Source organism: Photobacterium sp. Hal280, from assembly GCF_037162255.1.
Lineage (GTDB): Bacteria > Pseudomonadota > Gammaproteobacteria > Enterobacterales > Vibrionaceae > Photobacterium.
Genome location: NZ_JARLUO010000005.1, coordinates 691,164 through 748,834, shown reverse-complemented (window position 1 = coordinate 748,834; position 57,671 = coordinate 691,164). Strand labels below are relative to the sequence as shown.

At 51.8% G+C, this 57,671-nt stretch carries 49 protein-coding genes, 3 tRNA genes, 3 rRNA genes and 2 pseudogenes (2 of these 57 cut by a window edge); 17 read left to right on the top strand and 40 right to left on the bottom strand.

Going from position 1 to position 57,671, the window contains the following annotated elements; translation table 11 throughout:
* Positions 1-646 carry the 5' portion of a DNA polymerase III subunit epsilon gene (dnaQ, locus tag P4S53_RS12745; RefSeq protein ID WP_337112954.1) on the bottom strand. 86 nt of this gene lie to the left of the window's left edge, so 646 of the gene's 732 nt are visible here — the first part of the coding sequence; the start codon lies at positions 644-646; the stop codon falls past the left edge of the window.
* A 51-nt stretch (positions 647-697) separates the two neighbouring features.
* On the opposite strand from dnaQ, the gene rnhA reads away from it, so the two are divergent.
* Positions 698-1,162 (top strand): ribonuclease HI, encoded by a 465-nt coding sequence (gene rnhA, locus P4S53_RS12740; protein ID WP_337112953.1) that lies wholly within the window; start codon positions 698-700, stop codon positions 1,160-1,162.
* A 16-nt stretch (positions 1,163-1,178) separates the two neighbouring features.
* On the opposite strand, the gene P4S53_RS12735 is transcribed toward rnhA, so the two are convergent.
* Positions 1,179-1,922, bottom strand: coding sequence for a methyltransferase domain-containing protein (locus P4S53_RS12735; protein WP_337112952.1), 744 nt, complete (start codon positions 1,920-1,922; stop codon positions 1,179-1,181).
* 38 nt (positions 1,923-1,960) lie between these two features.
* Between P4S53_RS12735 and gloB the strand changes: the two genes are divergently transcribed.
* The 3 genes from gloB to P4S53_RS12720 all read left to right on the top strand — a co-directional run bounded on the left by gloB (position 1,961) and on the right by P4S53_RS12720 (position 5,065).
* Positions 1,961-2,719, top strand: coding sequence for a hydroxyacylglutathione hydrolase (gene gloB, locus P4S53_RS12730; RefSeq protein WP_337114479.1), 759 nt, complete (start codon positions 1,961-1,963; stop codon positions 2,717-2,719).
* 244 nt (positions 2,720-2,963) lie between these two features.
* Positions 2,964-4,379 carry a LysM peptidoglycan-binding domain-containing protein gene (locus tag P4S53_RS12725; RefSeq protein WP_337112951.1) on the top strand — a complete coding sequence of 472 codons (1,416 nt, stop codon included), beginning with the start codon at positions 2,964-2,966 and terminating at the stop codon, positions 4,377-4,379.
* On the top strand, positions 4,376-5,065 hold the full coding sequence (locus P4S53_RS12720; RefSeq protein ID WP_337112950.1) for a YIP1 family protein: 690 nt from the start codon (positions 4,376-4,378) through the stop codon (positions 5,063-5,065). Before P4S53_RS12725 ends, P4S53_RS12720 begins: the two co-directional genes overlap by 4 nt.
* Here the strand turns inward: P4S53_RS12720 and P4S53_RS12715 are convergent.
* From P4S53_RS12715 to gmhB, 13 genes and pseudogenes are all read right to left on the bottom strand, one after another.
* Positions 5,031-5,888: an endonuclease/exonuclease/phosphatase family protein gene (locus P4S53_RS12715; RefSeq protein ID WP_337112949.1), complete on the bottom strand. Its 858-nt coding sequence runs from the start codon at positions 5,886-5,888 to the stop codon at positions 5,031-5,033. The two genes, P4S53_RS12720 and P4S53_RS12715, sit on opposite strands and share 35 nt — an antisense overlap.
* 342 nt (positions 5,889-6,230) lie before the next feature.
* Positions 6,231-6,307: transfer RNA gene (locus P4S53_RS12710), tRNA-Trp, on the bottom strand.
* A 25-nt stretch (positions 6,308-6,332) separates the two neighbouring features.
* A tRNA-Asp gene (locus tag P4S53_RS12705) sits at positions 6,333-6,409 on the bottom strand.
* A gap of 41 nt (positions 6,410-6,450) precedes the next feature.
* Positions 6,451-6,566: ribosomal RNA gene (rrf, locus tag P4S53_RS12700) — 5S ribosomal RNA — on the bottom strand.
* A 240-nt stretch (positions 6,567-6,806) separates the two neighbouring features.
* Positions 6,807-9,695: ribosomal RNA gene (locus tag P4S53_RS12695) — 23S ribosomal RNA — on the bottom strand.
* A 291-nt stretch (positions 9,696-9,986) separates the two neighbouring features.
* A tRNA-Glu gene (locus P4S53_RS12690) sits at positions 9,987-10,062 on the bottom strand.
* 68 nt (positions 10,063-10,130) lie between these two features.
* Positions 10,131-11,694 (bottom strand): 16S ribosomal RNA (locus P4S53_RS12685).
* Together the 16S, 23S and 5S rRNA genes with 3 tRNA genes alongside form the textbook arrangement of a ribosomal RNA operon.
* A gap of 368 nt (positions 11,695-12,062) precedes the next feature.
* The gene (locus P4S53_RS12680; protein ID WP_337112948.1) at positions 12,063-12,881 is read right to left on the bottom strand and encodes an ABC transporter ATP-binding protein; all 819 of its coding nucleotides are present in this window, start codon (positions 12,879-12,881) and stop codon (positions 12,063-12,065) included.
* Between the two features lie 32 nt (positions 12,882-12,913).
* Positions 12,914-13,783: an ABC transporter ATP-binding protein gene (locus tag P4S53_RS12675; protein WP_337112947.1), complete on the bottom strand. Its 870-nt coding sequence runs from the start codon at positions 13,781-13,783 to the stop codon at positions 12,914-12,916.
* Between the two features lie 15 nt (positions 13,784-13,798).
* Positions 13,799-15,631 carry an extracellular solute-binding protein gene (locus P4S53_RS12670; RefSeq protein ID WP_337112946.1) on the bottom strand — a complete coding sequence of 611 codons (1,833 nt, stop codon included), beginning with the start codon at positions 15,629-15,631 and terminating at the stop codon, positions 13,799-13,801.
* 34 nt (positions 15,632-15,665) lie between these two features.
* Positions 15,666-16,708 (bottom strand): annotated as a pseudogene (locus P4S53_RS12665) (ABC transporter permease).
* Position 16,709: 1 nt separating this feature from the next.
* The gene (locus P4S53_RS12660) at positions 16,710-17,735 is read right to left on the bottom strand and encodes an ABC transporter permease subunit (protein WP_337112945.1); all 1,026 of its coding nucleotides are present in this window, start codon (positions 17,733-17,735) and stop codon (positions 16,710-16,712) included.
* A 269-nt stretch (positions 17,736-18,004) separates the two neighbouring features.
* Complete coding sequence (gene gmhB, locus P4S53_RS12655; protein ID WP_337112944.1) at positions 18,005-18,562, bottom strand: D-glycero-beta-D-manno-heptose 1,7-bisphosphate 7-phosphatase; 558 nt, start codon at positions 18,560-18,562, stop codon at positions 18,005-18,007.
* A gap of 343 nt (positions 18,563-18,905) precedes the next feature.
* Between gmhB and metN the strand changes: the two genes are divergently transcribed.
* The 3 genes from metN (at position 18,906) to P4S53_RS12640 (ending at position 21,564) form a co-directional block, all read left to right on the top strand.
* A complete protein-coding gene (gene metN, locus P4S53_RS12650; protein WP_337112943.1) occupies positions 18,906-19,940 on the top strand; it encodes a methionine ABC transporter ATP-binding protein MetN in 1,035 nt (344 codons plus the stop codon).
* Complete coding sequence (locus tag P4S53_RS12645) at positions 19,930-20,616, top strand: methionine ABC transporter permease (RefSeq protein WP_337112942.1); 687 nt, start codon at positions 19,930-19,932, stop codon at positions 20,614-20,616. Before metN ends, P4S53_RS12645 begins: the two co-directional genes overlap by 11 nt.
* A 123-nt stretch (positions 20,617-20,739) precedes the next feature.
* Positions 20,740-21,564 (top strand): MetQ/NlpA family lipoprotein, encoded by an 825-nt coding sequence (locus tag P4S53_RS12640; protein WP_337112941.1) that lies wholly within the window; start codon positions 20,740-20,742, stop codon positions 21,562-21,564.
* A 105-nt stretch (positions 21,565-21,669) separates the two neighbouring features.
* On the opposite strand, the gene ykgO is transcribed toward P4S53_RS12640, so the two are convergent.
* Positions 21,670-21,813, bottom strand: a complete 144-nt coding sequence (gene ykgO, locus P4S53_RS12635) for a type B 50S ribosomal protein L36 (RefSeq protein ID WP_337112940.1) — start codon at positions 21,811-21,813, stop codon at positions 21,670-21,672.
* A gap of 9 nt (positions 21,814-21,822) precedes the next feature.
* Positions 21,823-22,074 carry a type B 50S ribosomal protein L31 gene (locus P4S53_RS12630; RefSeq protein WP_337112939.1) on the bottom strand — a complete coding sequence of 84 codons (252 nt, stop codon included), beginning with the start codon at positions 22,072-22,074 and terminating at the stop codon, positions 21,823-21,825.
* Positions 22,075-22,218: 144 nt separating this feature from the next.
* On the opposite strand from P4S53_RS12630, the pseudogene tsaA reads away from it, so the two are divergent.
* From tsaA to P4S53_RS12600, 6 genes and pseudogenes are all read left to right on the top strand, one after another.
* Positions 22,219-22,925: pseudogene (tsaA, locus tag P4S53_RS12625) on the top strand (tRNA (N6-threonylcarbamoyladenosine(37)-N6)-methyltransferase TrmO).
* Between the two features lie 141 nt (positions 22,926-23,066).
* Complete coding sequence (locus tag P4S53_RS12620; RefSeq protein WP_337112938.1) at positions 23,067-24,782, top strand: proline--tRNA ligase; 1,716 nt, start codon at positions 23,067-23,069, stop codon at positions 24,780-24,782.
* Between the two features lie 169 nt (positions 24,783-24,951).
* Positions 24,952-26,076, top strand: a complete 1,125-nt coding sequence (locus tag P4S53_RS12615) for a patatin-like phospholipase family protein (RefSeq protein ID WP_337112936.1) — start codon at positions 24,952-24,954, stop codon at positions 26,074-26,076.
* A 93-nt stretch (positions 26,077-26,169) separates the two neighbouring features.
* Entirely contained in the window at positions 26,170-27,024 is an 855-nt protein-coding gene (locus tag P4S53_RS12610; RefSeq protein WP_337112935.1) for a GGDEF domain-containing protein, read from the top strand.
* A gap of 75 nt (positions 27,025-27,099) precedes the next feature.
* The gene (locus tag P4S53_RS12605) at positions 27,100-27,309 is read left to right on the top strand and encodes a YaeP family protein (protein WP_337112934.1); all 210 of its coding nucleotides are present in this window, start codon (positions 27,100-27,102) and stop codon (positions 27,307-27,309) included.
* A complete protein-coding gene (locus tag P4S53_RS12600) occupies positions 27,306-27,494 on the top strand; it encodes a DUF4250 domain-containing protein (RefSeq protein WP_337112933.1) in 189 nt (62 codons plus the stop codon). Before P4S53_RS12605 ends, P4S53_RS12600 begins: the two co-directional genes overlap by 4 nt.
* A gap of 71 nt (positions 27,495-27,565) precedes the next feature.
* Here P4S53_RS12600 and P4S53_RS12595 read toward each other — a convergent pair whose 3' ends face one another.
* The 20 genes from P4S53_RS12595 to rpsB form a co-directional block, all read right to left on the bottom strand.
* Positions 27,566-28,915: a sodium-dependent transporter gene (locus P4S53_RS12595; protein WP_337112932.1), complete on the bottom strand. Its 1,350-nt coding sequence runs from the start codon at positions 28,913-28,915 to the stop codon at positions 27,566-27,568.
* A 171-nt stretch (positions 28,916-29,086) separates the two neighbouring features.
* Complete coding sequence (locus P4S53_RS12590) at positions 29,087-29,398, bottom strand: c-type cytochrome (RefSeq protein WP_337112931.1); 312 nt, start codon at positions 29,396-29,398, stop codon at positions 29,087-29,089.
* A gap of 70 nt (positions 29,399-29,468) precedes the next feature.
* Entirely contained in the window at positions 29,469-30,779 is a 1,311-nt protein-coding gene (gene tilS, locus P4S53_RS12585; RefSeq protein ID WP_337112930.1) for a tRNA lysidine(34) synthetase TilS, read from the bottom strand.
* 165 nt (positions 30,780-30,944) lie between these two features.
* Positions 30,945-31,904, bottom strand: coding sequence for an acetyl-CoA carboxylase carboxyl transferase subunit alpha (gene accA, locus P4S53_RS12580; protein WP_192017586.1), 960 nt, complete (start codon positions 31,902-31,904; stop codon positions 30,945-30,947).
* 56 nt (positions 31,905-31,960) lie between these two features.
* On the bottom strand, positions 31,961-35,440 hold the full coding sequence (dnaE, locus tag P4S53_RS12575) for a DNA polymerase III subunit alpha (protein ID WP_337112929.1): 3,480 nt from the start codon (positions 35,438-35,440) through the stop codon (positions 31,961-31,963).
* 85 nt (positions 35,441-35,525) lie between these two features.
* A complete protein-coding gene (rnhB, locus tag P4S53_RS12570) occupies positions 35,526-36,143 on the bottom strand; it encodes a ribonuclease HII (protein ID WP_337114478.1) in 618 nt (205 codons plus the stop codon).
* Positions 36,144-36,156: 13 nt separating this feature from the next.
* Complete coding sequence (lpxB, locus tag P4S53_RS12565; RefSeq protein WP_337112928.1) at positions 36,157-37,317, bottom strand: lipid-A-disaccharide synthase; 1,161 nt, start codon at positions 37,315-37,317, stop codon at positions 36,157-36,159.
* A 1-nt stretch (position 37,318) separates the two neighbouring features.
* Positions 37,319-38,107, bottom strand: a complete 789-nt coding sequence (gene lpxA, locus P4S53_RS12560; protein WP_337112927.1) for an acyl-ACP--UDP-N-acetylglucosamine O-acyltransferase — start codon at positions 38,105-38,107, stop codon at positions 37,319-37,321.
* A complete protein-coding gene (fabZ, locus tag P4S53_RS12555; RefSeq protein ID WP_161444710.1) occupies positions 38,104-38,559 on the bottom strand; it encodes a 3-hydroxyacyl-ACP dehydratase FabZ in 456 nt (151 codons plus the stop codon). The genes lpxA and fabZ overlap by 4 nt, the downstream gene beginning before the upstream one ends.
* A 102-nt stretch (positions 38,560-38,661) precedes the next feature.
* Positions 38,662-39,690 (bottom strand): UDP-3-O-(3-hydroxymyristoyl)glucosamine N-acyltransferase, encoded by a 1,029-nt coding sequence (gene lpxD, locus P4S53_RS12550; RefSeq protein ID WP_337112926.1) that lies wholly within the window; start codon positions 39,688-39,690, stop codon positions 38,662-38,664.
* A 209-nt stretch (positions 39,691-39,899) separates the two neighbouring features.
* Positions 39,900-40,409 (bottom strand): OmpH family outer membrane protein, encoded by a 510-nt coding sequence (locus P4S53_RS12545; RefSeq protein WP_337112925.1) that lies wholly within the window; start codon positions 40,407-40,409, stop codon positions 39,900-39,902.
* Positions 40,410-40,428: 19 nt separating this feature from the next.
* Positions 40,429-42,846, bottom strand: a complete 2,418-nt coding sequence (gene bamA / locus P4S53_RS12540) for an outer membrane protein assembly factor BamA (RefSeq protein ID WP_337112924.1) — start codon at positions 42,844-42,846, stop codon at positions 40,429-40,431.
* 36 nt (positions 42,847-42,882) lie between these two features.
* Positions 42,883-44,238, bottom strand: a complete 1,356-nt coding sequence (gene rseP, locus P4S53_RS12535; RefSeq protein WP_337112923.1) for a sigma E protease regulator RseP — start codon at positions 44,236-44,238, stop codon at positions 42,883-42,885.
* A complete protein-coding gene (ispC, locus tag P4S53_RS12530) occupies positions 44,235-45,431 on the bottom strand; it encodes a 1-deoxy-D-xylulose-5-phosphate reductoisomerase (protein WP_337112922.1) in 1,197 nt (398 codons plus the stop codon). The genes rseP and ispC overlap by 4 nt, the downstream gene beginning before the upstream one ends.
* Positions 45,432-45,579: 148 nt before the next feature.
* Complete coding sequence (locus tag P4S53_RS12525; RefSeq protein WP_337112921.1) at positions 45,580-46,428, bottom strand: phosphatidate cytidylyltransferase; 849 nt, start codon at positions 46,426-46,428, stop codon at positions 45,580-45,582.
* Positions 46,429-46,558: 130 nt separating this feature from the next.
* A complete protein-coding gene (locus P4S53_RS12520) occupies positions 46,559-47,326 on the bottom strand; it encodes an isoprenyl transferase (RefSeq protein WP_036759066.1) in 768 nt (255 codons plus the stop codon).
* An 87-nt stretch (positions 47,327-47,413) separates the two neighbouring features.
* Positions 47,414-47,971, bottom strand: coding sequence for a ribosome recycling factor (frr, locus tag P4S53_RS12515; protein WP_120513930.1), 558 nt, complete (start codon positions 47,969-47,971; stop codon positions 47,414-47,416).
* A gap of 67 nt (positions 47,972-48,038) precedes the next feature.
* Positions 48,039-48,770, bottom strand: a complete 732-nt coding sequence (gene pyrH, locus P4S53_RS12510; RefSeq protein ID WP_027251665.1) for a UMP kinase — start codon at positions 48,768-48,770, stop codon at positions 48,039-48,041.
* A 91-nt stretch (positions 48,771-48,861) separates the two neighbouring features.
* Positions 48,862-49,707, bottom strand: coding sequence for a translation elongation factor Ts (gene tsf, locus P4S53_RS12505; RefSeq protein WP_337112920.1), 846 nt, complete (start codon positions 49,705-49,707; stop codon positions 48,862-48,864).
* A 114-nt stretch (positions 49,708-49,821) separates the two neighbouring features.
* The gene (gene rpsB / locus P4S53_RS12500) at positions 49,822-50,550 is read right to left on the bottom strand and encodes a 30S ribosomal protein S2 (RefSeq protein ID WP_337112919.1); all 729 of its coding nucleotides are present in this window, start codon (positions 50,548-50,550) and stop codon (positions 49,822-49,824) included.
* Between the two features lie 327 nt (positions 50,551-50,877).
* Here rpsB and map point away from each other — a divergent pair, with 327 nt between their 5' ends.
* From map to P4S53_RS12485, 3 genes are all read left to right on the top strand, one after another.
* Positions 50,878-51,675, top strand: coding sequence for a type I methionyl aminopeptidase (gene map, locus P4S53_RS12495; protein ID WP_337112918.1), 798 nt, complete (start codon positions 50,878-50,880; stop codon positions 51,673-51,675).
* A 179-nt stretch (positions 51,676-51,854) separates the two neighbouring features.
* Entirely contained in the window at positions 51,855-54,485 is a 2,631-nt protein-coding gene (gene glnD / locus P4S53_RS12490; RefSeq protein WP_337112917.1) for a bifunctional uridylyltransferase/uridylyl-removing protein GlnD, read from the top strand.
* A gap of 204 nt (positions 54,486-54,689) precedes the next feature.
* Positions 54,690-55,070, top strand: a complete 381-nt coding sequence (locus P4S53_RS12485; protein WP_027251660.1) for a DUF3461 family protein — start codon at positions 54,690-54,692, stop codon at positions 55,068-55,070.
* Positions 55,071-55,156: 86 nt separating this feature from the next.
* Here the strand turns inward: P4S53_RS12485 and P4S53_RS12480 are convergent, their stop codons facing one another.
* The 3 genes from P4S53_RS12480 to P4S53_RS12470 form a co-directional block, all read right to left on the bottom strand.
* Positions 55,157-55,612, bottom strand: a complete 456-nt coding sequence (locus P4S53_RS12480) for a flavodoxin (RefSeq protein ID WP_337114477.1) — start codon at positions 55,610-55,612, stop codon at positions 55,157-55,159.
* Positions 55,613-55,732: 120 nt separating this feature from the next.
* Entirely contained in the window at positions 55,733-56,485 is a 753-nt protein-coding gene (gene truC, locus P4S53_RS12475; RefSeq protein ID WP_337112916.1) for a tRNA pseudouridine(65) synthase TruC, read from the bottom strand.
* Positions 56,482-56,808, bottom strand: coding sequence for a YqcC family protein (locus P4S53_RS12470; RefSeq protein ID WP_303458672.1), 327 nt, complete (start codon positions 56,806-56,808; stop codon positions 56,482-56,484). The genes truC and P4S53_RS12470 overlap by 4 nt, the downstream gene beginning before the upstream one ends.
* A gap of 142 nt (positions 56,809-56,950) precedes the next feature.
* Here P4S53_RS12470 and P4S53_RS12465 point away from each other — a divergent pair, with 142 nt between their 5' ends.
* Positions 56,951-57,671: the 5' portion of a DUF3549 family protein gene (locus tag P4S53_RS12465; protein ID WP_337112915.1), read on the top strand. The gene runs 326 nt beyond the window's last position; the window shows 721 of its 1,047 coding nt (coding positions 1-721); it begins with the start codon at positions 56,951-56,953; its stop codon lies beyond the right edge, outside the window.

The following is a 57,671-nucleotide window of genomic DNA, read 5'->3' as shown; positions in this document are numbered from 1 at the left end:
GAATAATCTTTAATGTTTTCCTTCCCGAGGCAAGACGCCGTATCCCGCTTTCTGCACCACTGTCACTTTCTTCACCGGCGGCATTGAGGGCCAGCGAAGTCTGCCCGCCCGTCATCATCAGATAAACGTCGGCCAGGATCTCAGCATCGAGCAAAGCGCCGTGCAGTGTACGGTGCGAGTTATCAATACCGTAACGCGAACACAGTATGTCCAGATTATTACGTTTGCCCGGGAAGATCTTCTTCGCCATGTCCAGGGTATCGGTCACCGAACAGAAATCGGTGGTTTTTCCGATTGATGGATTCAGCTTCCTGAACTCATAATCCATGAAACCGATATCAAAGGGCGCGTTATGAGCGACCAGCTCAGCACCGCGGATAAAATCCATAAACTCGTGATGAATGTCTGCATAGGTCGGCTTATCACGCAGAAAATCATCCGTAATACCATGAACAGCGACGGCTTCAGGATCAATCGGACGATCCGGTTTGATGTAGACGTGGAAGGTCCGCCCGGTGAATTTTCGGTTGATGATTTCCACTGCACCGATTTCAACGATGCGATGCCCTTCATAGTGAGGGCCGGTCATATTCATACCTGTGGTTTCGGTATCAAATACAATTATGCGTTCATTGGTGGCTTTCATAGTATCGGTTATGTCAGACTAGAGTTTTAATAAAGATGAATACTACCAAAGATGACCAAGCAGGTAGAGATTTTCACCGACGGTTCTTGCCTCGGCAATCCTGGCCCAGGCGGCTATGGCACAATTTTACGTTATAAAGGCCATGTCAAAGAGCTCAATGATGGCTTCTTCATGACCACCAATAATCGCATGGAACTGTTAGCAGCCATAGTCGGACTGGCCAGCCTCAAAGAATCTTGCGACGTTGATTTGACCACGGATAGCCAATATGTGCGTCAGGGTATCACACAGTGGATCCACAACTGGAAAAAGCGCGGCTGGAAAACGGCTGATAAAAAGCCGGTCAAAAATGCGGATCTGTGGCAACAGCTAGAGCAGGAAACGCAACGCCATCAAGTGCGCTGGCACTGGGTAAAAGGCCATGCCGGCCATCCCGAAAATGAACGTTGCGATGAGCTGGCCCGCCAGGCGGCCGAATCACCCACGAAAGACGATACCGGTTACCAGGAAAGCTGACAGCTCTCAGCCGGTTTTATCCCGACTGCTTCTTGTTCACCTGAGTGCGGCAATTCACACTGATTGGCGTGAGTTGTCGCCGCAGCTTCCAGCTTGGCTTGATCGGCTTGAGTGGAAAGGTTCGCTTTCTGGCCACAATCAGATAAATCCCACCAATGCCAGAGAAAGAACCCGACAGCATGCTCTCTGCCCAGGCAGAAAACGCCGGATATCGGGTGGGCGGTAAAATCGCCAGATTTTCATGAAACACCACTTCGTAATTCAATACCCCCAGCCAGTCTTTGACCCGGATAGGCATGAACATACGTCCCGACCAAGGCGCACGTTTCCGGTTCCAGGGCAGCAGCCCCCGCATACCGTGCAAGCTCAGTGGATTATAACCGGTGATCAGCAGATAGCCGTCATCGACCAGCACCCGGTCAACTTCCCGAAGCAAAGAATGGGGATCACCACAGAAATCCAGCTGATGTGCTAACACACAGGCATCAAAGGATTTTTCCAGAAAAGGTAATGCCATCGGATCGGCTTCAAGATTCCGAAGCGGATTATCGCGATCAATACAAACCTGATGGCGGATGTTACAATGGCCACTGACGAATTCGCAGCTCAGGCCGCCCAACTTCAGCATGTGGTAGCCAAAGAGTCTCGGCCACCATTCATCCAGCTGAGCCTGAAGCATTTGTGCCGCCCATTCTCCCTGAACCAGCTGAGACCAGGAATAGGGTGTGTCGATTTCTTTTATCGTGCGGGCTGGCTTCATAAATGATGACTCACACATCAAGGACTGGAGACAATTTCATGCTAACTATTAAGAGCATACCTGCATTTAACGACAATTACATCTGGCTAATTCAAGGACCGGATAATCGCTGTGTTGTTGTTGACCCGGGCGACGCCACTCCTGTTCTGGATTGCTTAACCACCAACCATCTGACCCTTGAAGCTATCCTGATTACCCATCACCATCATGATCATGTTGGCGGCATCAGTGAACTGAAGCGAGCTTTCCCTTCTTGCAAGATAGTCGGCCCTGGCGCTGAAGCCATTCCCGGATTGACGCAATCTGTCGAAGATGGCGATCAGGTCGATATTTTCGGCGAACGTTTCATGGTGCTGGGCTTGCCCGGCCATACCTCGGGACATATTGCCTACGTTGGCGATGGCAAGCTTTTCTGCGGCGACACATTGTTCTCGGCAGGCTGTGGCCGTCTTTTTGAAGGCACGGCAGCGCAGATGTACAATTCGTTACAAAAATTAACCGCATTGCCCGACGAAACAGAAGTTTTCTGTGCACATGAATATACCAGTAGTAACCTGGCCTTTGCGTTAGTTGCAGAGCAGGATAATCCTCACCTGCAGCGTTACCGTGAAGAGGTCAGTCAGCGACGCGCCAGAGGAATAAGCACGATTCCAACGACGTTAGGGCTGGAAAAACGCGTGAATCCGTTTTTGCGTTGTGATCAGCCAAGTATCAAAAAAGCTGTTTCAGATAAAGCGGTTAACGACAGTGACCTGGAAACCTTCGCCGCCCTCAGACGCTGGAAGGACAATTTTTGAAGGACGGTCACTTGTAACCAGCACCTTTCGCCAAGTATTATCACCTGCGATTTTGGCTAAAGGCAGGTTACATGAAATCCCGATTTTTTTAGCGAGTGCGCTGCTTCTGGCTGGTTGCCAAATAACAGGAAATTCTCAACAAGAGCCTGTGGCAACTAATCAGGAAAGTTCAGCTGCAGCGCAAAATAATAACAATACAGATACAGGCACAACAGACAAGTCAGCGACCGCATTGGATACATCAATGGCTGCTGTTGAGCCGCCGGTACCTGTGGTTACACCACAGGAACAGGATGATGCATGGCAACGCATTGCCATGCAACTCAAGCTCGATGTCCCGGATAACAAACGTGTCAATTACTACCGCAACTGGTATCTTCGCCACCCCGGGCATCTCACTATTGTCGCTTCACGTGCAGAACCCTTCCTCTACCACATTACTGACGCCGTCGAAAAACGGGGCATGCCACTCGAATTGGTACTGCTGCCTATCGTAGAAAGTTCATTTGACCAGTTTGCCTATTCCCATGGCCGCGCGGCCGGTTTGTGGCAAATCATCCCGGGCACAGGCCGCCAGTTTGGCCTGAAGCAAAACTGGTGGTATGACGGTCGCCGTGATGTCGTTCAGTCAACCGAAGCAGCTCTTGACCTGCTTGAGTACCTCAACCGCCGTTTCGATGGTAACTGGCTTCATGCACTTGCCGCTTATAACTCAGGAGAAGGTCGAGTATTCCGGGCAATTCGTGAAAATAAGAAAGCCGGTAAACCGACAGACTTCTGGTCACTGGATCTGCCGGAAGAAACCAGCGGATACGTTCCCAAGCTGCTGGCAGTCGCTGACATCGTCCGTCATCAAAGCAAATATGGCGTCGATATTCCTTTCATTGCCAATGAACCTGCGGTAGAAACCGTCGATCCAAACACTCAGATGGATTTGGCGATGGCCGCCAAATATGCAGGACTTTCTCTTTCAGAGCTGAAATCGCTCAATCCTGCTTATAATCAGTGGGCAACAGCCCCCGAAGGTCAAACGCACCTCCTGCTACCGGTCGCGAATGTCGCGACTTTCAATCAATCCTTTGAAGCCAATGGCCGGCAGGGCATGAAAGTCGTCCGCTATCAGGTCAAAGCCGGAGACAGCCTGAGCGTGCTGGCCAAAAAGCACCATACCTCGGTTGATCTCATTCAACGGGCGAACAAAATGGCAGGTTCAGGCATCAGAGCGGGTAAGTATATTTTGATCCCTGTTGCTATGAATGGTGAAAATGCGTTCCCAAGCTTGACCGAAGTTCGCTCCCAGGTCAGCCACGGCAGCGGATACCGCACGATTTACAAGGTGGAGTCCGGTGACAGTTTGTGGACTATCGCGAAAAAGCAGAAAGTCAGTATTAAAGAGCTGATGAAGTGGAACGGCTTAAGCAAGCAATCAACGCTTCGCGTCGGACAGAAGCTGAACATCTGGAAAACCAGTCAAAACGGCGGTGTGATCAGAACGGTGTACTATGAAGTCCGTACCGGCGACAACCTCAGTGCTATCGCTGATCGTTTCAATGTGAAATTGGCAGATGTGATTAAATGGAATCAGTTGGGTAGTCAGAAGTACCTCAAGCCGGGCCAGAAACTGAAGCTGTTTGTCGATGTCACTAAGGTGAGCGTATGATGCCGTCCAGCAATCCATTTATCGCTTTACTGGACTTGTTTCGCTCCCCGGTAGATTGCTTCACCGCACTGCATCAGCGCCCCAAATGGGCGCTGTTACCTTATCTGCTATTGATACTCACCCCCTTTGGTTTATGGGGCAGTTACTTTAATCAGGTCGATCTGGCTTGGCTGCAGGACACACTTCGCAACCAGTTACCCCTGTTGACCGAAGAAAATCAGCTTAACTGGCTGTCACGGGAAGTACTGCTGGCCGGAGAAGTGTTCAGTGATATTTTCGGTCGCACTGCCAGCCTCTTGCTACTGGTGCTGTGGTTGAACCTGGCGACCAAGAACAGCAAAGCGCCACAAAGTTTCGGCAAGTGGTTGGCTGCGAGCTGCTTTATTATGCTGCCAACTCTGATCGGTGATCTGGCCAGCTATCTGAATGTGTTATTCAACCCATCGCAAGTACTGCCAAACGCCGCTGATTTGAACAGCCTGAACGCTTTCATCAAACTGCCAATGAATCATCCCTGGGCCGCTTTTGCCTCCAGCATTCCATTGCTTGCGCCTTGGTATATTGCGCTTAGCTATATAGCTGTCAGCCTGTGGTGCGGTATTGAACGAGCCAAAGCCATTGTGATTGCAGCATTACCTTGGCTGCTGGTCGCTACTGTTTGGCCCCTTTTGATTCTAACAGCCTGAAGCGGGCAATGATTGGGTGGTGGTCTGAGGCATCGGTTCCCGGTGCCTCTGCCTGTTCCAGCCTCAGGCCACGGTAGAATAAATGATCAAGCGGCCAACCGAAGATTCTGGTGCGCAGATCTTTGTCCATTGTCACCTCGTTAAGTGATAACTGTTCAGCGAACTCTTCAACCACGGTCATCCGCTCCTCGCGCCAGGTATTGAAATCACCGGCCACGATCACAGGGCCTTCAGCCTTACCAACCTGACTCGCTAATGCTGCAAACTGCGCCCGATACTCATCCACCCCCCAAGCAAAATTAATTCCATGCAAATTCACCACAGTGAGGGTTGAACCATCTGATAAAGGGTATCTCGACAACAATGCGGATTTAGGTAAACGCAGCCAGGGCTCCACCGCCAGATAAGCACAGGTCTTTTCTGCCTTTTCCCGTGACAAGTTCATTACCCCCGCAGGTGTATCCAAAAAGGTAAAAGCATTTGCCATTGTCACCTGCCAGCGACTTTCTTGCAGGTACAGGCCTAGCTCCTGAGTTAATTTCGCCTCTTGTAACAGGACTAAGTCACTGTCTGCACTAAACCCGACAAGAGCCTGATGCCAGCTATCTCGCTGCTGCTTGTAAATATTCCAGACCGTAATATTTATCGCACCATTTTTATCTATCGGCGCTGCTGGCGTATTTTCCACACAACGAATACTGTACTGGCGAACTTGTGAGCCAGAGGCGACTTCAGGCTGCTCTGGTACATTGAAAGCCAGATATGTGCCACTCACGACCACCGCCATCACAAACAAAGCCAAGTAACTCAATTTTTTCAGCATCAGTACACCTTTTGGCTCGATTGATCACATTGCTCAGCAATGTCGTTATATTATCAGTCGGCTAGCTTCAGACATACCCTAAGTGAAGCCGTTGCAAAGCCGATAACGAGGCCATTGAAAAATGGCATAGGATGACGGACGATCGGACTGGCGCCTCAGCCGCCGACCTCAGCGCAACGCGCTGACCTTCTGAAACAACAAAGCCCCGTCCGGAGACGAGACTTTTGAAAAATGGCATAGGATGACGGACGATCGGACTGGCGCCCCAGCCGCCGACATCAGCGCAACGAGCTGACCTTCAGAAACAACAAAGCCCCGTCCGGAGACGAGGCTTTTGAAAAGTGGCAGGGGATGACGGATTCGAACCGCCGACATTCGGTTTTGGAGACCGACGTTCTACCGGGCTGAACTAATCCCCTGCAGAGCTATTTCTAGCTGAAGAAGTGGCGGAGCGGACGGGACTCGAACCCGCGACCCCCGGCGTGACAGGCCGGTATTCTAACCAACTGAACTACCGCTCCACACGGCCGAAACCAGATTGACTCTGATTTCTAAATAGGGAGCCTGGCGATGTCCTACTCTCACATGGGGAGACCCCACACTACCATCGGCGCTGCTGCGTTTCACGTCTGAGTTCGGCATGGGATCAGGTGGGTCCGCAACGCTATGGTCGCCAAGCAAATTCTGTTTGAAAATATCCCGCTGGTTATAAAGCCCGCTATCAGCGTTAAGTTGCTCTCTCGTTCGGTTATTTAGCGAACTAAACTCCCTCTCTCGACTCACAACTTGCCTTGCTATCGAACTTTATCCCGGCGCTACCTGAGCAGATGGGATATTTTCACAATTCCGGAAAGTAACTAGTGTTCTCAGCACATCATTCAAGTGCTTATGGAGTCCGTAAAACCCCTTGGGTGTTGTATGGTTAAGCCTCACGGGCAATTAGTACAGGTTAGCTGAGCGCCTCACAACGCTTACACACCCTGCCTATCAACGTTCTAGTCTCGAACAGCCCTTCAGGAGGCTTGAAGCCTCAGGGATGACTCATCTCAGGGCTCGCTTCCCGCTTAGATGCTTTCAGCGGTTATCGATGCCGAACTTAGCTACCGGGCAATGCGTCTGGCGACACAACCCGAACACCAGCGGTTCGTTCACTCCGGTCCTCTCGTACTAGGAGCAACTCCCTTCAATCATCCAGCGCCCACGGCAGATAGGGACCGAACTGTCTCACGACGTTCTAAACCCAGCTCGCGTACCACTTTAAATGGCGAACAGCCATACCCTTGGGACCGACTTCAGCCCCAGGATGTGATGAGCCGACATCGAGGTGCCAAACACCGCCGTCGATATGAACTCTTGGGCGGTATCAGCCTGTTATCCCCGGAGTACCTTTTATCCGTTGAGCGATGGCCCTTCCATTCAGAACCACCGGATCACTATGACCTGCTTTCGCACCTGCTCGAACCGTCATTCTCGCAGTTAAGCGGGCTTATGCCATTGCACTAACCTCACGATGTCCGACCGTGATTAGCCCACCTTCGTGCTCCTCCGTTACGCTTTGGGAGGAGACCGCCCCAGTCAAACTACCCACCAGGCACTGTCCGCACCCCGGATAACGGGGCGACGTTAGAACATCAACACGACAAGGGTGGTATTTCAAGGACGGCTCCACAGATACTGGCGTACCTGCTTCGAAGCCTCCCACCTATCCTACACATGTAGGGTCAATGTTCAGTGCCAAGCTGTAGTAAAGGTTCACGGGGTCTTTCCGTCTAGCCGCGGGTACGCAGCATCTTCACTGCGATTTCAATTTCACTGAGTCTCGGGTGGAGACAGCGTGGCCATCATTACGCCATTCGTGCAGGTCGGAACTTACCCGACAAGGAATTTCGCTACCTTAGGACCGTTATAGTTACGGCCGCCGTTTACCGGGGCTTCGATCAAGAGCTTCTCCGAAGATAACCCCATCAATTAACCTTCCGGCACCGGGCAGGCGTCACACCGTATACGTCATCTTTCGATTTTGCACAGTGCTGTGTTTTTAATAAACAGTTGCAGCCACCTGGTATCTGCGACTCTCAGCAGCTCCATCCGCGAGGGACTTCACCGCCAAGAGCGTACCTTCTCCCGAAGTTACGGTACCATTTTGCCTAGTTCCTTCACCCGAGTTCTCTCAAGCGCCTTGGTATTCTCTACCCGACCACCTGTGTCGGTTTGGGGTACGATTGCTTATTATCTGAAGCTTAGAGGCTTTTCCCGGAAGCATGGCATCAATGACTTCATCACCGTGGTGACTCGACATCGGGTCTCAGCCTTAGTGCAGAACCGGATTTGCCTAATTCTGCAGCCTACACCCTTGAACCAGGACAACCGTCGCCTGGCCCACCTAGCCTTCTCCGTCCCCCCATCGCAATAATAAGCAGTACGGGAATATTAACCCGTTTCCCATCGACTACGCCTTTCGGCCTCGCCTTAGGGGTCGACTTACCCTGCCCCGATTAACGTTGGACAGGAACCCTTGGTCTTCCGGCGAGGGGGTTTTCACCCCCTTTGTCGTTACTCATGTCAGCATTCGCACTTCTGATACGTCCAGCATGCCTTACAGCACACCTTCAACCGCTTACAGAACGCTCCCCTACCCAATACGATAAATCGCATTGCCGCAGCTTCGGTGTATCACTTAGCCCCGTTAAATCTTCCGCGCAGGCCGACTCGACCAGTGAGCTATTACGCTTTCTTTAAATGATGGCTGCTTCTAAGCCAACATCCTGGCTGTCTGAGCCTTCCCACATCGTTTCCCACTTAGTGATACTTTGGGACCTTAGCTGGCGGTCTGGGTTGTTTCCCTCTCCACGACGGACGTTAGCACCCGCCGTGTGTCTCCCGGATAGTACTTACTGGTATTCGGAGTTTGCAAAGGGTTGGTAAGTCGGGATGACCCCCTAGCCTTAACAGTGCTCTACCCCCAGTAGTATTCGTCCGAGGCGCTACCTAAATAGCTTTCGGGGAGAACCAGCTATCTCCAGGTTTGATTGGCCTTTCACCCCTAGCCACAAGTCATCCGCTAATTTTTCAACATTAGTCGGTTCGGTCCTCCAGTAAGTGTTACCTCACCTTCAACCTGCCCATGGCTAGATCACCTGGTTTCGGGTCTAATCCCAGCAACTGTACGCCCAGTTAAGACTCGGTTTCCCTACGGCTCCCCTATACGGTTAACCTTGCTACTGAAATTAAGTCGCTGACCCATTATACAAAAGGTACGCAGTCACACCACGAAGGTGCTCCTACTGCTTGTACGTACACGGTTTCAGGTTCTTTTTCACTCCCCTCACAGGGGTTCTTTTCGCCTTTCCCTCACGGTACTGGTTCACTATCGGTCAGTCAGGAGTATTTAGCCTTGGAGGATGGTCCCCCCATGTTCAGACAGGATAACACGTGTCCCGTCCTACTCGTTTTCACGCTTAAAGCATCGTCGGTTACGGGGCTGTCACCCTGTATCGCGGCCCTTTCCAGGGACCTTCACCTGACACTAAAAACGCTTAAGGGCTAATCCGGTTTCGCTCGCCGCTACTGCCGGAATCTCGGTTGATTTCTCTTCCTCGGGGTACTTAGATGTTTCAGTTCCCCCGGTTCGCCTCACCAGGCTATGTATTCACCTGATGATAACTGCTTATGCAGCTGGGTTTCCCCATTCGGAAATCGGTGACTCAAGTGGCTCTTACTGCCTCATCACCGCTTATCGCAAGTTAGTACGTCCTTCATCGCCTCTGACTGCCCAGGCATCCACCGTGTACGCTTAGTCACTTAACCATACAACCCCAAGAGGTTTCGTATGTTCAAACAACCAAGGTTGTGTCTCTGACAAAGAGACAATTGGTTTATTCGCCGGACTCATGTTGTCTTCACCGCAGTGAACACAACGAACACAAGACACTTGAATGTGTATTGCTTGAGAACTCTGTTTCTCTCGAAACAGTTTGTATCCAATCTCTAGGATTGAATTTACTAGTCAGCTTTCCAGATTGTTAAAGAGCATGTGTTTCTTTTCTCCTCAGAGAAAAAAGCCACTTTCTAATCACACTCGCAAGTGCAGTTAGAAAGTGGCGTCCCATAGGGGAGTCGAACCCCTGTTACCGCCGTGAAAGGGCGGTGTCCTAGGCCTCTAGACGAATGGGACACTGTTGCGTCTTTACATTTCGACCAAGCAATCTGTGTGGACGCTGCGTCAACGACACAGTCTTTAGGTAAGGAGGTGATCCAGCCCCAGGTTCCCCTAGGGCTACCTTGTTACGACTTCACCCCAGTCATGAACCACACCGTGGTAAACGCCCTCCCGAAGGTTAAGCTATCTACTTCTGGTGCAGCCCACTCCCATGGTGTGACGGGCGGTGTGTACAAGGCCCGGGAACGTATTCACCGTGGCATTCTGATCCACGATTACTAGCGATTCCGACTTCATGGAGTCGAGTTGCAGACTCCAATCCGGACTACGACGTACTTTGTGGGATTCGCTCACTATCGCTAGCTCGCCGCCCTCTGTATACGCCATTGTAGCACGTGTGTAGCCCTACTCGTAAGGGCCATGATGACTTGACGTCGTCCCCACCTTCCTCCGGTTTATCACCGGCAGTCTCCCTGGAGTTCCCACCCGAAGTGCTGGCAAACAAGGATAAGGGTTGCGCTCGTTGCGGGACTTAACCCAACATTTCACAACACGAGCTGACGACAGCCATGCAGCACCTGTCTCAGAGTTCCCGAAGGCACCAATCCATCTCTGGAAAGTTCTCTGGATGTCAAGAGTAGGTAAGGTTCTTCGCGTTGCATCGAATTAAACCACATGCTCCACCGCTTGTGCGGGCCCCCGTCAATTCATTTGAGTTTTAATCTTGCGACCGTACTCCCCAGGCGGTCTACTTAACGCGTTAGCTCCGAAAGCCAGTGTTCAAGACACCAACCTCCAAGTAGACATCGTTTACGGCGTGGACTACCAGGGTATCTAATCCTGTTTGCTCCCCACGCTTTCGCATCTGAGCGTCAGTCTTTGTCCAGGGGGCCGCCTTCGCCACCGGTATTCCTTCAGATCTCTACGCATTTCACCGCTACACCTGAAATTCTACCCCCTCTACAAGACTCTAGCCTGCCAGTTCCAAATGCGATTCCGAGGTTGAGCCCCGGGCTTTCACATCTGGCTTAACACGCCGCCTGCATGCGCTTTACGCCCAGTAATTCCGATTAACGCTCGCACCCTCCGTATTACCGCGGCTGCTGGCACGGAGTTAGCCGGTGCTTCTTCTGCAGCTAACGTCAAAGATGGCATCTATTAAACACCAACTCTTCCTCACTGCTGAAAGTGCTTTACAACCCGAAGGCCTTCTTCACACACGCGGCATGGCTGCATCAGGGTTTCCCCATTGTGCAATATTCCCCACTGCTGCCTCCCGTAGGAGTCTGGACCGTGTCTCAGTTCCAGTGTGGCTGATCATCCTCTCAGACCAGCTAGGGATCGTCGCCTAGGTGAGCCGTTACCCCACCTACTAGCTAATCCCACCTGGGCCAATCTTAGCGCGCGAGGCCCGAAGGTCCCCCGCTTTGCTCCCATCTCGTAAAAGACAGGAGATTATGCGGTATTAGCCATCGTTTCCAATGGTTATCCCCCACACTAAGGCATGTTCCCAGGCATTACTCACCCGTCCGCCGCTCGCCGCCCATCAACGCACCCGAAGGATTGTTGATGTCGCTGCCGCTCGACTTGCATGTGTTAGGCCTGCCGCCAGCGTTCAATCTGAGCCATGATCAAACTCTTCAATTAAAGTTTTGTTGCCTTCCCGAAGGAAAGCGGCTCAGTGATTACTGATGTTTCAACCGAAGTTGAAACGAATTGACTGTGCCGGTAACTCTTTTATAAAAAGCGCTACCAATTGGTCACTCAGTTCACTGATAAATCTTTGATGACTGTATCATTGTCGAGTGCCCACACAGATTGCATGGTCAAATTGTTAAAGAACATTTCGCTATCCCGGTAAGCCGTGCGGTTTATCGTGACAACGAGGCGGAATTATAGAGAGATGTTCTTACAGCGCAATAGTTTTTTTGTTTTTTATTTCGTTGGTCTATTTTTTAGACAACACTAAAACTAACCGCCTAAAAACAGCACATCTCACCCATTTAAAACGGAAATTATTGAGGTGTTGCCGGTCTTTTTCGTTGCGATGGATGGCTGATAGGGATCGCCGCTAATAAGGTTTTCGTATAATCAGCTTTCGGCGCATGATAAATCTCTTCAGCCGTTCCTATCTCTACAAGTTTGCCGTAATACATCACAGCGACTCGGTCTGACACATGCTTTACAACTGACAAATCGTGAGAAATAAAAATGACGGTGAGTTTCATCTCCTGCTGCAGCGCCAGTAACAGGTTCAGTATCTGCGCCTGGACAGATACATCCAAGGCAGAAACGGATTCGTCACAGATTAATAATTTAGGTTTTAGTGCAATCGCGCGTGCAATACCGATTCGCTGACGCTGCCCGCCAGAAAATTCATGAGGATACCGGTTGGTGGCAGTGGCAGGTAAATCGACTTTATTGAGCAATTCCAGCACCCATTGCTTACGCTCGGCAGGTGTTCCTACATTATGGATAATAAATGGCTCTTCCAGAATCATGCCAACTGTATGGCGCTGATTTAGCGATTCCAACGGATCCTGAAACACAATCTGCATATCTTTTCTGAACGGGCGCATCTGGCGAGGAGATAAATGCGTAATATCCTTGCCGTCAAAAAAGATGTTGCCTGCTGTCGGCTCATACAGCTTCAGAATGGTTCGGCCCAGTGTGCTTTTGCCACAACCGGATTCACCGACCAGTCCTAAGGTTTCTCCTCTTTTAATTGAAAAAGAAACACCATCCACGGCTTTCACCGTGTAGCCCTTTTTGAATATCCCTTTACCTGACACAAAGTGCTGCTTCAGGTTTTCGATGCGTAAAATGTCATCCATGAATAACCCCGTTGCTGTACGCCGTGCTGCTCTTATTCCCCGAATTCCGGAAACTTTGATGGATCGATGGGTTCAAGGGGAATCATTTGTTTGCTTGGACGTTCAGCGCTGGGCATCAATCCTAACAGCCGTTGGGTGTAAGGATGCTTGGGATGGTCGAACAACTCAAACACATCGGCCGTTTCCAGTACTTTGCCGCCATACATCACAGCCACGTCATCACAAATTTCCGCCACGACGCCCAAATCATGAGTAATAAAGATCATCGCCATCTGAGTTTCTTCCTGCAGTGCCTGCATCAATTTCAGGATTTCGGCCTGGATCGTGACATCCAGTGCCGTTGTCGGCTCATCACAAATCAGGATGTCAGGCTTGCAAGCCAACGCCATGGCAATCATCACCCGTTGCCGCATGCCACCGGACAAGCTGTGAGGATATTCGTGCAGGCGTTTTTCTGCCATGGGTATCTGTACTTTATTCAGCATGTCCAGTGAATATCGGTGACGTTCTTTTTTGTTCAGCTCCGGCCGATGAAGCGCCAGCACTTCATTAAGCTGTTTACCTATGGTGTAGACAGGATTGAGTGCTGTCATTGGGTCCTGAAAGATCATGGATATCCGATCGCCACGCATGGCGCACATGTCCTTGGCGGAAAGATCGAGTAAGTTCGTCTCCCGGTACAAAACCTTGCCATTGGTTACCCGGCCATAAGGCTTTGGCAGCAGGCCCATGACAGACATGGCCGTCACGCTTTTTCCCGATCCGGACTCACCGACCAGCCCAAGTGTTCGGCCTTTTTTGACATCAAACGACACGCCGTGCAGTACCTTCTCCACACCGTCATCGGTGCGAAACTCAGTTTCCAGATCCTCTACCCGCAGGATAACCTGATGATCGTTCATTCCGCCCTCCCCCGCTTACAGCTTGTAAGCCTCTTCCATGATGGTGACAGGCTCGAAGGTTTTGCCTGACTTCATCGCCGCTTTGGTTTCACGCTTCAGCGACTCATCAATCCAATAGGTGCCCAGATCCCGGAACGTACCCGAGGGAAACAGAAATTCGGTGGATTTTGTCATCGCCGGTTGCGGTATCTGCAGCCAGCGCCAGTACGCTTCGCGGGCATAGGGGCGCATGTAACCGGGAATAATGACGCTGGCCTGGGCCACAATGGCCTGTATTTGCTTGGCGAGTGCTTTCTTCTTATCCAAATCAAATTCGGAACGATAGGCCAGGATCAGCCGATCTAATTCAGGGGTGCTGTAATTGGTGAAGTTATTATTCTGCGGCTTATTGGCGTTTTCAGAATAGAAATACTCCCAGTATTGGGGGATTTCACTGGTACCCATCGAGTGGAAAGAAAGCTCGTGCTTTTTCTCCAGCACATATTTGAATGCCGATGAACCGTCGATCAAGTTCAGGGTATATTCAAGTCCGGCCAATTTGGCCTGCTCTTTCAGGTAAGCCACTTGTGGTGTCAGGTAGCCATAGCTGTAGGTAATCGCAAACGAAAGCCGCTGCCCTTTGTCGTTGATCCGAATGCCATCCGGGCCAATGTTACCGAACCCCGCCTTCTGAAAATACTCAATCGCGGTATCCGGATCAAACGGCGGCGCTTTCAGCTCGCTGTTAGTGTAATCACCATGCCCGACCCCCATTGGGTTGGGTTTTCTGATGACATCGCCACGTAAGACTTTCTCAATCAGGCCATCAAAATCAGTGGCGTATGCCAGGCCTTTGCGGATATCCAGATTCCCCAGCAGAGGTTTGGCGGTGTTGAGCCATAATCCACCCGCGCCCATAGGAACTTGGTTATATCCCCAAAACTTATGAATATAGCCGTGCTCAAAATTGGGCGTATCCGACTTCTCACGCCACAGCTCAGGCGTGTCCAGCCAGAAGGAGTCCAGATTTCCTTTTTCAAAGTGCTGACGGGCAATGTCTTTATCGCGTATCACTTTGACACGGATCTTCTCGACATTATAACGATGCAGATAATAGGGGTTTGAGTATCCCCACCAGTCTTTACCGACATGTTTGAAGGTGATCGACTTACCTTTTTTGATCTCGTCAATGTAATACGGTCCGGCGGACGGTTCGGCTTTAAAGTTGTAAGAGCGAACAAAGTTATCTTCTACCCCATCATTGTTTTTATCGACTTTCGGTTGATAAAAATGAGCCGGACGGGGCTGCAGATTTGTGTACAGCATTAACTCTTCTTTATTACGTTTTTCTGCCGAGACCACAGCAAAGGTGTGATCATCGTATTTGATGACATCGGCAATCTGCTGGGTATAAAAGGTGTTATACCAGGGCGCGACTATGTCTTTAGAGCGCATAAACGTCAGCACATAGGTAAAATCATCGGCAGTAATCGGCTTGCCATCAGACCACCTGGCATTGGGATTAATCCGAAAATAAACGGTTTTATCGTCATTACCATAGGCCCATTCACTGGCGATATCCGGGATCCAGGCCTTGGTATCCGGGTGACGGGTGACGGCCGCGGGGCGGTTGTCGAGCAGCCAGGTACGGAAACGGCCGTTGGAATCCGGCCCGACGATGCGAAAGGTCTGCGGAAAACTCTCTATATAGGTATGGAAAGTGCCGCCGAATTGGGCTTGCGGAGAGGCAAAACGCGGCTCATGCAAATTGGACTCCCACTTCAAGCCATTTGGCAGATCGGCAGACCATGCTGGTGAACAGCCAAGTACGATGACCCCAAAAGCGAATCTGTTCAGTATTTTTCTCATGGTACATCCTTGTTATCTGGCGACACGTCTTTTATTAACTATAACGGGTAAATTTTTTCGGATCGAAAGCCGCGCGCACACTCTCGCCGATAAAGGTCACCATCACCAGGACCAGCACGATGGCCGTCACCACGGTAATCACTATCCAGGGCGCACCCAAATTCGATTTCCCCTGCTGCAGTAAATCCCCCAGCTGGGTGTCGGTGGCATTAAGCCCAGGCCGAGATAATCCAGTGCCGTTAACGCCGTAATATTGGCCGCGATGGTAAACGGGGCCAATGTCACAATCATCACCATGACATTGGGCAAAATGTGGGCGTAAAGAATCCGCCAGTTTGAAGCGCCCAGTGCCTTGGCGGCCATCACATAATCCCGGGCCACTTCTTTGTAGGTCATGGTACGCATGTACCAGGTCATTCCCATCCAGCCGAACAGCACATTGATGGCGACAAACAACGTAAACGAAGGCTGGGTAATAGAGACAAGTATCATAATGACATAGAGAAAAGGCACCATGGACCAGATTTCGATAAAGCGCTGCACCAGCAAGTCAAACTTGCCGCCCCAAAAGCCCATCGCGCAGCCAACGGCTGTACCGATGGCATAAGAAATGGCCATGGTGAGTAAGGCAAATCCCATCGTGATCCGAAACCCGTACACCAGCCGGGCTAAAATATCCCGCCCTATGGTATCGGTGCCAAGATAATGCCGGGACTCGGCGTCCGGCGCGGTGGGAGGAAAATCCCCGCTAAAATCCTGCTCATAGGGGTTCCAGGGCACAAGCGGCATCAGCACGAAGTTATCCGTATCGCTTTGTGCAAAAGCCTGCTGCAATTCCCGGTACTGTGCCTCGCTCTGGTACGCCTGCCCGAACTGGGTGCCAGGCAGTACATCGCTGACGACCGGAAAATAGTACTCCCCCTGATACTTGACGATCAGCGCTTTGCTGTTAATCAAAAACTCGGCAAAGAAGGATAACACCAGCAAGGTGGATAAAATGATCAGTGACCAGTAACCACGCTTAATCGTTTTAAAGCGCTGGATTTTCTTTTTTGTCAGTGGGCTCAGTGTCAGCATCTCAGGCTCCGAATCTCACTCGGGGATCAATGATGGCAACACACGCATCGGAAATGATATTGCCCAGCATCAGTAACACAGCATTGATCGCCACGATTCCCATCACCACAGGATAGTCCCGCTCAATGATAGATTCGTAGCCCAGCAGACCGATACCATCAATATTGAAGATCACCTCAATCAAAAAAGACCCTGTCATGAAGAACAGCAAGGAGTTACCAAAATGGCTGGCGATAGGGATCAGACTATTGCGCAGAGCATGGCGGCGAACTGCGGTTGAAAAGGGTAATCCTTTAGCGATAGCAGTGCGGATATAATCCGCTGACAACGTCTCCATCATGTTGTTTTTCATTGTCATTGTCAGGGTGGCAAAATCACCAATCAGGTAACAAATCAGCGGCAGACAGGCATGCCAGAGGATATCTTTTACCTGCTGCCAGCGTGATTCATAGTCCTCGAAATCGTCACTGACAAAGCCGCCCATCGGAAACCATTCCAGGTGATAGCTGAACAGCGTAATCAGCATCACCCCAACCACATACCCCGGCAAGGCATAACCGACAAAAATCAGAACCGAAGACCCGGAGTCAAAGCCGCTGCCGTGTTTTAAAGCTTTGTAATACCCCAGAGGAATCGAGATAAAGTAACTGAGAAAAAAGGTCACGCCGCCGTAGAACATGGACACCGGCAGTCTGTCCATGATCATATTCCAAACCGGTTCGTAGTAGCGGGTCGACAGCCCGAAGTCCAGATGCAGCATTTTCATCAGCCACTCGGAATAGGCTTCAAATACCGGCTTGTCTAATCCGTAGAACGCATTGAGCTCGGCCAGCTGGTCTTCTGACAGCGCATTGCTTTCCCCCGCCATGGAAGGCGACATAGACATACTTTGCTGCGCCTGAATATTGGCCAGCATCCGTTCGACCGGTCCGCCCGGCACAAAACGGGTGAGGGCAAAAATCAGAATCGTAATGCCGATAAAAGTGGGAATGACCAGCGCCAAACGGCGCAAAAAATATGAAAGCATGAAGCGAAATGACTCCTGTCATTGTCAGCCTGTTCCTTGGTGTAGTGAGTATAGCAGTTGGTTGAATCACTAATGATGTTCCAAACAGCAGTCAGCTCACTCTTTGACAATTAAAACATAAGCTTATATTTAACTCTGCATCAGAGGGAAAATGCTGAGCTGATCTTCTGGTCCACCAGGCTGGCCATCAGGGTGCTCACTATACAGAGATAAAAAAACAGACACGGTTTGAGCGTGTCTGTTTTTTTATCTCAATTAAGGTCAGAGAGTTATGTGTTGGCCGCCAGCCAGGCCGGCACATCCGCGACACTGTCGAGCACAGCCGATGCCAGCGCTTCTCCTTCCGCAGTGACAGGCTTACCGGTACGCACCAGAATTCTGGTGCCGACTTCAGCCGCTTTTGCCGCTGTCATGTCATCGGTTTTATCGCCAATCATCACAGAACGAGCCATATCGATTTTCAGGAAATCCCGGGCTGAAATGAACATGCCTGGCTTTGGCTTGCGACAATCACAATCTTGCAGATAGTCGCCCTTTCCTTCTGTCGGGTGATGCGGACAGTAATAGATCCCGTCAAATTCGACACCGTTATCGACAAAATTCCAGTCCATCCACTCTGTCAGGGTCAGAAATTCATCTTCGGTATACATGCCTCTGGCAATACCGGCCTGATTGGTCACCAGTACCAACAGGTAGCCCTGCGCTTTCAGTTTCTTGCAGGCGTCAAAAACCCCTTCGATATATTCAAAGTCGTCAACAGTATGGACATAGCCGTGATCAACGTTAATGACGCCATCACGATCAATAAACACAGCAGGCTTAGCCAAGCGATCACCTAAACATAGAAATCAAATTCGCTAAATTATGGCATGGCTGACACGCGGAATCATCTCTTTATCCTCCGGCCGGTTGGGCTGACACGTTTCCGGCTTAATATCATAACTTTTTCATTTGGCCGTCTAGACGTAAAAATACCTATTGACTTAGCCATCTAGACACCCTAGCATCCCACAACAGATGGCACGGAAAAATTCCGGTAACACAAGAAGATGACAAGGTCTATCGCCTGAACTACATACAAAAACACTAATGCAGGCGAAATTACGACCATAAAGCTATGCTGGTTTACAACACAGCAAGCAAGTTAAAAAAGCAGTAGCAGGACACAGCATGATAGAGATCAACAGGGTTAACAAAACCTTCAAAGTCGGGGATAAAGACATCCACGCCTTACGCGATATCAACCTCAGCATAGAGCAGGGCACGATTTTTGGTGTCATCGGTGCGTCCGGTGCGGGCAAAAGTACCCTGATACGTTGCGTTAACTTGCTTGAAAAGCCGACCTCTGGGCACATCATCGTTGATGGTATCGATCTCACTCAGCTCTCGAATCAGGAATTGACACTGGCTCGCCGTAAAATCGGCATGATTTTCCAGCACTTTAACCTGCTCTCGTCTCGCACCGTTTTCGACAATGTCGCGCTGCCGCTGGAACTGGCTGGTACGGATAATGCGGAAATCAAACGCAAAGTAACTGAATTGCTCAATCTGGTTGGCCTGGCTGACAAGCACCAATCCTACCCGTCTAATCTCAGCGGCGGACAAAAACAGCGGGTAGCGATTGCCCGTGCGCTGGCCTCTGATCCGAAAGTCCTGCTGTGTGACGAAGCCACCAGCGCACTGGATCCGGCCACCACCCAGTCCATTCTCGAGCTACTGAAAGAAATCAATCATCAACTGAACCTGACCATTTTACTGATCACCCATGAGATGAACGTGGTGAAAAGCATCTGCTCCGAAGTGGCCATCATCGGCAACGGCGAGCTGGTCGAGAAAGGCCCGGTGGGTGATATCTTTGCCCATCCGAAAACAGAACTGGCACGAGAATTTATCCGTTCGACTTTAGATTTGTCGATCCCGGAAGATTATAAAGCACGCCTGGAAACCGAGCGTACCGCAACCAACTATCCGCTGATACGGCTTGAGTTCACCGGCGCTTCAGTGGATGCGCCGTTGCTCAGCCAGGCATCCCGTCAGTTCGGGATTGATGCCAACATTCTGAGTGCCGACATGGATTATGCCGGCGGTGTGAAGTTCGGCCTGATGCTGGCGGAATTTTTTGGCTCTGAAGAAGCGACACAACAAACCATCGCTTTCCTTCGCGAACACAAAGTCAATGTAGAGGTGCTGGGTTATGTTGCTTGATTCTATCGCCACCTGGTGGCAAACCAACGAACGCCTGATTGGTCTGCTGACAGACGCTTTGGGTGAAACACTGATGATGGTCTTCGCCTCCGGCCTGATTGGTTTCGCCATCGGTATCCCTGTCGGTGTCGCGCTGCACCTGACCAAACCCAACGGCCTGCTGGCCAATCCGGGGTTGAATAAAGTGCTGGGTGGTGTCGTCAATATCGGCCGCTCCATCCCGTTCATTATTCTGCTTGTGGCCATTATTCCGTTTACCCGCTTTGTGGTGGGCAGCTCCATCGGTACCGCTGCAGCCATTGTGCCACTGACAGTCGGCGCGATTCCCTTTATCGCTCGCCTGGTGGAAGGCGCACTGCTCGAAGTACCCAGCGGCCTGGTGGAAGCCGCGCAGGCGATGGGCGCCACACCGGTGCAAATTATTCGCAAGGTGCTGCTGCCGGAAGCGCTGCCGGGCATTATTAATGCCGTCACTATTACTTTGGTCACTCTGGTCAGCTACTCGGCCATGGCAGGTACGGTCGGCGGCGGTGGTTTGGGCGATGTCGGTATCCGCTATGGTTATCAGCGCTTTGACGGTACTGTCATGATGATCACCGTGATCATGCTGGTCGTGTTAGTGCAGCTGATCCAGTCCGCCGGGGATCATCTGGTCCGCCGCGTCGACCACAGATAAGTTTGACGGGAACACAACAGAAAACTCACATCCGCCGGACATGGCTGGCCGGCGAAACCGATAATTTACAGAAATACAACGACAACAAAGTACAGGGATTCCCTGAACAATAGGAGAAGTACAATGGCTCTGAATATTAAACATTTCTTTGCAGTTGCGGGTCTGGCCTCAGCGCTGGCACTGACTGGCTGTGGCGAGAAACAAGAATCCACCGCTGCTGCTGACAACAGCAAAATCAAAGTGGGTGTGATGGCCGGTGCTGAAGCACAGGTGGCTGAAGTCGCCGCCAAAGAAGCCAAAGACAAGTATGGCCTGGACGTTGAGCTGATCACTTTCACCGACTATGTGTCGCCGAACGCGGCGCTGGAAGAAGGCTCTATCGACGTGAACGCTTTCCAGCATAAGCCTTATCTGGATCAGCAAATGAAAGACCGTGGCTACAAGTTCGCGATTGCCGGGAACACCTTTGTTTACCCGATTGCCGCCTACTCAAGCAAAATCGCTTCGATCGATGAGCTGCAAGACGGCGATCAGATCGCAGTACCAAACGATCCAACCAACCTGGGCCGCTCACTGCTGCTGCTGCAACAACAAGGTCTGATCAAACTGAAAGACGGCGCTGGCCTGACAGCCACTGTGCTGGATATCGTTGAAAATCCAAAGAACCTGGAGATCGTTGAACTGGAAGCGCCACAACTGCCGCGCTCTCTGGATGACGTCAAACTGGCCATTATTAACAATACCTACGCCAGCACGATCGACCTGTCTCCGGATCACGACGGTATCTTTGTGGAAGGTAAAGAATCGCCTTATGTGAACCTGATTGTTGCCCGTGAAGACAACGTGAATGCCGAAAACGTGCAGACGTTTATCAAGGCATACCAGTCAGACGCCGTCAACGATGCTGCAATGGAAATCTTCAAAGGCGGCATCGTCAAAGGCTGGTAAGCCATCGCCTCACCACACCTTGCCGATACAAGTTCAAAAGCCCCTGCAAAGGGGCTTTTGTTGTTCTGGATGGGGAACAATGAACCGGCCAGACAGCCCGGTCCTTTACTTCTTCTTGTGAACTGTGCCTTGGACAGCTTTAAAACGTGGATTGGATTTACAAATCACATAAATGCGGCCACGGCGTTTCACCACCTGACAATCCCGGTGACGCTGTTTGGCGCTTTTGAGTGAACTTAATACTTTCATTTTTCTTCCTTACTTGCTAAATGCCGCAAAACGACGATTAAAGTTGGCCATCCGGCCTTCAGTCTTAATCACCCGCTGCTTACCGGTATAAAACGGGTGAGACTCTGAAGAAACATCCAGCAAAAAATACGGGTACTCTTTGCCGTCTTCCCAGGTGATGGTTTTGTCTGTCTTCAGTGTCGAACCAACAATGAAATATTTATCTACGCTGGTGTCGTGAAATACCACTTTACGGTATTCGGGATGGATACTTGGTTTCATCATCTTTCCTCATGATCAATTGTTATAATATAACATAACACTTAGTGCTCTTTTTCTACAACAAGATTTTCAGCACCGCCATCTTGAGATGTGCTAAGGTCTGGCGGATATAATCTGCAGCGAAATGCACCAATGACAGAGAAGATGACTTTTCAGATTGAACCGATTGGTATCATCCATTCCCCTTATAAAGAGAAATTCGCCGTTCCCCGCCAGCCCGGTCTGGTGCCCAGTGCCAGAGCAACCCTGGTGCTTTGCGGCGATGCGAACACGCCGGAAGCCGTCAGAGGCATAGAGCAGTTCAGCCATCTGTGGCTGCTGTTTTTATTTGATCAGAACCTGTCTGCGGGCTGGCGACCTACCGTGAGACCCCCAGGCTGGGCGGTAATGACCGCATCGGCGTCTTTGCCAGCCGGGCCACTTTTCGTCCTAACGGCATAGGGATGTCTGCAATCCAGCTGATCGGCGTACGGCAGGAAAAAGGCCAGGTGATGTTAGATCTGGCCGGTGTGGATTTGGTTGACGGCACCCCTGTCATTGACATCAAACCCTATATTCCCTATTCCGACAATCTGCCGGATGCCAGCGGCGGCTTTGCAGCAGAGACACCTGAGCTGCTCCCCGTCGAGTTTGCCCCCGCCGCACTAGCTCAGCTTGATGGTGAAGACGCAGCCTATCAACAGGCCGTGATTGAAGAAGTGTTGGCGCAGGATCCCCGCCCGGCCTACAAGAAAGGGAAAACGGATGACAAACGCTATGGCGTCTTATTGTTTGATTACAACGTACGGTTCCGGTTTGAAGGCGATAAAGTCCTGGTCGAAGAAATAGTCGCCCCGGGTAATCAGACCTGACAGGCTATACTTACCCTGTTTTCCGGTGACTGAGGTCACCGGACAGCCAATAAGCATCGGGTTCCCTTTGGCGAAAGGCGGATACGCTGCTAATATACTGCTCTCAATATTAATCCTCATAATTACCAACGGATACCATCAATGCGTACCAGTAAATATCTTCTTTCTACCCTGAAGGAGACTCCAAACGACGCAGAAGTCATCAGCCACCAGCTGATGCTACGTGCAGGTATGATCCGTAAGCTGGCCTCAGGTTTGTACACCTGGCTGCCTACAGGTCTGCGTGTCCTGCGTAAGGTCGAAACCATTGTTCGCGAAGAAATGAACAATGCCGGTGCAGTCGAAACACTGATGCCTGTGGTTCAGCCGTCTGAACTGTGGCAGGAAACCGGCCGCTGGGACAAATTCGGTCCTGAGCTGCTGCGAATTGCTGACCGCCATGACCGACCGTTTGTACTGGGCCCGACGCACGAAGAAGTCATCACTGACATCGTGCGGAATGAGGTGAAATCCTACAAGCAGTTGCCACTGAATCTGTACCAGATCCAGACCAAGTTCCGTGATGAAGTTCGTCCCCGTTTCGGTGTGATGCGCTCGCGCGAATTCATCATGAAGGATGCCTACTCCTTCCATTTGGATAAAGACAGCCTGCAAGACACATACAACGACATGTATCGTGCGTACAGCAACGTCTTCAGTCGCATGGGTCTGGATTTCCGTGCCGTGCTGGCAGATACAGGTTCTATCGGCGGCAGTGGCTCGCACGAGTTCCACGTTCTGGCCGAAAGTGGCGAAGATCTGATTGCCTTCTCTACTGAATCGGAATACGCCGCCAACATTGAGAAAGCCGAAGCGCTGGCGCCAACCACCGAGCGCGCCGCGCCAACGGAAGAGATGACGTTGGTGGATACGCCGAATGCGAAAACCATCGCTGAGCTGGTTGAGCAATTTGGCCTGCCGATTGAGAAAACCGTGAAAACGCTGTTCGTGAAAGCCTCTGAAGAATCAGAAGCGGAATTAATCGCCCTGATCGTACGTGGCGATCACGAACTCAATGAAGTAAAAGCGGAAAACCTGGATTGCGTTGCCAAACCGCTGGAGTTTGCGACAGAAGAAGAAATCCGTGCCGTTGTGAATGCTGGTCCGGGCTCACTGGGACCTGTCAATCTGCCTGCCACCTTCATTGTTGACCGCAGCGTTGCCGTGATGAGCGACTTCGGTGCCGGTGCCAACATTGATGGTCAACACTACTTTGGCATCAACTGGGGCCGTGACGTGGAACTGGGCCGCGTAGAAGATCTGCGCAATGTGGTTGAGGGTGACCCAAGCCCATGCGGTCAAGGGACTATCTTGCTCAAGCGCGGTATCGAAGTGGGTCATATCTTCCAGCTGGGGACGAACTACTCTTCATCCATGAACGCCACTGTGCTGGATGCCAACGGCAAGCAAGCCGTGATGGAAATGGGTTGCTACGGTATTGGCTGTACCCGTGTGGTCGCAGCGGCAATCGAACAGAACAACGATGAGAACGGTATTATCTGGCCAGATGCCATTGCGCCGTTCCAGGTAGCCATTGTGCCGATGAACATGCACAAATCAGAAGAAGTTCAGCAGGCAGCTGAAGCCCTGTATGCGGATCTGACGGCTGCCGGTATCGAGGTACTGTTTGACGATCGTAAAGAGCGTCCTGGTGTCATGTTTGCCGATATGGAACTGATCGGTGTGCCACATACTGTGGTGATCGGCGATCGCAGCCTGAAAAACGGTGAAGTGGAATACAAAGACCGCCGCACAGGTACGAAAGAGCCTGTGGCCGCCGACAGCATTGCAGACTTCATCAAGCAAAAGCTGGCTTAAGCCTTTGCTGATTGATCCGTGATATTTAAAAAAGCCTCCGTCCGGAGGCTTTTTTGTGTCTGTGCCACAGATACTCAGTTTAAATTACAAATAAACTGAGTATTATCACTAGACTAGACGCCACCAGTGTCTGTCGCATCTGTTTAGTATCTTGAGTGGAACGTTTTGCATGGGCAAGGAAAAGCCAAAAATCAGTCTCTTGCTTTCCGGCGGTGGTGCCAGAGCGGCCTACCAGGTTGGCGTGCTGAAAGCGATTTCTGAGTGGTACCCTCGTAACCACCACAGCCCCTTTGCCATCTACAGTGGTACCTCTGCCGGTGCCATTAACGCCACTGCGATTGCCTGTTATGCATCCTGTTTTCGCTTAGGGGTGAAAAAGCTGGAGTGGATCTGGGCGCGCCTGCACAGCAGACGGGTGTTCCGTTCCAGCAGTTGGGGCATCACCCAGCATTTATCACATCAGCTGCTGGCAAGGCTGCGGGCAGGACATCACCCCAGGCCGCCATTCGGGTTACTGGACAATCGGCCACTGCGTCTGTTGCTGAACCAGGTCAATAATTACGGCCGGCTGGAACAGCAGATCCTGGCGGGCAATCTGCACGGCATTTCTATTACGGCCTCAAGCTATAAAAGCGGCAAAACCGTCAGCTTTTTTCAGGGCCAGCAGAGTATTACGCCCTGGACTTCTTCGAAATCCAAAGGACGTCGCTCACTGCTTACCACAGAGCACCTGCTGGCCTCATCGGCCATCCCTTTTGTATTCCCGGCCAGCCGGATTGGACAGGCATATTATGGCGACGGATCAATTAACCAGCTGACGCCATTGCGTCCTTCGATGAAAATGGGCGCAGACAAGATACTGATCATCGATCTGATCAATCAAAGGTTGCGGCCGCAAGATCCCACTCAGGCCCCTGGCGTGGGTATGTTAACAGGCCATCTGATGGATACCATTTTCAGTGATACCATGGCCGCTGAGCTGGAACACCTGGAATACACCAATACGTTGCTCAGCAAGCTGCCGGACGATGAAAGGCGTAAAATGGCGGTCAAATCGGTTGATACCCTGCATTTGTACCCGAGTCAGTCGTTTGAGCCTCTGGCCCAGGCTTTCTATCACCATATGCCGCTGGCCGCCCGCTCTCTGATGCGCTTATTGGGGATCAGTCCCAAGGACGATGCCGCCCTGACCAGCTATATCCTTTTTGAGCCCAATTACATACACGCACTGATTAACCTCGGTTATTTAGACGCCCAGGAGAGAGAAAGTGAGCTACGTTCGTTTTTAGAATAAAAACAATGGGAGATTTTCATTTCATTCCATTTTCTATTGATCTGGTTCCAAAATCTCATATATTAAAACCCTTGCTTATCAATGATATCAGTCATGGATCCAATTATCTGGCACAAAAAGCAAACCGATACCAGCCGAACCCGCGCCAAGCCGCTGGGTGCGGATCAGCGCTTGCTTATCCTGCAAAAAATGCAGGGCAAGCCTGAGCTGTCTGTGCTGCTGGAAGTCTTTGCGCTTGAAGTTGAGAAACAGATTGATATCAGTCGCATGCTTTGGCGCCATGAAACCACCACCACCCTGATACGCCACGGGCAAGGTACAGACAGTCGCCAGTGTTTTGCCCTGCGCTATGCTGATCATTCTCTGGGGGAGATCCAGTACGACACACCTTATGCGCTGGATCAGGATGAAATTAACCTGCTTCATACCTACCACAGGCTCCTGGCCGGGCCGTTATTCAGTGCCATAGAGTATCGCCGGATCAAAGAAATGGCGATGCGGGATCATCTGTCCGGCCTGCGTAACCGCAGTTGTCTGGATCAGGACATACTGCATGCCATCGCCATGAGTGAGCGCCGCCAGGTTGGCCTGGTGCTTTTATTGTTTGATCTGGATAACTTCAAGCAGGTCAACGATAAATATGGTCATCTGGATGGCGATAACGTGATCCGCCGTTTTTCATCGATCCTGAAGCAATCAGTCCGCACCTCCGACCGATGTTACCGCATGGGCGGAGACGAATTTGTCCTGTTGCTGCAACCGGCCTCGGAGCAGTCTGCCCGCAAGGTCATTCACCGCGTGATGACGCGGATCGATCAGGACCATACCCTGCGCAGCCTGGATATAGGTACCTCGATTGGCGCCACCCCTTACCGCCGCGGCGATACGCCGGTCAGTTTATTAGAGCGGGCCGATCGCCAGCTCTACCAGCACAAGCGCTCGAAATAGCCCGCTTCGCTCGATTTCAATAACCGTTAGCGGTAAGCTCTGACTCATCTTTCGTGACCATATTCAGGAGACACTATGAAAGTCGCTGACTGCTGCGAGCTTGTCCGTCAGAGTTACAGCCAGATTGGCAGCGGAGATCAGGGCTATATCCCTGCCGCGATTGCCTGTGCCGTACGTGCCTTAAATAACGTTGCCGCCAGCGCTGAGGTGCCGCAGGCCATCCGGGAGCAAGCTGCTTTTGCCGCTGCGAATTTATTGATCAGTGATCACGAGGACGCGCAATGAATCTGAAAACATTCGCCACCATGGATCCTGTCATGCTGATGAGTATCGTCAATATGAAGCTACGCGATGAGTTTGGCGATCTGGACGCTCTGGCCCGTTATTACGAGATTGACAAAGATAAACTGATTGCCAGGCTGGCTGCCGCCGGGTTTGACTATTTGCCCGACGCCAGACAATTTCGCTAAGTCCCCCACAAAAAAACGGAAAGCCAGGCTTTCCGTTTTTGTATGGTACATGATGTTCTCAAGCAGCAGAGTTAACTGAAAGAAGACACCAGGACCGCGATGACCAGCACAGGGCAGACAAACTTCAGATACACAGGCCAGATTTTCCAGAACAGCGACTTCTCCAGTTCCGGGCTGCCAGCGCTCAGCTCTTGCAGTTTACGGTGACGAGACCATACCCAGCCACCAAACACAGTGAACAGCAAGGCCGCAACAGGCTGGAAATACTGGGTGGCTATGGTCGCCACCAGGCCAAACAGCTGACCGAAGTTAAAGATAATCACCGCACTGAATACCGCAATCACCCCGCCCAGAACCCAGCTTGTCGCTTTACGGTCCGTTTCAAAACGTTCACTGACCAAAGCCACCGGGCACTCCAGCATTGAAATCGAAGAGGTCAGCGCCGCAATGGTCATTAAGACAAAAAACACCAGTGCAATCAGCTGACCGGCAAAGCCCAGGCTGTCAAACAACAGCGGCAGTACAGTAAAGACCAGGGTATCCGACCCCAGCAACGAACCGTCATCAGCGTATATCGCCACCCCTTTCTGCATGGCCACAAACATCGCCGGCAACACCACCAGACCAGCGATAAAGGCCACCGCCGTATCCACCAGGGTCACGCTCAGTGCCATTTTGGGCAGACTCTCTTTCTTGCTCAGGTAAGAGCCGTAAATCAGCATGGAGCAACCGCCGATCGTCAGGGAGAAAAAGCCCTGGCCCATTGCTGCCAGCAGCAGCTTAGGTTCCAGTACCTTACTGAAATCAGGGATCAGGTAATGCTTCAGACCGTCCATTGCGCCATCCTGGGTCATGATGTAGACAAACATCAGCAGGAATAGCACAAACAGTGCCGGCATCAGACGGGTTGACCATTTTTCAATCCCCTGCTTCACCCCGCTTTGTACGATCAAAATGGTCAACAAGTAGAAGATAGCCGCACCAAACAGGTTACGGGAAACAGAAAAACCTTTCAGCCAGGCGGTGACATCAGCCATCCCCAGAATATCGGTCACAGCCGCCAGCAAAAAAGTCACCAGCCAGCCGGCGACTATGCTGTAGAACGCCAGCACCAGACAAGGCACCATCAAGCCAATCCAGCCCACCAGCGCACCCGCACGCTTGGCCGTCGGGTTATCGCTCAGGCTGCGCATACTGTCTACCGGGTTCGCCTGACCATAACGACCAATCGCCATTTCAACGATCAGCATAGGGAAAGCCACCACCAGAATCATCAAAAGATAGACCAGCAGGAAAGCGCCGCCGCCATTACTGGCCGCTTGAGTGGGAAATCCCCAGATGTTACCCAAGCCCACCGCTGCGCCTGCAGCCGCAAGAATGAATCCCATCCGTGAGCCAAAATGTTCGCGTGTTCCTGCCATGCTTTCCAATCCTAACGTATCAGTGAACTAGTACAATATATTTATTGGAGAGTTTTATCAATGCCAGCGAATCCAACTGGTCAAGATTGCAGCAACAAGAAGATTGTTTAATCTCGAGGAGAAAGAAAGGGAATTTATCCGCCCGGCCGGGCCGGGCGGATACGGTGGCTATTACTTCATTTGCGAGAAGTAAGCCGCCAGATTATCAATATCGGTATCACTCAGCATTGCAGCCTGCGGCTGCATCAACATGGCATTGCCACCATTGCGTTCTTTACTCTTATAGGCTTTGAGGGCATTCACCAGATACTGCTCATTCTGGCCTCCCAGGTTGGGATAACCCGGAATCACCGCCTTACCGTCAGCCCCATGGCAAGCGGCACAAATAGCGGCCTTTCCCTTGCCGGCTTCTGCATCACCAGCAGCCATAACAGGCAGTGAAAATAGTGTTGCAGCCAGTGTCAGCGTCATTGCTTTTTTCATAAGATCCTCATTATTTTACTTATATCGACATTCAAACACTGCCTGACTATCTACATTCCTGACCCCGGTGTCAGTGTAGGTGATCACACTTCCAGACGAACTCGCATTCATTGCCTTCAAAGCCTTCGACCACAAATAAGCCCGCCACCGCGGCCAGTTTATCGCCATAAAACAGCAAGGGGGTCTGACGCCGACGCCAGCTGGGCACCCCATACTCCTGAAACAGCTTCTTCAGCTTGCGGCGACCTGCACGCCCCAATGGTTTTACCTGCAAGCCGCTGGGATCAAAAGCGACCCACACCCGCTCATCCGGCTCAGGGCTGCGCAGATGTCCGCCAGACAGACTGCTGAGTGTGATCACCCCCAGCGAAGCCGGTAGCGGGCAAGGGGTATCCGGGGTGATCTCCCGGCGCCATTCTGTCACATCCTGCCGGGGCCGGACCGCATACAGACGAGACTGAAAGCGGCGTATGTCATATCCGTGCAACGACACGCGTGGGTTCGCATCTTCCCGGGCCTGACAGACCGCCAGCCAGATTTGTTCCAGCTGCGCTTTGGAAGGAACAGGCAGGTTCTGGTGCTGCAGCCAGAGACGCACCAGCGCTCTGCCCAGTGTCTCGTCCGTCACTGTGCTCAGATCGATGCTGCCGTCTGGCGCACTCATCTGGTGAAGTTTGTCGGCCAGCAAGGATTCCAGCAATGACTGCTGTTCGCCACACAAGGTGGCACTTCGTGCTGCAGCCTGCCGTAATCCCGGCCAGCGTGATGTCAGAGCCGGCACAATATCCAGCCGCAAAAAATTGCGGTCAAAGCGCCTGTCCTGATTGCTCTCATCGTCCACCCAGTCCAACTGATGCGCATTGGCATAGGCGTGCAGCTCGGCACGGCTGACATCCAGCAAAGGGCGGATGTGTGAGCCATTGGCAAAGGGCTTTATCTCCGGCATGGCCGCCAGACCGGCAGGGCCGCTGCCGCGCTTTAACGCCAGCAAAACCGTTTCCAGCTGATCGTCGGCATGTTGCGCGGTCAGGAGGTACTGCTGAGACTGAACATAGCCCGCCAGTGCACCATAGCGAGCTTCTCTCGCAGCTTGTTCCAGACTGATACGGCTTCCCGACGGCACACTGACGCGCTCGCAGTGAAAGGCTACCGCATCGCTCTCCGCCCAGGCTGCGCACTGCGCTAACCAGCGATCCGCATTCGGGCTTAAGCCGTGATGCACATGCACAGCAAGCGCCTGATAATGCGGATGCTTTTGTAGAAACCGACTCAGAAGATGCATTAAAACACGGGAATCAAGTCCGCCGCTGAGCGCAAGAACCAGCTGGGATGGCTGCGGGCAAAGGCGCAAGAGGGTGTCAGAGAAATGAGTCAACAGCATAAATGTCAGTAATTCTGCTCTGTGGTCTGTGGCAATAGCGCTATCTTATCTCAGTGCTATGTCAGGTGTTAGTACCGCTTTGAGCCCGTGTATACCAAAGGCGCGCAGCAGATAGCAAAACGGGCCGCCAGTGGCGACCCGTTGAACCGTATCCGGAACTGGTTATCAGCAGTAGCCGTAACTCAGCAAACGCTGATAACGACGCTCGCGCAGGCTGTCATCATCCAGACCTTCCAGATCGTTCAGTGTATTGAGCAGTTGCTGTTTGATCCGCGAAGCCATGACAGGCACGTCACGGTGCGCACCGCCAAGAGGCTCTTCAATGATGTTATCAATCAGACCCAGCTCTTTCAGACGATTGGCCGTCATACCCATCGCTTCTGCAGCCTGAGGGGCTTTATCAGAATCACGCCACAGAATCGACGCACACCCTTCCGGGGAGATCACGGAATAAGTCGAGTATTGCAGCATGTTCACGCAATCACCGACACCGATCGCCAGTGCACCGCCCGAACCGCCTTCACCGACCACATTACAGATCACAGGCACGCTCAGACCGGCCATAACTTTCAGGTTCATGGCAATGGCTTCAGACTGACCGCGCTCTTCGGCACCGACACCTGGGTACGCGCCTGCGGTATCAATAAACGTAATGATTGGCATGCGGAAACGCTCAGCCATTTTCATCAGGCGCAATGCTTTACGGTAGCCTTCCGGTTTAGGCATACCGAAGTTACGCAATACTTTCTCACGGGTCTCGCGGCCTTTCTGATGGCCAATCACCATCACCGGACGACCATCCAGACGGGCGATACCGCCGATCAGGGCTTTGTCATCGGCAAATGCACGATCACCGGCCAACGGATCGAATTCAGTAAAGATATGCTCGATATAATCCAGCGTATACGGACGCTGCGGGTGACGGGCCAGCTGTGCGACCTGCCAGGCGCCCAGATCGCCAAAAATCTTTTTGGTCAGTTCCAGGCTTTTTTGTTCAAGCTGTGCAATTTCTTTGTCCAGATCAACCGAGGCCGATTTATCACGGTGCGAGACATCGCGCAGTGCTTCAATTTTGGCTTCTAGCTCGGCAATAGGTTGTTCAAAATCAAGGAAGTTCAGGCTCATACCACTTGTAATCCTTTGTCCATTGTTAGCAACCTGTCTGACAGGTGCCGGACTCATTAATTAAACTCAAATTCGACTTGCTGCTCGCCCAGTAACACTTTGAGATCAGTGATTAAATCATCACTTGGCGTTATCCGCCACTCTGTGCCAAGGGTAAGTTTAGCGCGTGCATTCGAACGCTGATAATAAATATTCACCGGGACAGTGCCTGCCCGATGCGGCTCCAGCGCTTTGCTGAAACGCTCAAAAAATGTGTGATCAATCTGCCCTTCAGTCAGCGAGATAGCAAGACCCCGCAGGTGCTTTTCTCTAGCGTCAGAAATATCAAGGACTTCACGTGCCGACATTTTAAGGCCCCCATTGAAATCATCAAAGCTGACCTGTCCGGAAACGACCAAAATCCGGTCTTTTTCAATCAGATCGAGATATCGATCCAAAGCATCGGAAAACAACATGACTTCCATGCGCCCAGACCTGTCATCTAAGGTCAGTACCCCAATCCGGGTGCCGCGCTTGGTTGTCATAACCCGGGCAGCAATGACCAAACCGGCAATCGTCACTACCTTATCACGCCCTGTCGGGTGGGCGTCTTTCAGGCGCCAGGTCACATAGTGCTTGAGCTCGCGCACATAACTGTTGATCGGATGACCGGTCAGATACAAGCCGAGCGTGTCCCGCTCTCCTTCCAGCCAGATTTTCTCTGGCCATTCCGGAATATTGGCGTAGGCTTTTTCTACTTCTTCCGGCGCCGCAGTCAGCACGCCGAACATATCAGCCTGACCGAATGCCTCGGCCTGATGGTGCTGGCCAGCGGCTTTCAGCGCGTCGTCCAGTGTGGCCATCATCGCCGCACGGTTGGGCCCGAGACGATCCATCGCACCGGCTTTGATCAAACGCTCCAGAACGCGTTTGTTGACCTTCTTGGTGTCTATTCTGGCACAGAAATCAAATAAGTCCTTAAAGTGACCGCCTTTTTCCCGTGCCGCAATAATATTTTCGATCGGGCCTTCACCGACCCCTTTAATCGCGCCAATACCATAGACAATGGCGCCTTCATCATCAACGGTGAAACGGTAAAGCCCTTTGTTAACATCCGGCGGCAGCATCTGCAGGTTCATGCGCTGGCACTCTTCCACCAGACCGACCACTTTATCGGTATTATCCATGTCGGCGGTCATGACCGCAGCCATGAACTCAGCCGGATAATGCGCCTTGAGCCACAGCGTCTGGTAGGACACCAGCGCATAGGCGGCTGAGTGCGATTTGTTGAAGCCGTAACCGGCGAATTTCTCTACCAGGTCGAAGATCTTCATCGCCAGTTCGCCGTCGACCCCGTTATTCACGGCGCCGCTTTCAAACGTGGCTCGCTGCTTGGCCATTTCTTCCGGTTTTTTCTTACCCATAGCACGGCGCAGCAAGTCCGCACCGCCCAGGCTGTAACCGGCCAGCACCTGGGCAATCTGCATGACCTGTTCCTGATACAGGATAATGCCGTAGGTCGGTTCCAGAATCTCTTTCAGCGATTCATGCTGATAAGTGGCATCGGGATACGAGATCTCTTCACGACCATGCTTACGGTCGATGAAGTTATCTACCATGCCTGATTGCAGCGGGCCCGGACGGAACAGAGCCACCAGTGCGATCATGTCTTCAAAACAGTCTGGCTGCAGCCGCTTGATCAGATCTTTCATGCCGCGCGATTCAAGCTGAAACACAGCGGTGGATTCTGAGCGCTGCAGCATAGCGAACGATTTCTGATCCGCCATTGGGATCGCCGCAATATTCACCGGCGGTTTGCCCTGCGCTTCCAGGCGCGGGTTAATCATGCCCAGTGCCCAGTCAATAATGGTCAGCGTACGCAAGCCCAGGAAGTCGAACTTCACCAGTCCCGCTGTTTCGACATCGTTCTTATCAAACTGCGTGACCGGATGATTGCCTTCTGCGTCACAATACAGCGGGGCGAAATCTGTGATGGTCGTCGGCGATATGACCACCCCACCGGCGTGTTTACCGGCGTTTCGGGTGACCCCTTCCAGAACCCGGCACATATCGATCAGATCTTTGACTTCTTCATCGGCTTCGTACACTTCGCCCAGCTGCGGCTCGGCTTCAAAGGCTTTGGCCAGTGTCATGCCCGGCTCGGCCGGAATCATCTTGGAAATGCGATCGACAAAACCATAAGGGTGGCCCAGTACCCTGCCCACATCCCGAATCACGGCTTTAGCCGCCATAGTACCAAAGGTAATAATCTGGGATACCGCATCCCGGCCGTACATTTCGGCCACGTGATCGATCACCTGATCCCGCTTATCCATACAGAAATCGATATCAAAATCAGGCATGGATACCCGTTCCGGGTTCAGGAAACGTTCGAACAGCAGATCAAACGCCAGCGGATCGAGATCCGTGATATCCAGCGCATAAGCGACCAGGGATCCTGCACCTGAACCCCGTCCCGGGCCGACAGGTACACCGTTTTCCTTCGACCACTGGATAAACTCCATGACGATCAGGAAATAACCGGGAAATCCCATCTGGTTGATCACTTCCAGTTCAATGTCCAGACGCTCGTCGTATTCAGGGCGGCGGGTTTTGCGCACTTCTTCATCCGGAAATAAGAATTCCAGACGTCGCTCCAAACCTTCCTTCGATTTCAGAACCAGGAAATCTTCCGTCGTCATATCACCGGTCGGAAAGTTTGGCAGGAAATACTCCCCTAGCCGGACCGTCACGTTACAGCGCTTGGCAATTTCTACTGAGTTTTCCAGTGCTTCCGGAATGTCGGCGAACAGCTCGCACATTTCCTCTTCACTGCGCAGATATTGCTGAGCACTGTAATGTTTGGGACGGCGGGGATCGACCAGGGTATAGCCATCATGGATACAGACGCGGATTTCATGAGCATCGAACTGATCCGGACTGATAAAGCGCACATCATTGGTTGCCACCACAGGCAAGTCTGCTTGCGCGGCCAGTTCAATGGCAAAGTGCAGGTACGCTTCTTCATCCGGCCGGCCGGTACGGACCAGCTCCAGATAATAACTGCCGGGAAAGTGTTGCTGATAAAAGGCCACACAGCGATCTACCGTCACCTGATTGCCTTTGAGCAAGGCTTGCCCGACATCACCGGTTTTGCCACCAGACAACAGGATCAAGCCCTGCTTCTGCTCTACCAGCCAGTCCCGGTCAATGACAGGCATATGCTGGACATGCCCGCGTTGATAGGCGCGGGATATCAGTAATGTCAGGTTTTTATAACCGTCATTGTCTGCCGCCAGAACCGTCAGATCAGACAGCTCATCGCCATTCTCATCGCTGCGTACTTTAAAATCCGCACCGATAATAGGCTTGACTCCCGCGCCATGGGCTGCGAAATAGAATTTCACCAGGCCGCACAGGTTAGTGAAATCTGTCAGGGCCATTGCGGGCATGCCCAGCTCTGCCACTTTCTTGACCAGAGGTGGGACCTTACTCAGGCCGTCGACCATGGAAAAGTCACTGTGGATGCGCAGGTGTATAAAGCGTGGTTCTGCCATGATGATGTCGTCAATTCAGCGGTTAAGACACAAACAGAGGTTGAGTCTAAAATGATTTTTCGTCAACGCAAGTGCCCGAAAGCCATTACTTCAAATTTTGCGCAATTCGCTCTCGAACTGGCTTAAAACTCTTACGGTGCTGGTCAATCGCGCCGTGTTTTTCCAACGCCGCAAAGTGTGCTTTGGTTGGATAGCCTTTGTGCTGGGCAAAACCATAAGCGGGAAACAGGGCATCGAGCGCTTCCATTTCTCTGTCACGGGTCACTTTCGCCAGAATTGAGGCAGCACTGATTTCTGCCACCCGCATATCACCTTTCACCACGGCCTGTGCCGGCACAGGTAACGATGGCACACGGTTGCCGTCGATCAGGACATAATCAGGTTGCACAGACAGGCCAGCCACCGCGCGCTGCATCGCCACCATCGTGGCCTGCAGGATATTCAGCTCGTCAATCTCGTCCGGCTCACAGCGGCCTAAAGACCAGCTCAGTGCTTTTTCCTGAATTTCGTTAAACAGCGCCAGCCGCTTTTTCTCGCTCAGCTTCTTCGAGTCAGCAAGCCCGACAATGGGGTTGGCCGGATCGAGTATGACAGCGGCGGTTACGACAGCACCGACCAGCGGCCCACGGCCAACCTCATCCACACCCGCGATCAACCGGGCATCCGGATATACAAAAGGTTCGTATTGCATCATGTGCTTCACTCTGTCCGGCAGATTAACACCGGTCACTACCAGATGACTTGCCGATTAGGGTCAGCACGGCTTCGGCGGCCCGTTTGTCCGCATCACAACGAATCAGTTGGTGCAGCCGGGTAAATTCGGCCATCAGTTCATGATTGTCCGCCGTCAGGCTCTGTTCCACCGCTGCAGCCAGTTTTTCTGGCACACACTCATCTTGCAATAATTCAGGCACCAGTTCCTTGTCCGCCAGAATATTGGGCAATGACACATATTTGGTCTTGAGCATGCGTTTGGCCAACCAGGCTGTGAGCGGTTTGACTTTATAGCCCACCACCATAGGACGCTTCACCAGCATACACTCCAGCGCCACGGTACCGGAAGCCAGTAACACCGCATCTGACGCCGTCATGACATCGCGGGCGGTATCATCAACCAGAACAAAATCCAGTTCGGGCGCCGTCGCCTTCCAGGCCTGTTCAAACTGCTCCCGGCGTTTGGGATTCACCAGCGCCACCACAAAACCCAGCTCAGGTTGTTTCGCTTTCAGCAACTGGCAAGCCTGAATAAACGGCTCTGCCAGCAGACCCATTTCACCGCCACGGCTGCCGGGTAACACGGCCAGCCAGCGTTTATCGCTGTCCAGTCCCAGCTTTTGCCGGGCCGCAGCTTGGTCTGTCTCTAACGGAATGGCATCCGCCATGGTATGACCGATGAATTCACACGGAACGTTAAATTTATCGTAAAAGGCTTTTTCAAAGGGCAGGAAGGCCAGAACCAGGTGAGTCGCGGCTTCAATTTTGAAGATCCGCTTCTGCCGCCAAGCCCAGACCGACGGGCTGACATAATGAACGGTTTTAATCCCCTGACATTTCAGGTCTTTTTCCAGACGCAGATTAAAATCAGGTGCATCAATGCCCACGAAGACATCCGGCGGATTAGCTGAGAAATATTTCACCAGCTCGGCTTTAATGTGGAACAGACGAGGCAGCCGACCGACAACCTCGACGATCCCCATGACCGCCAGCTCTTCCATGTCAAACAGAGCTTCGCAGCCCAGCGCCTGCATGCGCGGTCCTGCAACACCGACAAACTCGGCATCCGGATACCGGGCTTTGACCGCTTCAATAAAGCCGGCCCCTAAAATATCGCCGGAGATCTCCCCGGCGACGATTCCAATGCGAAGAGGCTTGCTCATATCAGCGAATAATTCCGCGTTCGGTATTGTTCAGCGCATCCAGCAACAGGCCAACTGAAGGCCAGTCTTTCGCCATCTCTTCCAGTACCGGCTTCACCTCGGCCTGCGTTTTACCTGAACGGTAAATCTCTTTATAGGCACGACGCAGCGCATGGATTTCTGGCTTTTCAAAGCCATTACGCTGCAAACCCACAATGTTCAGTCCGAACGGTGTCGCATGGTTACCCTGGGCCAGTACATAAGGCGGCACATCCTGCACCACGGCAGAACAGCCACCGACATAGCTGTACGCACCCACATTACAGAATGGATGAATGGCTGACAGCGCCATCACGCCGGCGTAATCACCGACCACCACATGGCCGCCCAGAATTGAGTTGTTACCAATATGGGTGTGATTACCTATCACGACATCGTGAGCAACGTGGGCATTGACACACAGCAGGTTGTCATCGCCAACAATCGTGACGCCTTTATCCTGGACCGTGCCGCGATGGATCTGTACGCTTTCGCGGATCACATTGCGATCACCAATTTCCAGACGCGTCGGTTCACCGTTGTATTTCTTGTCCTGGCACTCTTCACCAACAATCGCATAAGGAAAAATGCGATTATCTTTGCCAATCGTGGTCGGGCCTTTGATCACAACGTGTGACATGATCTCGTTACCGTCGCCAATTTCGACATCTTTGCCGATGTAGGTAAAAGGGCCAACGGTCACATTGGCTCCGATTATCACACCGTCTTCAATCACCGCCGATGGGTGAATTTGTGCTGTTTCGTGAATCATGAAAACTCTCGTCTCGCGCATTTCAACTCAGCAGAACACACAACATCGCCGTCCACTTTCGCAATACCATTAAACATGGCAATACCGCGGCGCTCTTTCAGGAATTCCACTTCAATCACCAGCTGGTCACCAGGGCCAACGGGTTTACGGAATTTCGCATTATCAATGCTGGCAAAGTAATACAGTTCATTTTCAGCCGGCGCACCAAAGGTTTTAAACGCCAGCAAGCCTGTGGCCTGTGCCATGGCTTCAAGAATCAGTACACCAGGAAAAACAGGCATTTTCGGGAAGTGGCCGGTAAATTGCGGCTCATTGACGGAAACGTTTTTAATCGCTGTCAGTGTTTTGCCTTCTTCGAAGTTCACAACACGATCAACCATCAGAAAAGGATAACGGTGCGGAAGAAGAGCTTGGATCTCGGTGATATTCAGCGTTTTGTTTTCGCTAGTCAAAACTGCATTCCTGTCTAAAAAGTTAATAAAGCGCCGGACAAAAACGTAAGCGGCCTACGCGCTCAATGACGCAGGCCCGAAGCGGCAAATAAGAACGAAAAACTACTGACTATCTTTTTCGAGTTTTTTCTCTACAGATTTCAATCGCTTATTCATTTCTTCAATTTTCAGTACACGTGCCGCCGTTTTACGCCATTCCCGGTTAGTCTGTAGTGGGATACCGGATGAATACACGCCAGGCTCAGTAATCGGTCGCATGACCATTGCCATACCTGTCACAGTCACACCATCGGTAATTTCCATATGGCCATTGAACACACTGGCTCCGCCAATAAAACAATGTTTACCGACTTTCAGACTGCCTGCCATGACCGTGGCGCCTGCAACCGCAGTATTTTCACCAATGGAAACGTTATGGGCAATCTGGCACTGGTTATCAATGATAACACCATCAGCGATCAGGGTATCCTCAAGCGCACCACGATCAATAGTGGTACAAGCTCCGATCTCTACTCTGTTGCCAATCCGCACCGTGCCCAGCTGAGGAATTTTTTGCCACTGGCCTTTTTCGTTCGCATAGCCAAAGCCATCAGAGCCAATCACTGTCCCCGACTGAACCAGGCAGTCATCGCCCAGCACAACATTGTGATAAATACTGACATTGGCCCACAGCTTAGTGCGACTGCCAAGGCGCGCACCTTTACCGACAAAGCAACCGGGCCCCACCTGAACATGATCGCCCAGCACCACACCGGATTCGATCACGGCATTATGGCCAACGGCGACGCCCTCACCCAGAATGGCGTCAGGGGCAATATAGGCTGATGGCGCAATGTCGACCGCACTGGCTGGTGTGGAATCGAGCCACTGAGCCACTTTGGCGTAGGCCAGATAAGGGTCTTTAACGATCAGTGCATTTCCGTCGAAATATTCAGCATCAGCCGGTGTCAACATCACCGCTGTCGCCTTGCACGCTTGCAGGTGCTGACGGTATTTACTGCTGGAAAGGAAAGTGATCTGGCCGGAGCCTGCCTGGCCCAACCCTGCGATTGCTGTGACTTCGGCCGCTGCGTCACCACGCAGCTCCGCACCTAATTTTTCTGCTAATGCAGCAAGCGTCAATGCAGCCATTATTTACCTTAATATTTCGTTTTGTACGTACTGCGCCTTATTATCTGCGGAGTAAGAGACAATGCAAAGGGATAACGCAGAAACGCCCACAATTTGAACAATGTTCACATAATAATGTCATTTTGGATACCAGGAGCAAATACACCCGACGGGCCTTGATTCCCTTCCCGGTGTACTCACTCGCTAGCACTCAGTGAAACAAGCGCAGCTTATTTCACTGCTGACATCACTTTCGCAGACAGATCATCTTTCGGGTTGGCAAACAGAATTGCCTGACCATCAACGACCATATCGTAGCCTTCACGTTTCGCCACATCCTGAATCGCTGTACGCAATTTCATGGCCAGCTTTTGCTGCTCTTCCGACGCGCGACGCGCCTGATCTTCCTGCAGGGCACGCGCTTTTTGCTTGAACTGGCCATCCAGCGTCTGCAACTCATTTTGCAGTTTAGACTTGTCGCTGGCACTCATCAGCTGACCATCACGCTTGAGCTTTTCCAGCTTGGATTTGATATTGGTTTCCAGAGAGCGCAATTCTGTGACCCGTCCCTGAAACTCATTACGCAGCTTATCCTGCAAGTTGTAACGCTGTGCCAGTTGCGCCATGGCTTGAGCCGTAGCAACGTAGCCTACCTTCTCAGCCGCTGCCGCAGCCTGGGTATACAAAGATGATGAAAGAACGACCAGGCTAAGACCGGCTGCTTTAATCCACTGTTTCAAAGGCTCTCTCCTTAAAGGGTTAGAATGTGCGTCCGATGGTAAAGGTGAAGAATTCTTCGTCATCACCATCGTATTTTTTCAGTGGTCTCGCGACCGAAAAGACCAGAGGTCCCATGGGTGACATCCACTGCAGAGCCGCACCGTATGAAGCACGGATCAGGAAAGGATCTGAGTAGTCATACAGAAAATCACCATCCTGTCCGCTCAAATCGTACTCGGTGTCCCACACGTTACCGGCATCAATAAACAGGCTGGTACGGATCTGGTTCCTCGCTTCTTCAGAAGCAAACGGTGTCGGAACGATCAGCTCAACACTGGCCAGTGCGACAGCATTACCACCCGCCGCATCATCTGAACCTGTCGCACAGCTGTTATTGCCGCCGATGCTGCCGCCGCTATCACAGCCACCCACGTAGACAGCTTTCGGACCGACAGTGTTGGAACGGAACCCCCGCAGGGTAGAGAAGCCACCCGCATAGAAGTTTTCATAAAACGGCAACAGCTGATCGCTGCCATTATCCGTTGTGCCGTAACCATTACCATAGCCCAGCCGGCCGCGAAGCAACAGAGTAAAATCCTGTTCCTGGGTTAACGGGAAGTACTGGCGGACATCATACTGCGCTTTAAAATACTGGGCATCTGAACCCGGTACTGTCATACGGAAGGTCGCACGCTGATGGTTACCTGCTGTCGGGAAGAAGCCCCGGTTCAGGTTATTGCGGGTCCAGGAAACCGACCAGTCAAAATCATCCAGCTCGATGGACGTGTTGGCTTGGTCAAAATCATGAATTTGTTTGAATTTCTCGATCTGATAATACTCTTCCGTATTTGAGATCTTGTTATGGTCATAGCCCAGACCAAATTCAAAGAAATTCAGTTCATCATACGGGAAGCCCCAGGTCAGGCTGGCACCGTAGCTCTGGTTGGTATAGTCAGAAATGTTCGCGTCAGAGGCTTCAAACTCGTTGTAGTACACTTTGCCGCCCAGACTGATACCATCCAGGGTGAAATACGGGTCGCGGTATTCGACACTCACGTTTTTCTGGTAATCATTCATCATGGCACTGATGCCGAAACGGTTACCTGTCCCCAGGAAGTTATCCTGCTGGATACCGGCCTGGAAAGAAACTCCGGATTCGGTACCATAGCCGACACCAAAGTTGATGTTACCGGCGTTGGCTTCTTTTACCTTGTACTGAACATCGACCTGATCTTCGGTGCCCGGAACACGCACGGTCTGTACATCCACCGATTCAAAGAAACCGGTACGGTTCAGACGCTCTTTACCGCGTTCAATCGACTTAGAGTTGAGCCAGCTGCCTTCCATCTGGCGCATTTCACGGCGCAGCACTTCGTCCTGGGTTGAGGTATTGCCAGAGAAAGCAATATTTCGCACATAAATACGTTTGCCTGGTTCAACGTTCACCAGCAGGGACACCTGCTGATTGGTATCGTCAAACTCGGGAATGGTATTCACCTGCGGGTAGGCATAGCCCAACTCGCCAAGCCGGCGTTTGATCGATTCTTCCAACCCTGTGACTTTCGCACCGTTGTAAATATCACCCTCTTTAAAGGTGACCAGCCCGGCCAGTTCGCCCTGCGCGCCAACCAGATTACCGCGGAATTTGACGCCCTTCACAGTATACTGCTTGCCTTCATTGATATTCAGGGTGATGTATACCCCTTTCTTATCCGGGGAAATGGAGACATGGGTCGATTCAAGCTTGTATTTCAGGTAACCGTTGTTGAGGTATTGAGAACGCAAGGTTTCCAAATCACCAGCCAGGACCTGTTTCTGATACTTTTCATCAGCCAGGAAGTTCCACCAGGGGACATCGGCCTGCAGATTGAATTTGTCGCGCAGATCTTCATCGGTAAACACGTTATTACCAATGAAATTAATTTGCTGAATTTTCGCCGATACCCCTTCGGTAAAGACAAATTTCAGATCAGCACGATTTCGTGGCAAAGGGGTCACAACGGCCTTAACACTGGCGTTGTACTTACCCACGCTGTAGTAGAAATCTTCCAGACCCTTTTCAATCTTACTCAGCGTCGTGCGATCCAGCGCTTCACCGACCGTGATCTTAGAGGCGTTCAGGTTTTCCTGAAGCTGCTCGTCTTTGATGGCCTTGTTGCCGGAAAAAGTAATGCTGGCGATGGTCGGGCGTTCAATGACTTTGACCACCAACGCATTGCCCTCACGGAAAACCTGAATATCTTCAAAATTCCCTGAAGCAAACAAGGCCTGAATCATATCCGCGACGTCACGCTCATCGACCGAATCACCAATTCTGACAGGCGTTTTCAGCAATGCAGCACCTAAGGCTACACGCTGTAATCCCTCAAAGCGGATATCATCCACCACAAATTGTTCCGCATGTACCACACTGCTGCCAAGCAAGAGGGATGCGACTAACAGTTTCTTCATCGCCATTACTGTTCTGATTATTCCTTGCTAAAAACGCACTTATTAAAGGCGGGTAAAATCATTTATGAGCGCTACAGCCATCAAAACGACTAAAATCACAGATCCAAGACGGTAGCCAAGATCTTGTATACGCTCCGAAACAGGACGTCGTGTCACAGCTTCAATTGCAAAAAAGAGTAAATGCCCACCATCCAGCACAGGCAGCGGCAACAGGTTCACTATACCCAGGTTCACGCTAATTAAAGCCAGAAAACCCAAAAAGTACACGATGCCGTAATCAGCCGTTGTTCCCGCACCTTTGGCGATAGAAATCGGGCCGCTTAAATTCTTCAGTGCCACATCCCCGGTCACCAGTTTGGTCACCATGTCAAAGGTCAGTGTCACCAGTTGCCAGGTTTTCCCGGTGGCTTCGCCAATGGCCTCAATCGGTCCATACTGACGAACAAAACGCTGATCTTCCGGCCACGCTGACATCACAGGCGCGAAACCAGCGTACCCAACCCACTCACCGCTTGGCAACTCTTTCGTAACGGGCGTCAGAGAAGCTTCGACCAGCGCGTTGTCACGGCGCAGCTGCACCGTCAGCGCTTGATCCGGGCTGGCGCGAACCACATCAACCACCTGCTGCCATTGCGTAATCGGCTGGTTATCGATAGAGACAATCGTATCCCCGATTTCGAAGCCGGCTTTTTGGGCCGCTCCGTTATCCACCAACTGACCGATTTCCAGCGTGATCTGTGGTGAAAACGGGGTAATGCCCAGCGTCGTCAGTATACGCTCACTTTCCGGGTCAAAAGACCAGTTACGCAAATCCAGATTGAATGTCTTTTCGTAAGACTCTTCCGGCGGCACGGCTGTCAGCGTCATCTCATCATCACCAATATGACTTATCATGGCCATATTGACAGATTCCCAATCCGGAGTTTGGATGCCAGAAACTGACTTAAGTTCCATGCCGCTTTCAATACCGGCCTGGGCAGCGATGGATTGCGGCGCAACCTCCCCGATCACCGGCTTCACCGCAGGAACACCAATCAGATACACAACCCAGTAGGCGAAGATAGCAAAGACAAAGTTAGCTATAGGGCCTGCCGCCACAATGGCACTTCTTTGCCATAATGACTTGTTATTGAAAGCCTGATGGCGGCGTTCAGCCGGTACAGTGTCAACCCGTTCATCCAGCATTTTGACATAACCGCCAAGTGGGATCATGGCCAGTATGTATTCGGTTCCTTGCTTGTCGACCCGGCGCCAGAGCGGTTTGCCAAAACCAATGGAAAAACGCTCGACATACACGCCGCAACGGCGTGCAACCCAGAAATGTCCGAATTCATGCACCGCAATTAAAATGCCCAGCGCAACGAGAAAGGCACCCAAATTCCACAAAATTCCCATCATTTAGCTACCTTCTGAATCACTTGCTGCGCCAGCTGTCGTGCGTCAGTATCCAACGCCATCACACACTCCAGACTCCGCGGCTCTGTCAGATTAACCCGCTCCAGCACTTGCTGGTTTACTCGCGCGATATCGGTAAAACGTATGCCGCCGGCCAGAAACTCTGCCACCGCCACCTCATTGGCCGCATTGAGCGACGTGGTTGCTGCCTGTCCACTGTAGCACGCATCGATCGCAAGCTGCAGACACGGATAGCGCGACATATCCGGCGCCATAAATGTCAGTTCTCCCGCCTGGGTAAAATCAAGCGGTTTCACGCCGGCATCCACCCTTTCAGGATAGGCCATGGCAAAAGCGATTGGCGTCTGCATATCCGGCAATCCCATCTGCGCAATCACTGAACCATCTTTGTACTGTACCATAGAGTGGATGACCGACTGGGGATGAATCAGCACCTCCAGTTGCTCCCTGGCCGCATTAAACAACCAGCGGGCTTCTATGTACTCCAGCCCTTTATTCATCATAGTGGCCGAGTCGACAGAAATCTTCGGTCCCATCGACCAGTTTGGATGCGCAATGGCCATTTCCGGCGTTACTGTCTCCAGATCCCGTGGATCGGTATAGCGAAAGGGACCACCAGAGCCGGTCAGCAAAATCTTGCTGATCCCAGCCGCAGACAGATCACAACGCCCGGTCTGCTTTTGAACATCTAAAGGTAGACACTGATAAATCGCATTATGTTCACTGTCCACCGGTAATAATTCTGCGTCGTACTTCGCAACAGCATCAATAAACATCTGGCCAGACATCACCAGGGCTTCTTTATTGGCCAGCAGTACACGCTTTCCGGCTTTGACCGCAGACATAGTCGGCATCAGTCCGGCCGCTCCCACGATGGCGGCCATCACGGTATCCACTTCATCCAGCGCGGCGATTTCGCACATGCCAGCGACACCGGTCAGCACCTGAGTGGCTACACCGTGCGCCTTCAACTGCTCAGACAGCTCACGTGCGGCCTGCTCACTGGCCATTGCAGCAAACTTGGGCTTCCACTGACAGCACAGTTCAAACATTTTACGGCTGTCTGTCCCAGCCGCCAGCGCAACCACCTCAAAATGGTCAGGATTGTTTGCCGCTACGGCCAATGTACTGGTGCCTACCGACCCCGTTGCTCCAAGAATGGTTAACTTACGCATACCTTCACTACTTTACGAATTCTGGCTGTTCACAGCCATCATCCTACCGTTCATTTTCCGTCAGTGTGTAAACAGGGGGTCAACACACTATCAGGGGTATCAAAATCAAAATGGGGGAAGTGGTTACCCGCTTCCCCCGAATCAGGTCTCAGATCAGCCAGAGATAGAGCAATGCAAAAACAGGCAATGCTGCCGTCAGACTGTCTATCCGGTCCAGAATACCACCGTGGCCGGGTAAGATCTGTCCACTGTCTTTAATTCCGGAAACACGCTTGAGCATACTTTCGGCCAGATCACCAAATACAGAGGCAACCACAGTCAGTACCACTGTCACTAACAGCGCACCGCTGTTATTAAAGGTGATGCCAAACATTTCTGCGGTTACCCACGCGACGACCACTGCCAGCAGCACGCCACCGGCAAGTCCCTCAAGGGTTTTATTCGGGCTGACTCTGGGCGCCATTTTGTGGCGGCCAAATCGCTTACCGGCGAAATAGGCACCGCTGTCAGCCGCCCAGACCAGTAAACAGACCAACATCACCAGTTTGGCGCCCAGATAAGGGGCTTCGGCATAGTTCACAGCACGCAACATGACGACGCCCCAGAAAAAGGGAATCAGGGTGAGTAAGCCAAACAGGTAGCGAAGCGTGGTTGAACGAACCCAGAAGCCAGACTGGTTCGGATAGGTCACGACCAGCAAACAGGCAAACAACCACCAGGCGCCACCTGCAGCTAACATGATGTGATGGGGAAATTGTATATTCCCCAATTCGATGGCATCAGCAGGGAGGGCCAGAAACGACACCAGTAAAACGAATACAGGGGGTATCATCGCCAGCAGGCGTGAACGGGTATTTACAAACTGGGTCCATTCCCAGAAGCCAGCCAGGGTAATCCCTGCGATAGCCAACATAAAACCCGAAAAAGGGAGCAGGAAGATGCCGGCTATCACTAATGGCGCCAGAACCAATGCAGTCAAAATTCGTTGCTTAAGCAAGCTTGTTCCTCTCGTTATTATTTATCGTTGTCGCTTCTCAGCAATATCTTGCTTGGCAGCAGTCCAACAAGCCACGAGCTTGTTTTCAGAATGGCAGCGGGGTTCCATTTTCCACGCTACCATCTTGGTGTTACTGAGCTTTCAGTAACTTTTTTATTTGTTCACCCGTACAACCGAAACGACGCTCCCGATCCATGAACCAGGCAATGGCATCGGCTAAGGTATTTTCATCAAAATCAGGCCAGAGTTGTGGTGTGAAATACAGCTCGGCATAGGCGGTCTGCCACAGCATGAAGTTACTGATCCGGCATTCGCCACTGGTACGGATAAGAAGATCGACATCAGGCAAGCCACTGGTGGATAAGCGGGCAGCCAGCATGTCTTCAGTGATATCATCCGGGGTCAGCCCCTGCTCGGCCACTTCTCGTGCGAGAGCCTGGGTGGCCTGAAGAATATCCCATTGCCCGCCATAATTTGCCGCCACGTTCAGAACCATGCCGGTGTTGGCAGCGGTCAAAGTTTCTGCGGCCGTGATTTTGTCCTGAAGACGCTGACTGAAGCGGCTGGTGTCGCCAATAATTTTAAGACGGATGTTATTTTTGTGCAGACGCTTCACTTCCCGGCCAAGAACGGTCAGAAAGAGTTCCATCAATAAAGACACTTCATCTTCCGGGCGGCGCCAGTTTTCACTGCTGAATGCAAACAGAGTCACGACCTGAATACCCAAACGGCTCGCAGCAGAGACAGTTTTACGTACGGCTTCAACACCGGCTTTATGGCCAAACACCCGCGCTTTCCCCTTCGCCTTGGCCCAGCGTCCGTTACCATCCATAATGATAGCCACGTGCTTGGGCAGGTTCTGGGTATACCATTCAGTGCTGCTTGTATGCTCTGTCATACTTTTCCCTCAACAAAAAAGCGCCGTGCTGCACGCACAGCGCCTTAGAGCTTATCAAGCCAGAGTCAATAATAAGTAAGGAGAACCTTAAACTTCCATCAACTCTTTTTCTTTCGCTTCCAAAATGGTATCGATTTTCTTCACGGCGGCATCCGTCAGCTTCTGGATGTCATCCTGAGCACGACGATCATCGTCTTCTGAAATTTCTTTATCTTTCAGCAGTGCCTTCACTTCAGCGTTGGCATCACGACGAATGTTACGAATGGCAACACGGCCTTGTTCAGCTTCAGCGCGAACAACTTTAACCAAATCTTTACGACGCTCTTCGGTCAATGGTGGCAGTGGCACCCGGATAACCGTACCTGCAGATGAAGGGTTCAGGCCCAGATCCGACATCATGATCGCCTTTTCAATTTTAGGCGTCAGTTCTTTGTCGAATACCGTAATGGCCAGGGTACGGGCATCTTCAGCGATGACGTTCGCTACTTGACGCAGCGGCGTGTTAGATCCGTAATAGTCAACCTGAATACCATCTAGCAAACTTGGATGTGCACGACCAGTACGCACTTTTGCCAGCTGAGTTTTCAGTGCTTCAACACTTTTGTCCATGCGCGTTTGCGCATCAGTTTTAATATCGTTAATCACGTTTGTACCCTTGAATAGTCGGTCTTAGCAGGAAGCTGTTTTCCTACCCTATCAATATGTTACGCCCTTACTCGCTGTGAGCGATCAAGGTACCTTCCGGCTCACCCATCACCACTTTACGCAGCGCGCCCGGTTTATTCATGTTGAACACACGAATTGGCATACCGTGGTCACGAGCCAGTGTGAAGGCGGCGAGATCCATGACTTTCAGCTCTTGTTCCAGAACGTCCTGATAACCTAGCTTATCATAAAGAACAGCTTCTGGGTTTTTAACTGGATCGTCGCTGTAAACACCGTCCACTTTTGTGGCTTTCAGCACAACATCAGCTTCAATTTCAATACCGCGCAGACACGCAGCAGAATCTGTTGTAAAGAAAGGATTACCTGTACCGGCAGAGAAAATCACAACCCGGCCCTGGCGAAGCTGGCTGATAGCCTCTGCCCAGTTATAGCTGTCACAGACACCATTCAGCGGAATGGCTGACATTACTTTCGCGTTCACATAGGCACGGTGCAGCGCGTCACGCATGGCCAGGCCATTCATCACTGTCGCCAGCATACCCATGTGATCGCCCACAACTCGGTTCATACCCGCAGCAGCCAGACCTGCACCACGGAACAGGTTACCACCACCGATAACCAGACCAACTTGTACGCCTAGTTCTACCAGTTCTTTGATTTCCTGAGCCATGCGGTCAAGCACATGTGCATCAATACCAAAACCTTCGTCGCCCTGCAGCGCTTCGCCACTCAGTTTCAGCAGGATCCGTTGATAAGTCGGTTTAGGATTCGTGGTCATTTATTGTACCTTCCAGGCTTACTATAGAGATATGGAGTTGTAAAAAGACCGCAGCCTTGGCCACGGTCTTCTATAAGCAATTTGCGAAAGATTAACCTTTCTGCGCCAGAGCTACTTCTTCAGCGAAGCTCAGGCCTTCTGCTTTCTCGATACCTTCACCGACTTCCAGGCGAATAAAGGTAGAAACAGAAGCGCCGTTTTCTTTCAGTACGTCACCGACAGATTTCTTAGGTTCCATGATGAAAGGCTGACCCGTCAGAGAGACTTCGCCAGTGAACTTCTTCATGCGGCCTTCAACCATCTTCTCAGCGATTTCCTGAGGCTTGCCTTCGTTCATGGCGATTTCAACCTGAACTTCACGCTCTTTAGCAACCACTTCTGCTGGTACGTCTTCTGGGTTCACGTACTCTGGGCGAGAAGCTGCAACGTGCATTGCAATGTGCTTCAGGGTTTCGTCTTCGCCGTTACCCGCAACAACAACACCGATACGGTCGCCGTGACGGTAAGAAGCCACTTTCTCACCTTCGATGTAAGCAACACGACGGATAGAGATGTTCTCACCAATTTTAGCAACCAGTGCAATACGCTTCTCTTCGAACTGAGCTTGCAGTTCTGCGATGTCCGCTTTGCTTGCCAGAGCAGCATCAGCCACTTCATTGGCGAAAGTCAGGAAGTTACCGTCTTTAGCAACGAAGTCAGTCTGGCAGTTCACTTCTACCAGCGCAGCCAGGTTGTCGTTGTTCTTGATGATGATAGAACCTTCAGCAGCGATGTTACCTGCTTTCTTAGCCGCTTTTGCAGCACCGCTCTTACGCATGTTCTCGATGGCCAGCTCGATATCAGCATTTGCTTCAACCAGTGCTTTTTTACATTCCATCATGCCTGCGCCAGTACGCTCACGCAGTTCTTTAACCAGGGCAGCTGTAACTGTTGCCATTGTTATATCCTCAGTTTTCAAATCTTGGTGTAAAAATCAGGGGCCTGTAAACGGCCCCTGTTAACCATACTTAGTTTACACAAGGTAACTTAAGATGCTCAAAGGAGCGACTGATTACTCAGCTTCTACGAAACCGTCTTGCTCAGCCTGAACAGCGATGTCCTGGTTACGAGCTTCAGTAACAGTAGTTGCAACAGCACCTGTGTACAGCTGGATAGCACGGATTGCGTCATCGTTACCTGGGATAACGTAATCTACGCCGTCTGGGTTAGAGTTAGTATCTACGATAGAGAATACTGGGATACCCAGGTTGTTCGCTTCTTTGATAGCAATGTGCTCGTGATCAGCATCGATAACGAACATCGCGTCTGGCAGACCGCCCATGTTCTTGATACCGCCCAGAGATTTCTCCAGTTTTTCCATTTCACGAGTACGCATCAGCGCTTCTTTCTTAGTCAGCTTGTCGAAAGTACCATCGGTAGACTGAGTCTCCAGATCTTTCAGACGCTTGATTGACTGACGAACAGTTTTCCAGTTAGTCAGCATACCGCCCAACCAACGGTTGTTCACGTAGTACTGATCACAGCTGTTTGCCGCGTCTTTGATAGATTCGCTTGCAGCACGCTTAGTACCAACGAACAGGATTTTACCTTTGCGAGCAGCGATCTTGTTGATTTCTGCCAGCGCTTCGTTGAACATTGGTACAGTTTTTTCAAGGTTGATGATGTGTACACGGTTACGAGCACCGAAGATGAATGGCTTCATCTTAGGGTTCCAGTAACGGGTTTGGTGACCAAAGTGTACACCAGCCTTCAGCATGTCGCGCATTGATACAGTTGCCATTGAATATTCCTCAATTGGGGTTAGGCGTCCACATATCCCATGCTACCGACCCTTGACCTTGTTACGGTCGACTTACGCATAAGCCTTGGGCACCCCGGAGCACGTGTCGATATGTGTGAGTGATTAAATAAAATAATGTTTTCGTAATCTGACCCGTCGCACCGACTTTCGCCGAAGCACAATATGCCAAATTACGGCGCGCTTTATACCATATTCAGACCGCAAAAATCCAGTCAAAATCTTCTGTGCAGCCCAAAGTCAGTTTTCATCCTCCGCTCTCGCTGATACCATATAAAGTATAGAGACTGACAGAGCAGAGAAGTTTGCATGAGCATTAAGATCAAGACGGCTGAAGAAATTGAAAAGATGCGCGTGGCCGGCCAGCTGGCCGCCGACGTACTGGAAATGATTGAGCCGTATGTCAAACCTGGCGTATCCACTGAAGAACTGAACCGGATTTGTCATGAGTACATCACCGAAACCCAGGGTGCGATCCCGGCTCCGCTGAACTATCACGGGTTCCCGAAATCCATCTGTACCTCGATCAACCATGTAGTGTGCCACGGTATTCCCAGCGAGCAGGACGTATTGCAAGATGGCGATATCATCAACATTGATATCACAGTCATCAAAGATGGCTACCACGGCGATACTTCTAAAATGTTCGAAGTGGGCGAGGTCTCACTGGAAGACAAGCGCCTGTGCCGGGTCGCGCAGGAAAGCCTGTACCAGGCCATCAAAAAAGTGAAGCCAGGCACCAAGCTGGGGGAGATTGGCACCACCATCCAGAAGTTTGTCAAAAACGGCAACAGCCGTTTCACCATTGTCAGAGACTACTGTGGCCACGGCATCGGCGATGAATTCCATGAAGAGCCGCAGGTCGTCCATTACAAAAACGCCGACCGCACTGTACTGAAAGCGGGCATGTGTTTCACCATCGAGCCAATGATCAATGCCGGTAAATTCGGCTGCCTGCTCGATGATGAGGACGGCTGGACGGTGTACACAGTCGACGGCAAGAAATCGGCGCAATGGGAACACACACTGCTGGTTACAGATAACGGCTGTGAGATCCTGACCCTGCGGAAAGAAGAAAGCCTGCCCCGGGTGATGAAAAACGCCTGATTCGCGGGTCAATCCGGCAACAACTGACCATTGACTCAAAGCCAGCACATTGCTGGCTTTTTTGTTGCTGTAATTCAGGCTAGAGTAAAGAGACGACAGTTTTCCCCCAGCCACAAGAAAAGGCTTGGTGAAAAAGGCTTATTGCCCGTCACTGATACCTCAACATGGCATGGACAGCAATGACACAGATTCAATCCGAACCTCACACCCCGACCAGCGGCGAAGACACAGCTCAGCTGCTTACCATGCTCAAAGAAGAGCTGGAGCAATTCAACGAGCAGCAGCAGTTGCTCTTCTCCCAGCATGTTCCTGTCACTGAACTGGTTGAAGCCAGAGCGGGCTGCATCGACCGGCTGCTTTGCCATCTCTGGCCACAGTTCGGACTCGATCAGCGCGACGATCTCTCGCTGGTTGCGGTCGGCGGATACGGTCGCGGCGAGCTGCATCCCTTGTCTGACGTCGATATCCTGCTGCTCAGTGCGACCCCGCTTGATCATCACACAGGAAAACAAATCAGTGAGTTTCTGACCCTATTGTGGGATCTCAAGCTGGAGGTGGGCCACAGCGTCCGTACTGTTGAAGAGTGTATCAATATCGGGCTGGAAGATTTGACCGTTGCCACCAACCTTCAGGAAGCTCGCCTGCTGTGCGGCAGTGAAGACAGCTTTTTGCAGTTACAGGATCAGGTCAATTCCGGCAAATTCTGGCCGAGTGAAGCCTTCTATCGTGCCAAAGTTGAAGAGCAGCGCATCCGTCATGCCCGCTATCACGACACCACCTATAACCTGGAGCCGGATATCAAATCCAGCCCTGGCGGGCTGCGTGATATTCATACCCTGAGCTGGGTCGCCCGCCGCCATTTCGGCGCGACTAATCTGCTGGAGATGAGCCGCTTTGGTTTTTTAACCGATGCAGAGTACCGTGAACTGTACGAGTGTCAGGCTTCATTATGGCGCATCCGTTTTGCCCTGCATTGTGAACTCAAACGTTACGACAACCGGCTGACCTTCGAACATCAGGCCTCCGTGGCGCAAAAGTTGGGCTATAGCGGTGAAGGTAACAAACCGGTTGAAATGATGATGAAAGAGTTCTACCGAACGCTCAGGCGTGTGGCCGAACTCAATAAAATGCTGCTGCAGCTGTTTGATCAGGCGATCCTGAAAAACGGCGACGAACTGGCGATTGTCGATCTGGACGAGGATTTCCGCCTGGTCGGCAACCTGATAGAAGCCAGAAAACCCGCCTTATTTCAGGCCCGTCCGGAAACCATTCTCGACATGTTCCTGCATGTTGCCGCTAATTCCGAGATCGAGGGCATTTCAGCCCCCACGCTGCGCCAGTTACGTACTGCCCGCCGCCGCCTGAACCGCTTTTTAGTGGACATTCCTGAAGCACGCGAGAAATTCATGGCGCTGGTGCGCCAGCCAAACGCCCTGAACAAAGCTTTCCGCCTGATGCACCGCCACGGCGTGCTTGCCGCCTATCTGCCGCAATGGAGCCAGATTGTCGGGCAAATGCAGTTTGACCTGTTCCATGTCTACACCGTGGATGAGCACAGTGTCCGCCTGCTCAAGCACATGAACAAATTCAGCGATCCGGCCAACCGGGAGCTGCATCCTATCTGCTGTGAAGTGTATCCGCGTATTCAGAAAAAAGAATTGTTGATCCTGGCGGCAATTTTCCACGACATTGCCAAAGGCCGGGGCGGAGACCACTCCGAGCTGGGCGCAGACGATGCCTACAACTTCTGTATCAATCATGGCCTGTCGCGCCCGGAAGCCAATCTGGTCACCTGGCTGGTCAAAAACCATTTGCTGATGTCAGTCACGGCCCAGCGCAGGGACATCTATGACCCGGATGTGATCACGGAATTTGCCAAGACGGTGCGCGATGAGGAGCGGTTGGACTATCTGATTTGCCTGACTGTGGCAGATATCTGCGCCACCAATCAGGAGTTATGGAACAGTTGGAAACGCACCCTGCTGGCCGAGCTGTATTATTCCAGCCAGAAAGCGCTGCGCCGCGGCCTTGAAAACCCGCCTGATGTCCGCGAACGTATTCGTCACAACCAGCAAATGGCCTCTGCCCTGCTGCGCAGCCAGGGTTTCAGCCAGCGTGAAGTCGACGTGCTCTGGCAACGTTTTAAAGCCGACTATTTTCTGCGGCACACCCACCAGCAGATTGCCTGGCATGCCGAAGCGCTGCTCAAACATGATAATCCGGATGAGCCGCTGATCCTGATCAGCAAAAAGCCGACCCGTGGCGGGACCGAAGTGTTCGTATACAGCCGGGACAAAGCCAAGCTGTTTGCCATTGTCGTAGCCGAGCTGGATAAGAAAAACCTCAGTGTTCATGATGCACAAATCATGACCAGTAAAGATGGCTACACCTTAGATACCTTCATGGTGCTCGATCCAAACGGCGATCCCCTGACGGACAACCGCCGCGCCACGGTCCGGGACGATCTGATTCATGCCCTGGATACCATGGTCTCGGTACGACGCAATAAACGTCCGCCGCGCAAACTGCGCCATTTCAACGTCAAAACCCAGGTCGATTTTCTGCCAACCAAAACCGGCAAAAAGACCATGATGGAGCTGGTGGCGCTGGACATGCCGGGACTGCTGGCCCGGATTGGCTCAGTGTTTGCCGATCAGAATGTCAGTCTGCAGGCCGCGAAGATCACCACCATAGGTGAGCGCGCGGAAGACTTTTTCATTCTGGTCAATGAGGAAGGTCAGCAACTGACTTCTGAGCAGGAATCGGCACTCAAAGCGGCATTGATTGAACGTATTGACGATGCGGCCTAATCAAACCCGCCAGCCCGTCAGCCAAACATGACGGGCTGTTGCGAATCCTTGACGCAGATTCTGCGCCGCGTACAAGATTTACCCCGCATAAATTGCTAGAGTAGCAACAAACTGCCTCTATCAACGCCAGTGAAATGCCATTTGGGTTCGCATTTGTTGTCCTGAGCGCAGACGGTTTATTGACTGAAACAACACGAGGCCGCCATGTACCCCAACCTTACCAGCCTGGGCATCGAACACCCGGAAAGAATTGAAAGTTATAGTCTGCGCCAGGAAGCCGCGAATGACATTCTGAAAATCTACTTCGCCAAAGGAAAGGGAGAACTTTTTGCCAAAAGCATGAAGTTCAAATTTCAACGCCAGTCCAAGTCTGTCATCGTGAACAGCGGCAACCGTGAAGCCAAGGAAGTCTCTGAGATTAATCGCAAACTGACTTTTGTCACCGACGAGTTAGATAAGATCACCAAAAAGCGCCACACCGATGTCGACATCAAGAAAAAAATTCTGGACGATTTGCGCCATCTGGAACAGGTGGTCAGCCATAAAATTGCCGAGATCGAATCCGATCTGGCAAAACTGAAGTAACGAGTGATAAGTCGTCAGTAAGAAAGCAGAAATCGGGCACCTGCTGAGGTGCCCTTTTGGCATCCGCTATCTGTCAGTCTCCGGTGTTACTGCACTTTTTTCATAAAGTCCTGCAGCCAGGGCAGCGCCGCTTCCGCCGGATCAAAATTGACGCAGGCATCAATATCCAGACGCGCAGTCACCGGCTTGGCCTGCAGTTCCTGAAGCAAAGCGTCAAACTGCCGTCCGCCGCCACAGTATCTGTCCTCGCCGTAACTGGAATCTCCCATCGCGATCACACCATAGTTGAGCGCCGGCATCAGCGGAAACTGATCATTCAGCGCCAGATACAGCGGTAACAGGTTTTCAGGGATTTCCCCCTGCCCTGTGGTGGAAGTAATCACCAGCGCGACCTGATCCCGGTAAGCCAGAAAATCATCCAGACTGGGATCTGTGAACAGTTCCGCATCGTGGCCATTGGTTTTCAGCTCGCTGACGATTTCTTCTGCGACTTCCTCTGCCCCGCCAAACACGGAGCCCACAAATACACCAATCGTTGCCATCACAGTCACACCTCACTCCCTGTTTAAATTTCAATAACCTGAGATTACTCTGACCCCTGTACCGGTCAGATGCAAATACCGAAACCCAATTGCGCGATCCTGCAATCAAAAACGATGATTTTATCCGTCCAGATAAGAGAGCGGCCACTGGAAGGCCTGCATCACACTCTGCCAGCTTTGATCCACGGATGCACGAATCTCTATTGGCAGACCGGTCACCGGATGAATCAATTGCAGCGCAGAAGCATGCAGCATTAGCCGGTGACAGTCATAGTTTTCCCTGAACATGCGGTTATGCCGGCCATCGCCATGGTTCACATCCCCAATGATATGATGACTCAGATGATGCATGTGCCGGCGCAGCTGGTGTTTGCGGCCGGTTTCCGGTTTCATTTCAACCAGGGTATAGCGGCTGGTCGCATAACGACCGACAGGGATCGGGGTTTCCACTCTGGCGAGCGGACGATAAGCAGTAACCGCTTCCTGCGGCGCTTTATCCTGTAGGGCCCGCTTGTCGCTCATCTTATCCAGCTCTTCTTTGAGCGGATAATCCAGGACTGCGGCCTCTTTCACCCAGCCCCTTACCACAGCATGGTAAGTTTTCTTGACTTCCCGTCCCGCAAATTTTGGCATCATCTCAGCGGCCATCTCGCTCGAGAGAGCGAACAACAGAACGCCTGAGGTTGGTTTATCGAGCCGGTGTAACGGAAACACATGCTGTCCGCCGAGCTGATCCCGCAGGGTCTGCATTACAAACCGGGTTTCGTGGCGATCAAGCCAGGAACGGTGCACCAGCATGCCGGCCGGTTTGTTGACGGCCACCAGAGAGTCATCCTGATACAGGATCTCAAGTTCAGTATTGAGCGCTGTCATTGATTCGCGCCACCCAGCCAGTGGTCCAGTTCAGCAATCAGCGGCAACACACCGGCCAGTTCCGGTTCCAGTTTGGCGGACTCTTCGGCATACGGGTAAATATTAAACTGAGTCGGCAACATCAGCCTTTCCTCGACCAGATGATACATACGGGGCAGAAAAATCCATTGCAGCCACTCTGCACAGGTCAGCGTATCAATGGCGAATGGCTCAGTGCTGGCCAGCGCTTCCTCGCTGGGTGGGCTGTGCTGCCATAGTCCTTGCGCGTGTAACTGCTGTTCTAACCGTACCAGTAAACGGGTGGTTTTTTCGTAACAATCCAATGCGGTACTCCTGGATCAACATAACTAGCCTGATGGCTGAAGGTGAGCTCAGCCGGACAACTGGCGCGCAAGGATACCATCTTCACACGCAACTCCCTATAATGCGCCACCATAAGCCGTCAAACTCTAGGAGCCCTGAAGCATGCCCATGGATAAATTTCACACCCTGACCCAACTGTTGGACAATGCCGGATGCCAGTATAAGATTTTCGATCTGGGCCGCCGGGTCTGTGAAATCGAGCGAGATACCTTCAAAGCAGTTGAAGAGAACCGCCAGCCTTATCCATGGCCGTTACAGCAGCATGCTCACCTGTCGATTTCCTTCTGGCAGCCGGGTAATCCGCCCTGGATCTGGTTCCTCAGGCTGCCGCTGGATGAGCGGGGCTTGCTCAAGCAGGCTGCAGTCGGTGATTTCATTAAGTATGTCATCGAAGCCATGGGCGCCACACTCAATGCGGTGCCCACAGAAGAAGAGCAGGAAAAGCTGGCGGCCAACCCGTACACCTTCAAGCCAAAAGACGACAAAATGGCGATCTTCCACGCCCATTTGCGTCAGCAGCTGGCGTTGCCAGCCAGCCAGTATTACGAACATGCCCAGGTTTATCTCAGCGGTCAGCTGGATTGGGCGCAATGGCAGGGTGTTGGTTTACAGGGACTGGCCGATATCTGCGCCCGGATGAAGCAGGAAAATAATGCAACTTACCTGCGCAAGGCGCTGCAGAATCTCCCCATGACGCCGCTGTACGCGCTGCTGGGCTGTCTGGAACACTGTGCGCTGCCAGAAGCCTTGTCTGAGCGTCTGGCGGAACGGATTCAGCACGAGCTCACAGCACAGGAAACCGATATCTTCCTGTTATCTGCGT

Excerpts from the sequence above, each read along its gene's own strand:
- rnhA (WP_337112953.1), top strand. The coding sequence starts at position 698 with ATGACCAAGCAGGTAGAGATTTTCACCGACGGTTCTTGCCTCGGCAAT.
- P4S53_RS12735 (WP_337112952.1), bottom strand. The coding sequence starts at position 1,922 with ATGAAGCCAGCCCGCACGATAAAAGAAATCGACACACCCTATTCCTGG.
- gloB (WP_337114479.1), top strand. The coding sequence starts at position 1,961 with ATGCTAACTATTAAGAGCATACCTGCATTTAACGACAATTACATCTGG.
- P4S53_RS12725 (WP_337112951.1), top strand. The coding sequence starts at position 2,964 with ATGGCTGCTGTTGAGCCGCCGGTACCTGTGGTTACACCACAGGAACAG.
- P4S53_RS12720 (WP_337112950.1), top strand. The coding sequence starts at position 4,376 with ATGATGCCGTCCAGCAATCCATTTATCGCTTTACTGGACTTGTTTCGC.
- P4S53_RS12715 (WP_337112949.1), bottom strand. The coding sequence starts at position 5,888 with ATGCTGAAAAAATTGAGTTACTTGGCTTTGTTTGTGATGGCGGTGGTC.
- P4S53_RS12680 (WP_337112948.1), bottom strand. The coding sequence starts at position 12,881 with ATGGATGACATTTTACGCATCGAAAACCTGAAGCAGCACTTTGTGTCA.
- P4S53_RS12675 (WP_337112947.1), bottom strand. The coding sequence starts at position 13,783 with ATGAACGATCATCAGGTTATCCTGCGGGTAGAGGATCTGGAAACTGAG.
- P4S53_RS12670 (WP_337112946.1), bottom strand. The coding sequence starts at position 15,631 with ATGAGAAAAATACTGAACAGATTCGCTTTTGGGGTCATCGTACTTGGC.
- P4S53_RS12660 (WP_337112945.1), bottom strand. The coding sequence starts at position 17,735 with ATGCTTTCATATTTTTTGCGCCGTTTGGCGCTGGTCATTCCCACTTTT.
- metN (WP_337112943.1), top strand. The coding sequence starts at position 18,906 with ATGATAGAGATCAACAGGGTTAACAAAACCTTCAAAGTCGGGGATAAA.
- P4S53_RS12645 (WP_337112942.1), top strand. The coding sequence starts at position 19,930 with ATGTTGCTTGATTCTATCGCCACCTGGTGGCAAACCAACGAACGCCTG.
- P4S53_RS12640 (WP_337112941.1), top strand. The coding sequence starts at position 20,740 with ATGGCTCTGAATATTAAACATTTCTTTGCAGTTGCGGGTCTGGCCTCA.
- ykgO (WP_337112940.1), bottom strand. The coding sequence starts at position 21,813 with ATGAAAGTATTAAGTTCACTCAAAAGCGCCAAACAGCGTCACCGGGAT.
- P4S53_RS12630 (WP_337112939.1), bottom strand. The coding sequence starts at position 22,074 with ATGAAACCAAGTATCCATCCCGAATACCGTAAAGTGGTATTTCACGAC.
- P4S53_RS12620 (WP_337112938.1), top strand. The coding sequence starts at position 23,067 with ATGCGTACCAGTAAATATCTTCTTTCTACCCTGAAGGAGACTCCAAAC.
- P4S53_RS12615 (WP_337112936.1), top strand. The coding sequence starts at position 24,952 with ATGGGCAAGGAAAAGCCAAAAATCAGTCTCTTGCTTTCCGGCGGTGGT.
- P4S53_RS12610 (WP_337112935.1), top strand. The coding sequence starts at position 26,170 with ATGGATCCAATTATCTGGCACAAAAAGCAAACCGATACCAGCCGAACC.
- P4S53_RS12605 (WP_337112934.1), top strand. The coding sequence starts at position 27,100 with ATGAAAGTCGCTGACTGCTGCGAGCTTGTCCGTCAGAGTTACAGCCAG.
- P4S53_RS12600 (WP_337112933.1), top strand. The coding sequence starts at position 27,306 with ATGAATCTGAAAACATTCGCCACCATGGATCCTGTCATGCTGATGAGT.
- P4S53_RS12595 (WP_337112932.1), bottom strand. The coding sequence starts at position 28,915 with ATGGCAGGAACACGCGAACATTTTGGCTCACGGATGGGATTCATTCTT.
- P4S53_RS12590 (WP_337112931.1), bottom strand. The coding sequence starts at position 29,398 with ATGAAAAAAGCAATGACGCTGACACTGGCTGCAACACTATTTTCACTG.
- tilS (WP_337112930.1), bottom strand. The coding sequence starts at position 30,779 with ATGCTGTTGACTCATTTCTCTGACACCCTCTTGCGCCTTTGCCCGCAG.
- accA (WP_192017586.1), bottom strand. The coding sequence starts at position 31,904 with ATGAGCCTGAACTTCCTTGATTTTGAACAACCTATTGCCGAGCTAGAA.
- dnaE (WP_337112929.1), bottom strand. The coding sequence starts at position 35,440 with ATGGCAGAACCACGCTTTATACACCTGCGCATCCACAGTGACTTTTCC.
- lpxB (WP_337112928.1), bottom strand. The coding sequence starts at position 37,317 with ATGAGCAAGCCTCTTCGCATTGGAATCGTCGCCGGGGAGATCTCCGGC.
- lpxA (WP_337112927.1), bottom strand. The coding sequence starts at position 38,107 with ATGATTCACGAAACAGCACAAATTCACCCATCGGCGGTGATTGAAGAC.
- lpxD (WP_337112926.1), bottom strand. The coding sequence starts at position 39,690 with ATGGCTGCATTGACGCTTGCTGCATTAGCAGAAAAATTAGGTGCGGAG.
- bamA (WP_337112924.1), bottom strand. The coding sequence starts at position 42,846 with ATGGCGATGAAGAAACTGTTAGTCGCATCCCTCTTGCTTGGCAGCAGT.
- rseP (WP_337112923.1), bottom strand. The coding sequence starts at position 44,238 with ATGATGGGAATTTTGTGGAATTTGGGTGCCTTTCTCGTTGCGCTGGGC.
- ispC (WP_337112922.1), bottom strand. The coding sequence starts at position 45,431 with ATGCGTAAGTTAACCATTCTTGGAGCAACGGGGTCGGTAGGCACCAGT.
- P4S53_RS12520 (WP_036759066.1), bottom strand. The coding sequence starts at position 47,326 with ATGACAGAGCATACAAGCAGCACTGAATGGTATACCCAGAACCTGCCC.
- pyrH (WP_027251665.1), bottom strand. The coding sequence starts at position 48,770 with ATGACCACGAATCCTAAACCGACTTATCAACGGATCCTGCTGAAACTG.
- tsf (WP_337112920.1), bottom strand. The coding sequence starts at position 49,707 with ATGGCAACAGTTACAGCTGCCCTGGTTAAAGAACTGCGTGAGCGTACT.
- rpsB (WP_337112919.1), bottom strand. The coding sequence starts at position 50,550 with ATGGCAACTGTATCAATGCGCGACATGCTGAAGGCTGGTGTACACTTT.
- map (WP_337112918.1), top strand. The coding sequence starts at position 50,878 with ATGAGCATTAAGATCAAGACGGCTGAAGAAATTGAAAAGATGCGCGTG.
- glnD (WP_337112917.1), top strand. The coding sequence starts at position 51,855 with ATGACACAGATTCAATCCGAACCTCACACCCCGACCAGCGGCGAAGAC.
- P4S53_RS12485 (WP_027251660.1), top strand. The coding sequence starts at position 54,690 with ATGTACCCCAACCTTACCAGCCTGGGCATCGAACACCCGGAAAGAATT.
- P4S53_RS12480 (WP_337114477.1), bottom strand. The coding sequence starts at position 55,612 with ATGGCAACGATTGGTGTATTTGTGGGCTCCGTGTTTGGCGGGGCAGAG.
- truC (WP_337112916.1), bottom strand. The coding sequence starts at position 56,485 with ATGACAGCGCTCAATACTGAACTTGAGATCCTGTATCAGGATGACTCT.